This is a genomic window from Streptomyces sp. NPDC048659 (assembly GCF_040650575.1).
Classification (GTDB): domain Bacteria; phylum Actinomycetota; class Actinomycetes; order Streptomycetales; family Streptomycetaceae; genus Streptomyces.
The window spans coordinates 1-57671 of record NZ_JBEZHM010000051.1 but is presented as its reverse complement, the minus strand read 5'-3'; the positions used below and the strand labels follow the sequence as shown (position 1 = coordinate 57671).

At 74.0% G+C, this 57671-nt stretch carries 43 protein-coding genes (1 of these 43 running past the window's edge); 23 read left to right on the top strand and 20 right to left on the bottom strand.

All coding sequences use genetic code 11. The features are described 5' to 3' along the window. Positions 1-172, bottom strand: partial view of a sn-glycerol-3-phosphate ABC transporter ATP-binding protein UgpC gene (ugpC, locus tag AB0C99_RS30630; RefSeq protein WP_362481955.1) — the 5' end (the start) only. 920 nt of this gene lie to the left of the window's left edge; the window shows 172 of its 1092 coding nt (coding positions 1-172); the start codon lies at positions 170-172; its stop codon lies beyond the left edge, outside the window. A 311-nt stretch (positions 173-483) separates the two neighbouring features. On the opposite strand from ugpC, the gene AB0C99_RS30625 reads away from it, so the two are divergent. Together AB0C99_RS30625 and AB0C99_RS30620 are read left to right on the top strand one after the other, a co-directional pair. Continuing rightward, positions 484-1524 (top strand): vWA domain-containing protein, encoded by a 1041-nt coding sequence (locus AB0C99_RS30625; RefSeq protein ID WP_362481953.1) that lies wholly within the window; start codon positions 484-486, stop codon positions 1522-1524. Between the two features lie 157 nt (positions 1525-1681). Next, positions 1682-3955, top strand: a complete 2274-nt coding sequence (locus AB0C99_RS30620; protein ID WP_362481950.1) for a hypothetical protein — start codon at positions 1682-1684, stop codon at positions 3953-3955. Between the two features lie 72 nt (positions 3956-4027). Here AB0C99_RS30620 and AB0C99_RS30615 read toward each other — a convergent pair whose 3' ends face one another. Together AB0C99_RS30615 and AB0C99_RS30610 are read right to left on the bottom strand one after the other, a co-directional pair. Next, the gene (locus AB0C99_RS30615) at positions 4028-6379 is read right to left on the bottom strand and encodes an ADP-ribosyltransferase domain-containing protein (protein WP_362481948.1); all 2352 of its coding nucleotides are present in this window, start codon (positions 6377-6379) and stop codon (positions 4028-4030) included. Positions 6380-6511: 132 nt separating this feature from the next. Then, positions 6512-7867 (bottom strand): lamin tail domain-containing protein, encoded by a 1356-nt coding sequence (locus AB0C99_RS30610; protein ID WP_362481966.1) that lies wholly within the window; start codon positions 7865-7867, stop codon positions 6512-6514. Between the two features lie 399 nt (positions 7868-8266). Between AB0C99_RS30610 and AB0C99_RS30605 the strand changes: the two genes are divergently transcribed. After that, positions 8267-9532 carry a collagen-like protein gene (locus tag AB0C99_RS30605; protein ID WP_362481945.1) on the top strand — a complete coding sequence of 422 codons (1266 nt, stop codon included), beginning with the start codon at positions 8267-8269 and terminating at the stop codon, positions 9530-9532. Between the two features lie 41 nt (positions 9533-9573). Then, the gene (bla, locus tag AB0C99_RS30600) at positions 9574-10617 is read left to right on the top strand and encodes a class A beta-lactamase (protein ID WP_362481942.1); all 1044 of its coding nucleotides are present in this window, start codon (positions 9574-9576) and stop codon (positions 10615-10617) included. Positions 10618-10677: 60 nt separating this feature from the next. Here bla and AB0C99_RS30595 read toward each other — a convergent pair whose 3' ends face one another. The 3 genes from AB0C99_RS30595 to AB0C99_RS30585 all read right to left on the bottom strand — a co-directional run bounded on the left by AB0C99_RS30595 (position 10678) and on the right by AB0C99_RS30585 (position 12155). Next, positions 10678-11157 carry a hypothetical protein gene (locus AB0C99_RS30595; RefSeq protein WP_362481940.1) on the bottom strand — a complete coding sequence of 160 codons (480 nt, stop codon included), beginning with the start codon at positions 11155-11157 and terminating at the stop codon, positions 10678-10680. Between the two features lie 88 nt (positions 11158-11245). Then, a complete protein-coding gene (locus AB0C99_RS30590; RefSeq protein ID WP_362481938.1) occupies positions 11246-11659 on the bottom strand; it encodes a hypothetical protein in 414 nt (137 codons plus the stop codon). Positions 11660-11666: 7 nt separating this feature from the next. Further along, entirely contained in the window at positions 11667-12155 is a 489-nt protein-coding gene (locus AB0C99_RS30585) for a VTT domain-containing protein (RefSeq protein WP_362481936.1), read from the bottom strand. A 464-nt stretch (positions 12156-12619) separates the two neighbouring features. Between AB0C99_RS30585 and AB0C99_RS30580 the strand changes: the two genes are divergently transcribed. Beyond that, positions 12620-12928, top strand: coding sequence for a hypothetical protein (locus tag AB0C99_RS30580; RefSeq protein WP_362481933.1), 309 nt, complete (start codon positions 12620-12622; stop codon positions 12926-12928). 37 nt (positions 12929-12965) lie between these two features. On the opposite strand, the gene AB0C99_RS30575 is transcribed toward AB0C99_RS30580, so the two are convergent. After that, positions 12966-13583, bottom strand: a complete 618-nt coding sequence (locus tag AB0C99_RS30575) for a hypothetical protein (protein WP_362481931.1) — start codon at positions 13581-13583, stop codon at positions 12966-12968. A 669-nt stretch (positions 13584-14252) separates the two neighbouring features. Then, positions 14253-15188 (bottom strand): hypothetical protein, encoded by a 936-nt coding sequence (locus tag AB0C99_RS30570; protein WP_362481928.1) that lies wholly within the window; start codon positions 15186-15188, stop codon positions 14253-14255. Positions 15189-15637: 449 nt separating this feature from the next. On the opposite strand from AB0C99_RS30570, the gene AB0C99_RS30565 reads away from it, so the two are divergent. Beyond that, the gene (locus AB0C99_RS30565) at positions 15638-16930 is read left to right on the top strand and encodes a DNA gyrase subunit B (protein WP_362481925.1); all 1293 of its coding nucleotides are present in this window, start codon (positions 15638-15640) and stop codon (positions 16928-16930) included. Between the two features lie 78 nt (positions 16931-17008). Here the strand turns inward: AB0C99_RS30565 and AB0C99_RS30560 are convergent, their stop codons facing one another. Further along, a complete protein-coding gene (locus AB0C99_RS30560) occupies positions 17009-18418 on the bottom strand; it encodes a hypothetical protein (protein ID WP_362481923.1) in 1410 nt (469 codons plus the stop codon). A 475-nt stretch (positions 18419-18893) separates the two neighbouring features. Between AB0C99_RS30560 and AB0C99_RS30555 the strand changes: the two genes are divergently transcribed. From AB0C99_RS30555 to AB0C99_RS30525, 7 genes are all read left to right on the top strand, one after another. After that, complete coding sequence (locus tag AB0C99_RS30555) at positions 18894-19256, top strand: thioredoxin domain-containing protein (protein ID WP_362481921.1); 363 nt, start codon at positions 18894-18896, stop codon at positions 19254-19256. A gap of 342 nt (positions 19257-19598) precedes the next feature. Beyond that, positions 19599-20531: a D-alanyl-D-alanine carboxypeptidase gene (locus AB0C99_RS30550; protein WP_362481920.1), complete on the top strand. Its 933-nt coding sequence runs from the start codon at positions 19599-19601 to the stop codon at positions 20529-20531. Next, a complete protein-coding gene (locus tag AB0C99_RS30545; RefSeq protein ID WP_362481917.1) occupies positions 20528-21550 on the top strand; it encodes an endonuclease/exonuclease/phosphatase family protein in 1023 nt (340 codons plus the stop codon). Before AB0C99_RS30550 ends, AB0C99_RS30545 begins: the two co-directional genes overlap by 4 nt. 156 nt (positions 21551-21706) lie before the next feature. Then, positions 21707-22483 carry a two-component system response regulator CseB gene (gene cseB / locus AB0C99_RS30540; protein ID WP_362481914.1) on the top strand — a complete coding sequence of 259 codons (777 nt, stop codon included), beginning with the start codon at positions 21707-21709 and terminating at the stop codon, positions 22481-22483. A 1-nt stretch (position 22484) separates the two neighbouring features. Further along, positions 22485-23936: a HAMP domain-containing sensor histidine kinase gene (locus AB0C99_RS30535; protein ID WP_362481911.1), complete on the top strand. Its 1452-nt coding sequence runs from the start codon at positions 22485-22487 to the stop codon at positions 23934-23936. A 162-nt stretch (positions 23937-24098) separates the two neighbouring features. Further along, a complete protein-coding gene (locus tag AB0C99_RS30530) occupies positions 24099-25421 on the top strand; it encodes a cytochrome P450 (protein WP_362481908.1) in 1323 nt (440 codons plus the stop codon). Between the two features lie 119 nt (positions 25422-25540). After that, the gene (locus AB0C99_RS30525) at positions 25541-26290 is read left to right on the top strand and encodes a hypothetical protein (RefSeq protein ID WP_362481905.1); all 750 of its coding nucleotides are present in this window, start codon (positions 25541-25543) and stop codon (positions 26288-26290) included. A gap of 3 nt (positions 26291-26293) precedes the next feature. On the opposite strand, the gene AB0C99_RS30520 is transcribed toward AB0C99_RS30525, so the two are convergent. Next, positions 26294-27709 carry a choice-of-anchor A family protein gene (locus AB0C99_RS30520; protein WP_362481902.1) on the bottom strand — a complete coding sequence of 472 codons (1416 nt, stop codon included), beginning with the start codon at positions 27707-27709 and terminating at the stop codon, positions 26294-26296. A 92-nt stretch (positions 27710-27801) separates the two neighbouring features. Further along, complete coding sequence (locus tag AB0C99_RS30515) at positions 27802-28560, bottom strand: peptidoglycan-binding domain-containing protein (RefSeq protein ID WP_362481900.1); 759 nt, start codon at positions 28558-28560, stop codon at positions 27802-27804. Positions 28561-29435: 875 nt separating this feature from the next. Between AB0C99_RS30515 and AB0C99_RS30510 the strand changes: the two genes are divergently transcribed. Together AB0C99_RS30510 and ligA are read left to right on the top strand one after the other, a co-directional pair. Continuing rightward, positions 29436-31175, top strand: coding sequence for an ATP-binding cassette domain-containing protein (locus tag AB0C99_RS30510; RefSeq protein ID WP_362481898.1), 1740 nt, complete (start codon positions 29436-29438; stop codon positions 31173-31175). 52 nt (positions 31176-31227) lie between these two features. Next, positions 31228-33414 (top strand): NAD-dependent DNA ligase LigA, encoded by a 2187-nt coding sequence (ligA, locus tag AB0C99_RS30505; RefSeq protein ID WP_362481896.1) that lies wholly within the window; start codon positions 31228-31230, stop codon positions 33412-33414. Between the two features lie 98 nt (positions 33415-33512). Here the strand turns inward: ligA and AB0C99_RS30500 are convergent, their stop codons facing one another. Continuing rightward, positions 33513-35786, bottom strand: coding sequence for a choice-of-anchor A family protein (locus AB0C99_RS30500; RefSeq protein ID WP_362481893.1), 2274 nt, complete (start codon positions 35784-35786; stop codon positions 33513-33515). Between the two features lie 267 nt (positions 35787-36053). Next, the gene (locus tag AB0C99_RS30495; RefSeq protein ID WP_362481890.1) at positions 36054-37067 is read right to left on the bottom strand and encodes a LacI family DNA-binding transcriptional regulator; all 1014 of its coding nucleotides are present in this window, start codon (positions 37065-37067) and stop codon (positions 36054-36056) included. Between the two features lie 332 nt (positions 37068-37399). On the opposite strand from AB0C99_RS30495, the gene AB0C99_RS30490 reads away from it, so the two are divergent. Further along, complete coding sequence (locus AB0C99_RS30490; RefSeq protein ID WP_362481888.1) at positions 37400-39523, top strand: fructose-specific PTS transporter subunit EIIC; 2124 nt, start codon at positions 37400-37402, stop codon at positions 39521-39523. A 74-nt stretch (positions 39524-39597) separates the two neighbouring features. After that, positions 39598-41349, top strand: coding sequence for a hypothetical protein (locus AB0C99_RS30485; RefSeq protein WP_362481885.1), 1752 nt, complete (start codon positions 39598-39600; stop codon positions 41347-41349). 84 nt (positions 41350-41433) lie between these two features. Here the strand turns inward: AB0C99_RS30485 and AB0C99_RS30480 are convergent, their stop codons facing one another. Then, on the bottom strand, positions 41434-42432 hold the full coding sequence (locus AB0C99_RS30480) for a translation initiation factor 2 (protein ID WP_362481883.1): 999 nt from the start codon (positions 42430-42432) through the stop codon (positions 41434-41436). A 104-nt stretch (positions 42433-42536) separates the two neighbouring features. Between AB0C99_RS30480 and AB0C99_RS30475 the strand changes: the two genes are divergently transcribed. Both AB0C99_RS30475 and AB0C99_RS30470 read left to right on the top strand, forming a co-directional pair. After that, positions 42537-47360 (top strand): AAA family ATPase, encoded by a 4824-nt coding sequence (locus AB0C99_RS30475; RefSeq protein WP_362481880.1) that lies wholly within the window; start codon positions 42537-42539, stop codon positions 47358-47360. A gap of 67 nt (positions 47361-47427) precedes the next feature. Further along, positions 47428-48879, top strand: coding sequence for a hypothetical protein (locus AB0C99_RS30470; protein ID WP_362481877.1), 1452 nt, complete (start codon positions 47428-47430; stop codon positions 48877-48879). A 13-nt stretch (positions 48880-48892) separates the two neighbouring features. Here AB0C99_RS30470 and AB0C99_RS30465 read toward each other — a convergent pair whose 3' ends face one another. Together AB0C99_RS30465 and AB0C99_RS30460 are read right to left on the bottom strand one after the other, a co-directional pair. Further along, positions 48893-49081, bottom strand: coding sequence for a hypothetical protein (locus AB0C99_RS30465; RefSeq protein WP_362481875.1), 189 nt, complete (start codon positions 49079-49081; stop codon positions 48893-48895). Positions 49082-49204: 123 nt separating this feature from the next. Next, positions 49205-50062, bottom strand: a complete 858-nt coding sequence (locus tag AB0C99_RS30460) for an isocitrate lyase/phosphoenolpyruvate mutase family protein (protein WP_362481872.1) — start codon at positions 50060-50062, stop codon at positions 49205-49207. A 160-nt stretch (positions 50063-50222) separates the two neighbouring features. On the opposite strand from AB0C99_RS30460, the gene AB0C99_RS30455 reads away from it, so the two are divergent. After that, a complete protein-coding gene (locus tag AB0C99_RS30455) occupies positions 50223-50744 on the top strand; it encodes an EF-hand domain-containing protein (RefSeq protein ID WP_362481869.1) in 522 nt (173 codons plus the stop codon). Here AB0C99_RS30455 and AB0C99_RS30450 read toward each other — a convergent pair. Then, positions 50708-52603 carry a DUF11 domain-containing protein gene (locus AB0C99_RS30450; protein ID WP_362481866.1) on the bottom strand — a complete coding sequence of 632 codons (1896 nt, stop codon included), beginning with the start codon at positions 52601-52603 and terminating at the stop codon, positions 50708-50710. The genes AB0C99_RS30455 and AB0C99_RS30450 overlap by 37 nt on opposite strands. 201 nt (positions 52604-52804) lie before the next feature. After that, positions 52805-53104, bottom strand: coding sequence for a hypothetical protein (locus AB0C99_RS30445; protein ID WP_362481865.1), 300 nt, complete (start codon positions 53102-53104; stop codon positions 52805-52807). Between the two features lie 98 nt (positions 53105-53202). On the opposite strand from AB0C99_RS30445, the gene AB0C99_RS30440 reads away from it, so the two are divergent. After that, positions 53203-54186: a hypothetical protein gene (locus AB0C99_RS30440; RefSeq protein WP_362481862.1), complete on the top strand. Its 984-nt coding sequence runs from the start codon at positions 53203-53205 to the stop codon at positions 54184-54186. Positions 54187-54193: 7 nt separating this feature from the next. Here AB0C99_RS30440 and AB0C99_RS30435 read toward each other — a convergent pair whose 3' ends face one another. Then, positions 54194-54892, bottom strand: coding sequence for a HutD family protein (locus AB0C99_RS30435; RefSeq protein WP_362481859.1), 699 nt, complete (start codon positions 54890-54892; stop codon positions 54194-54196). A gap of 52 nt (positions 54893-54944) precedes the next feature. Then, a complete protein-coding gene (locus AB0C99_RS30430; protein WP_362481856.1) occupies positions 54945-56135 on the bottom strand; it encodes a cytochrome P450 in 1191 nt (396 codons plus the stop codon). A 197-nt stretch (positions 56136-56332) separates the two neighbouring features. On the opposite strand from AB0C99_RS30430, the gene AB0C99_RS30425 reads away from it, so the two are divergent. Further along, positions 56333-57055, top strand: a complete 723-nt coding sequence (locus tag AB0C99_RS30425; protein WP_362481854.1) for a helix-turn-helix domain-containing protein — start codon at positions 56333-56335, stop codon at positions 57053-57055. A 16-nt stretch (positions 57056-57071) separates the two neighbouring features. Next, on the top strand, positions 57072-57575 hold the full coding sequence (locus AB0C99_RS30420) for a DinB family protein (protein WP_362481851.1): 504 nt from the start codon (positions 57072-57074) through the stop codon (positions 57573-57575). Positions 57576-57671: the final 96 nt, after the last annotated feature.

The following is a 57671-nucleotide window of genomic DNA, read 5'->3' as shown; positions in this document are numbered from 1 at the left end:
TGACGTCCTCCAGGCCCGCCAGCATGCGCAGCGTGGTGGACTTGCCGCAGCCGGACGGGCCGACGAGGACGAGGAACTCGCCGTCGCGGATGTCGAGGTCGAGGTTCTTGACGGTGGGCGCGTCGGCCCCCGGGTAGGTCAGCGACACGTTGTCGAAGACGATGCCTGCCACGGTGGTTCCTTCCCATCACCGGCGGTACGTGCCGGACGATCCAAGTGGAATGAGAGCAACTGGTGTAGACCAATTGCCTTCACCCTCCTCAGCGGCGGCACGGCTGGTCAAGCCCTCCGCGCCCCGAGCCGCCCGCTCCGACGAGAAGGGGCCGAACGACCCTGCCTCCGGCGGACCGAAAGGCCCGCCGGGCCCCGGAATCCCCCTCCGAAGGACCCGGCCTTCCGGCCCTCCCCGGCCTCGGCGCGGAGGGCCGTTGTCAGTGGTGGATGAGAAGGTATGTATATCGAGTTCGAGGAGGGGGAGCCTTCATGGCCGGAAACCAGAACTACATCAATCATGTCGCCCTTGTGCTGGACGCGAGTTCGTCGATGTCGCGCCTGAGCCGAAAGGTCGTCGAGGTCGCCGATCAGCAGATCTCCTATCTGGCGCGCCGTTCGCAGGAACTCGACCAGGAAACGCGGGTCACGGTCTATGTGTTCGCCGACAAGGTGGAATGCGTGATCTACGACAAGGACGTGCTCCGGATGCCGTCCCTGAAGTCGCTCTACCGGGTCGGCGGCATGACCGCCCTGCTCGCCGCGACGCTCAAGTCGCAGCGGGAGCTGGCCCAGACGGCGCAGCTGTACGGCGACCACAGCTTCCTGACCTTCGTGCTGACGGACGGCCAGGAGAACGCGAGCCACCGCTGCGACGACGCCCCGAGCAAGGACCCGCGCGGCCTGATGCAGGCCGTGGCGGAGCTCGTCGAGAAGCAGGAGGACAACTGGACGCTGGCCGTCCTCGTGCCGGACCAGATGGGCAAGCGCGAGGCCATGCAGTGCGGTTTCCCGAAGGACAACATCGCGGTCTGGGACGCCACGAGCACGCAGGGCCTGGAAGAGGCCGGAGTCGTCATCCGCGAGGCCACCGAGAAATTCATGGTGGGCCGCACGAAGGGAATCCGCGGCTCCCGCGCGGTTTTCTCCACCGGGGCCGACGCGGTCAACACGCAAACCATCAAGGCGGCCGGTCTGACCCCGCTGGACGCGTCCGCCTATGAGCTGATTCCGGTGGCCCGTGACATAGCGATCCGGGAATGGGTCACCGAAAGCGGACACACCTACCGTACGGGCTGCGCTTTCTACCAGTTGAGCAAGTCGGAGAAGGTCCAGGCGCGTAAGCAGATCGCCGTCCTGGAGAAGAAGACGGACCGGATCTTCACGGGCCCCGAGGCCCGCGCCCTGCTCGGCCTGCCGGACGCGGAGGTCCGCCTGAAGCCCGACCACAACGACGACTTCACGATCTTCGTGCAGAGCACGAGCGTGAACCGCAAGCTCGTGGCCCAGACCCGCCTCCTCCTCATGACCTGACCGGACCTGACCGGACGGGACGGCAGCCCCGTCCCGTCCCCGCACACTTACGCGCCCCCTCCCCCAGCAGGCCGGTGAGGGGGCGCGTCGGCGTGGGGGGCGGGACCGGTCACACATCCGGGGGTGACGTCGCTCCGCCGGACTCGTTGGCCCGTGTATGCAGTCCCCTCAGACGAACACCGCGCTCACCCGTTCGGCCTCGATACCCGCCCCCCGGCCGCCCTCCCGCGACCAGGCGGAGGCGGCGCTGATCGAGCACTATCCCGCGCTCGTACGCCTCGCCTACCTGATCCTCCCGCCCCGCCTCGGCCGGCACCGCAAGGTCCTCGCCGCCCACGCCCTGGTCCAACGCACCCTCACCCGCACGAGCGGCCTGACGCACCGGGGGCCGTCCACGGGAGGACCAGATGGGAAGGGGGACGGGGACCGGCACGGAGATCGGCACGGAGTCCGAGGCGGGGACCGCGAGCAGCGGGAGCGCATGGGGGAGGAAGCGCGGGGCCCGGCGGCTACCGGCGCCGCCGCGCACGGAACGGGCGACGGCGGGCCCGGCGAGGGCATGCTGGCTGAGAGCGGGCCGATCCAGAGCGGATCGGTCGAGACCGGATCGGTCGACGGCAGGACCGGCGACGAAGGACCGGGCGACGGCGGGGCGGGCGGCGCGGTCACCGGCGAGCAGCAATCCCGGCCCGACGCCCCGGGCATCCCCCCGCTTCCGAGGCCCCGCACCGAGGAGACGCCCGCGCGGGCGGCGCGGGACTGGCTCCGCGCCCGGGTCGTACGGGACGCCCTGCGCCCGCCGCTCCGTGTGGCGACCGGCGCGGCCCTGCCCAAGGCGCTCGGCCTGCGGATGTTCCCCCGGGCGGGCGGCACGGACGAACTCGCGCTGGACCGGGCCCTCGCCGCCGCAGAGCCCGCGACCCGCGCGGCCCTGGCGCTGACGGCCCTGGAGGGCCTCGCCCCCGCCGCCACGCTCGCGCTGCTGCGCGGGGCAGGTGTCACCGAGCCTGAGCGGGCGGTACGGGAGGCGGAGCGGCTGCGCACGCTCGGCGGCCTTGACGTGGCGGAGCTGCTGCGCCGCCCTGAGTTCGACCCCTGCACGGTCCACCTGCGCCCGACCGATCTGCTGCGCCGGAGCCGGCGCGTCCGCTCGGCCGCCCTCGTCGCCGCCGTCGCCCTCGTCACCGGGGCCGCCGTCGGCGTCCTCGGCGACACCCCCTCGGCTCCCGCTCCCCCGCGTACGGCGGTGGTCTCGCTCCCGGAGACCTGGACGCCGTCGCGCGTACCGTCCGAGCAGTGGGCCGACACCGCGCGCGTCGACTTCACCGCCTGGCCGGCGCGTGGCGACCGGACCGGCGACCGGGCCCTGATCCGGCGGGCCATGACGGCGTGGACGGGCGGCGGCCCCGGCCCTGGGGCGGGCTCCGAGCGGCCGTCCCTGCTGTACGCGGGCACGGTGGACGGCTCGGCCGTCGTCCTCCTGCACACCGGCCGCACACTCATCCGCTACACCGACCCCGGCTCCGCCGCCCCCCGCTCCGGCCCCGGGGGCGACGGCCCCGCTCTGGTGCGTACGCGGGCCGACAACAGCGACGTGACGACCGCGGCGGCCGTCGTGCTCACCCGGACGGGAGAGCGCACCCGCTATCTGCTCGCGCCCTGGATCGCCGAGGCGGGGACGCGGGACCTGCGCGCGCCCGCCTCGGCCCCCCGCCCCCTCCGCGTATCGGCGGACGGGACCACGGAACCGGTGCCCTCCCCCGCGGCGGCCGGCCCCTGCGACGCGGTGCCGGTGCTCCAGCTCCGCTCGTCCAGAAGGATCGTGGAGGACCACGCCTTCCTCGTCGCCGATCTGGGCGACCTCGTCCCCGCCCATCTGACCTGGACCCCCCTCCCTGTCCCCGGCGAGGCGGCACGGCGGCCACGGGAGGCTGCGGGTCCTCTCGGGCTCGCCGCCTGGTCGCACTCGGCCTGCTCGCTCTCCCCGCTCCGGGGCGAGGGCATCCGCTCGGTCAACCGCTGGGAGTTCGCGGCGCAGTCCCTCCCCGAGAAGGCGGGACGCGCGCTCTGGATCTGTTCCCGCGCCGACACCTGGGAGGGGCCGGGGCAGGCTCAGGTCACGCTGGAGGTCCCCGGCCGCTCCCTCCCCGTGACGACCGTGCGCCCCACCGCCGCCTGCGGGCGCTTCGGGCAGGACGTCCTCGCGGGCGCCTACTGGTCGGCGAAGCCCGGAGGGCCGCGCTATCTCCTCGCGGCGGGCAGCCGCCGGGTCGTCGGCGTCGCCACGCGGGGCCCGGTCAGCGCCCGCGCCCCGGGACCGGTGCTGGCGGTACGCGCCGACGGTCCCGCCCCGGTCCGCCTCACCGGCCGCCTCCCCGACGGCTCGTCCCTGCCCGGGTGGACGACCCCCGCGATGGAAGCGGGCGGGTGAGAGTGAGGGGGCGGGGGCGGGAGCGGGGGCAGGATCACGGTCCCGCCCCCTCTCCCCCTCCTCCGTCGCGGGTCAGGACACCAGCAGGCCCTCCACCTCGGTCAGCTTGACGGTGGACAGCCCGCCCCGCTCGGTCGTCACGTCCGTCACCTCCAGCCGCGTACCCGGGGCGAGGATGTACTCCTCCTCGCCGGTGAAGGCCGAGAAGCTGCGGATGCCGACCGCGCGGGCGGGCGTCACCTCGAACAGCGTCCGCTTGCCCCGGCTGCCGAGGAAGGACCGGGCCACGCTCAGCTGCGAGGTGCAGGACGAGACGCCCCACCAGGTGACCGTGGAGCCGAGCGGGTACTGCCGCCGCAGGTCCAGGCCGACACCACGCCACAGCGGCTTCTTGTGGGCGGGCAGGTCCCCGACCGCGGCGAACAGCAGGCGCAGGTACGGCAGGTAGGGGACGACGCGGCTGCGGTCCGGGGAGCGCAGGACGGCGTTGATGTTCCGGTAGAAGCCGGACTCGCAGGTGTAGAGGAACAGCGCGGCGATGGCGTCGGCCGACAGCCCCGCCCCGGCCTGCTCGTCCGCCCGCCGCTTGCCGAACTCGCGCGAGCGGTCGATGTGCCGGGCGAGCCCGGCCAGCACCCCTGTGACCGGCGCGACGGCGTCCTCGAACGGCATCAGGCGCGTGTCGAAGACGCCGGTGACCGGGGGCAGGACGTGTCCCTCGTCCTGGACGCTGGTGAGCCGCTCCAGATAGAGCTGGTGGAGCTCCATGGTGGAGGCGATGAAGGCGCCCATCCGCGCGGCGACCCCGGCGTCCGCGCCTCCCCCTCCGGTGCCCGCGGTGGCCGCGCCGGCGGGCGGCGCGTCCCAGCCCTTGCTCGGCAGCCAGTCGACCGCCTCGGAGCCGAGCGAGAGCAGGGCGTCGTTCACCGTGGCGAAGTGGTCGCCCTCGCAGAACAGGTCGCCCTGGGCGGCCGGATTCGCGTGGTCGATGTGCCGCACCTCCACGCCCGGGTACTTCTTCTGGAGCCGCAGGACCGTCCGCTTCAGGCTGCGGGCGTGGGCGCCCCACCAGGTGAAGACGACTCCGCGGTCCTGCTCGTCCACGGCCTCCTGCTTGGCGCGGAGGATCTCCTCGACGATCGCCTCGGCCACCGGACGCCAGAAGCCGGTGTGCTGGTCGGTGGCCATCGCCCCGTCGGCGCTGGCGGTCAGCGAGGCGTTGAGCAGCAGCACGCCCTGCGTGAGCATCGCCTGGAACCACTCGGGCGGCTGGACGGTGTCGCGCTCCTTCAGCAGGGCGCGGACCTCTCCGACGGGCGTCTTCTTGGCGATGCCGTACTTCCACATCGCCGCAGCCTTGATCAGGCAGCGGATGCTGACGACCCTGCCGAACTGGCTGTCCTTCCAGTCGTTGAAGGTGTTGTCGAACATCGCGATGCCGGTGGCGCTCTCCGGCCGCGGATACGGGTTCTGCCCGAAGGCGACCACCCTCCACTTGTGCGGCGGGTGCGGCTTCAGCGCCTGGAAGGTGAGCTCCCGTACGGGCACGACCTGCGGGCTGCGGTCGGGTCCGATGAACGCGGCGGCGTCCGGGCGGGCCTCGATGACCGGCTTGAGGACCGGAAGCCAGGGCTCTCCCCCGCCCGCGAACAGACCGGCGAGCCCGAGCGGGTCGTCGGCGGCGGGCGCGTCCGCGGCCACGGCGGCCTGCACTGGTGCGGGAGCCGCCACGGGCGCGGGAGTCGGCAGCGGCGCGGGGAGCTGCTCCTTCGGAGGTGTGATCCGCACCCGTGTCGTCACCGGCACCTGTTCGATGCCCGCGAGCTGAGTGGTGATCGTGGCGCGCAGCTCGTCGTCGTTCTCGAACCAGTGGTCGTGGAAGAGGGTGTAGCCGGTCCACATGAGGTTCGCGCAGACGCGGGCCGGCACCTTGCCCGTCCTGGCGCCCATCCCGACCAGGGCCACCGAACGGATGCTGCCCGGGACCAGCCGGTTCTGGCGGTGCACGGCCTGGAAGGCCGCCGCGCAGGCCATCGCCACGTTCAGCGTCTCGCTCACGTTCTGCGAGGAGTCCACCATCGTCGGCGTCGAGATCACGAAGCGCGGCACGGCTGCCCCGGACGGGACGCAGACGGCGCTGCCCACCGGCATCCCCCCGGCGAACCGGTCCCGGATCGCCCGGCGCACCTTCAGCTGGATGCCCGCCCCGAGGTGCCGCTTGATCACGGCGTCGACGCCGCCGTCCATCCGGCCCGCCGAGTTCGTCGGCGTGACCCAGGCGTCCACGTCCTCGTCGAGGATCGAACCTCGGCGGATCTCCAGGCCCGGCGTGTCGGCGAACGCGGCCCGCCACGCCTTCACCACGCTCTCGTTGACGTCCGTCAGAACGACCCGGAGCGGCGTCTCGGCACAGCCTTCGGTCATCACAAATCCCCCCTGTCAGAAGCTCTTTCCTCCAGCGCTTCCGACGTTACGGGACACCACTGACAACGCCGGTGGGGGCGCCGGGCACCGGCTCTCGCCAGGCACGACGCCCCCTTCGGTCCTGTCCTCGGCTCAGCAGGTCACGGTGCCCCTGCGGATCGCGTGCCCGCCGGTGTTGCTGTCGTCGGACCAGTAGACGGGCTTGGTCCCGCCCACGCACTCGTCGGCCGCGGCGAGCGCCAAGCCCTCGTTGTTCAGGTTGGCCATGCCGGCCGGGCGGTTGTAGGTGCCGGCCAGGGCGAAGCCGCCGTCGGCGCCGACCTTGAAGGTCCGGTGCCGGCCGGAGCAGGTGTCGTCGCAGACGGCCCACAGGCGTGCCGCCTGCGGCTCCCACTGGAGCTCCATCACTCCGGCCATGCCGCTGGCGAGCGTGGCGACGCGCGTGGCGGCGCCGCCGTCCTCCAGCACGTACCCGTAGATCGATCCGGTGCCCTCCACGCCGACGAAGAAGACGCCGCCGGTGTGCGCGCCGAAGCGGGCGGGGTCGTAGGCGGCGCCGGTCGACTGGTCCTTGAATCCGGCGGCGGTGAGGGTGGTGTCGGGGATCCAGGTGATGGCCTCGAAACCGGCGTTGGAGCCCACGGCCGGCAGCCCGGCGGTCAGGTTCCACTCCTTGGTGGCGGTGAGGCTCGTGCCGGTCCCGGTGGCCACGTCGTAGCGAAGGACGGACAGGCGGCTGGTGCCGGAGGCGTCGCCGTTGCGCTCGCTCGCGACGTACGCGCCGCCCGCGGCGCCCGCCCCGGTCAGGGTGACAGCCTCGCTGTCGGGCGCGCCGGAGCCGCCGGGGAAGCGCAGGGTCTTGCCGGAGGTCCAGCCGTTCGCCGTGTCGGGGCGCCAGCCGCCGGAGCCGTCGCGGACCAGCCGCCACAGCTTGCCGGAGTTCTGGGCGCCCCACAGCACGGAGCCCTCCTCGTACAGGCCGCTGAGGTCGGAGCCGAAGACGTTGGAGCCGTCGGCGGTGGCGACGGTGCTGCCGCCGGGCCACGCCTGGGGGCTCGTACCGCCGCCGGAGCCGCAGTCGTTCGGCGCGCCGAGCGTGAGGGCCGCCTGCCCGAAGGCGCCGGTGCCGTCGGGGCAGCGCGACCAGGAGGGCGCGGAGTGGCTGGTCCAGGTGTAGCTGTCGACCAGGGTGCTGCCGCCGGGGAGGTAGAGGCGGGCCTTGTCGCTGGAGCCGAGGCCGAAGGCCGCGGAGACGTCGAACGCGCGGGCGGCGCCGGCGGCGAGGGTCGTGCCGCTCGGGACGGTGAACGCGGAGCTGTTGTTGTCGTCCTTGAGGATCCACCCGGAGATGTCCACGGCGGCGGTGCCCTTGTTGAACAGCTCCACGGAGTCGTTGACGCTGCCGGTCGTCACCACCTCGTTGATGCGGATGTCGTCCGCCGGGGCCGCCTGGGCGGCGGGGGTGGGCATCGCGAGGGCGGCGGCCATGAGGGAGCCGGCGACTGCGAGCCGGAGCCGGCCGCGCGGGGAGGGGGCGAGGCGACGAGGTCCACGGGGAGCACGCACTTCGGGCACGGTGTCCGTCCTGGTTGGGGGTGGGTGAGGCGGAGTGGAGTGGAAGGGAGTGGCGGGGCTGAGCAGGAAGAGGTTCGCGGCCACCGCCGAACGGCGCCCGGCATCGGACCGCTCGCCAGGTGAACGCGTGCCGAACGACAGGTCGTGGGCGCGGGCGGGCTCGGGCGGGCGCAATCAAGGCATACAGGACCGCGATACGGGCGGAGGCCGGTCGCGCCGGTCCGGTTCGCGACACCGGGGACGGGGTAGCGCTTCCCTCGCCCGGGTCGCGGACCATACTGGTCGGGCCCCGATCACCCACTGAACGGTTCCATGGTCAACAACAGCGACAGCACCTCATCGAGCACCCTCCCCGGCACCGCCTGGCTCGCGCGCGGCCGTCACCTCGGGCCCGAGCCCGAGCGGGACGTCCGCCGCAATCTGATCGCCCTCAAGGCCGCCGGCGTCATCGACGACTTCCTGGACCTCGATCCCGTCGAGGCGGCCCGTTCCACCGATCTGTACCCACGGGGCGAGTCCGCCGACCCCGGTCCGCTGGCGCGCCGCCTGTTCGAGGCGCGGTGGCGGGTGGCGGACGAGGTCACGGTGCGCGCGCAGCTGACCACGTACGACCCGGCGTCGCGCCGCGCGGAGGGCGAGGGCGTCCTCTGGGTGCTGGCGGCCGAGGCGGAGCGGTCGTGGGCGGCCGACTGGCCGTCGCCCGCGACCGTGTTCTGGCCGGACACCGATCAGGTCGCCTGGGACCACGACACGGTGGCGGAGCTGCGCCTGCGCACGCCGAACCATCTGCCCCAGGACGACGGCGAGCTGCGCCGGCTGCTGCGGGAGTGCGCCAGGCAGAGCTGGTTCGTCCACGTCGTGGTGCACGAGGCGATGACGCCGGACGCGCTGGGACGCCGGCCGCTGACGGCGTTCCTGCCGCCGAGCCTGCGGCATCGCGTGGTCGAGCACCGGGCGACCCCGGAGCAGGCGCTGATCGCCGACTTCGCGATCAAGCGCGAGCTGGGCGTGGGAATACCGCGCGGCGGAGCCGTCGTCCTGCCCGGCGATCCGAGGGCGGACGGCTACGAGGCCGAGCGGTTCACGGTCCGGAACGTCTTCCTGGACGGTACGGAACCCTCCGAGCTCATCGCCGCGATCGTCGCCTGCGCCGCGCTGCCGCGCCCGCTGTCCGCCGAGGCGGAGCGGGCCCTGGCCCGGCTGCGGGAGGGCTGGCACCTGTACACGCAGGAGGAGGAGCTGGTCCACGCGCGCGCCATGGTGACGCATTACGCCACCGCCCTCGCGTCGATGACGGCCTCCTGCGACCTGTACCGGGAGGCGGCGGAGTCCGCGCTGGCGGCGCTGGCGGACGTCAACGGAAGCGCTGCCGGCACCGGCGTACCGGTGAGGCCGGGCGCACTGTCCGAGCCCGGGGAGGCCGGAGTGCCCGGCACTCCCGGACGGCCGGGAGTGCCGGGAGCGTCCGGGCTGCCTGGGGCGCCGACGACGGCACCGACGACGGGGCCGAAGCAGGACTCGTCGCCTCTGAAGGCGCTGTCGAGAACATTCGCCCGCTTCCGGAGCCCGAACGAGTAACGCCGTAGAAGTCACAGAAGCTGTAGAAGCTGTAGAAGCCCATGAAGATGCCGAATTCCTCTCCCCTTTCCCCCACCCGCGCGGGGCGTCCGGTGCTCGCGGCCGCCATGGTGCTCGCCCTACTGCCCCTCGCGGCCTGCGGCGGCCGGGTCGAGCCGATGGACGAGGTGCGGGACGCGCCCGCGCGCGCGTCCGCGACGGCGCCGCCGTCCGAGCCGTCGGCGACGGACGCGACGGCCGCCACGGCGGGCTTCGCGAAGCTGGAGCGCGCGTACGGTGCGCGGCTCGGGGTGTACGCGATCGACACGGGCAGCGGGCGGGAGGTGGCGCACAACGCCACCGAACGCTTCGCCTACGCCTCGACGTTCAAGGCGCTGGCAGCAGCCGCTGTGCTCCGCACCCACACCGTGAGCGGCATGGACAGGGTGATCGACTACACGCGGAAGGACGTGGTCGACCACTCACCCGTGACGGAGAAGCGCTTGGAGTCCGGGACGGGTGGCGGGGTGGCGCGGATGACGCTGCGCGAACTGTGCGACGCCGCCGTCCGCTTCAGCGACAACACGGCGGCAAACCTCCTCTTCGACGCGCTCGGCGGTCCCGAGGGCCTCGCCGCCGCGCTGCGCCGGGCGGGCGACACCACGACCCTGGTGGAGCGCCGCGAACCCGAACTGAACCGCTGGTCCCCGGGCGAGACCCGGGACACCACGACACCCCGCGCGTTCGCCCACGCCCTCCGCGACTTCGCTCTGGGAGACCTCCTCGGCCCCGCCGAGCGCGCCCAGCTGACGACGTGGCTGCGCACGAACACCACGGGCGACGAGCTGATCCGGGCGGGAGTCCCGGCGGGCTGGGTGGTCGGCGACAAATCGGGCGGGGGCGGCGTCTACGGCGTCCGCAACGACATCGCCGTGGTCTGGCCGCCGGACGCCGCGCCCATCGTGATCGCGATCATGTCGAACCGGAGCACGAAGAACGCCCCCTACGACAACAAGCTGATCGCACAGGCGGCGTCCCTGGCCGTCGGGGCGCTGGAAAAGGGACAGGGAGCTCAGGGGCAGGGGGCGGCACGTTCGGCGCCTTGACGGCTCATGGACCGTGGAGGCACGGGTCCTCCCCGCCGCACGTGGGGGGGGGGCGGCCCCTCACTCGATGCCGAGCGGGCCCACGCCCAGGTCCTCGCGCATGAGGCGGCGCATCTGTGCCATGGCCTTACGGCGCCGCTCTATCAAGGGGTCGACCTCGGGTGAGCCGACCGCCGTTCCGCGCGCGTAGGCGTCGCGGAGGGCGCGCAGGCAGTGGAAAGCCTCGTTCCCCGCCTCCACGACCTGGGGCGGGCCGACGAGCCACAGGCGCTCGCCGGCGGTGTAGATGCCGGTGCCGCGCACGGCCTCCCGTACCGCCGCGTCGCGTGCCGAATCCGACCTGTGGTCGCCGAGGGCGACGGCCCGTATCTCCTCGCCCGCGGCCTTGAGCGCGGAGACGTACTCCGTGTACACCTCCCGCCGTACGTCCAGGGCGTGCCGGTTCTGCTCGCGGCGCCAGCGGCTGCGGTCGGCGATCATGGTGGCCGCGATACCGATGACGGCACCGGTCAACGTCGAGAGCAGGGGCGTCCAGTCCATGCTCCGCAGCTTGCCGAAGCCACCGCGCGCGCACCAGCGACTTTCACCCGTCGCCGGGTCCGCGTGCGTCCCGGGCGGGCCCGAGGCGTCATCCGCCCTGGCGGGCGGCGGTCGGCATCCCCCCGTGCGGGCTGTTGACGACCAGGGGGATCGAGCCGTCCGCGAGGTAGAAGTGCCCGGGGAAGTAGTCGAGGTGGAGGTGGCCGCCGTCATCGGCGGAGGCCATGGCGCGGAGGTTGTCCGCGAGCGCCTCCCGCCCGGCGGCGTCGCCGCTGACGACGAGGGTCCGCCGTCCGGGGCCGAGCCGGATGAGGACCCCGGGGCCGGGGCTCGTCCGAACCTCGATCTCGGCCAGGGTGTTCGGCGCGAACTCGCTGCCCGGCGATGTCGTGCAGCCGAGCCTCCCCTCGCCCGCCTCGACCGCGTCCGCCAGGCGGTGCAGTTCGTCGGCCGACGCCGCGAGGTCCGCTTCGTCGTACGCCGTGTCGCAGGCGACTCTCAACGGGGGCTCACGCCTCCTCGGGCGTCGCCGTGTCGTCGGCGGGGCGACCGGAGCGCCTGCGGCGGTGGTAGAGGACCGCGCCGCACACCGCGAGGAGGAGCGCGGCCACGGCGGACACGCCGAGGGCCGTCTGCTCGGCGAAGAGCCGCCCCAGTACGGCGAGCACGCCGAGCCCGGCGGTCGCGTAGATCAGCGCCCAGGCGGCGCCGCCCAGGAACAGGGCGGGAAGGTAGCGGGGCAGCGGCATCCGCATGCTGCCCGCGAGGAAGTTCGCGGCGGTCTGGAAGCCGACGGTGAGGAACGAGACGGCGACCACCGGGGCGCCCCAGCGCTGGATGGCGCGCTCGGCCCGGAGGAACTTCGTCGAGGAGATCCGCGCGCCGAACCTGCTGCGGCGGGCTCCGGCCCCGGCGAGCCACCCGACGGCGAAGGTGCCGCCCGCGCGGAGCAGGACGATGACGTACAGGGTGGCGGCGGTGAGCGCGATCTTATCCACGGCGCCTCGTCCCGGACGCCGTGCCGGACGCCATGTCGGACACCGTGCCGGAAGGCCCGTCGCTCGCCACCGGCATCACCGGCATCGCCGGAATCACCAGCGTCGCCGGCCCGTCGAAGCGACGACGCGCGTCAGCCTGGTCACCGTCTTTCACCTGCGCCCTGCCTCTGCACGTCCGTCCGCTGGGTCCACGCCCGCACGACCGGAACCCGAACCGCTTCGCCCGGGTCCGAGCGCCAGGCAAGGCCAGCCTAACCGAACATGCATACGGCGGGTGTAGGGCACCTGACGGCACGGTTCGACCGGCACGGCCGGCGAGTCCGGCCGCCCCACCGACAGCCTAAACCTCTTCCGGGACCGCGCCGAGCCGCGTCACCCCGCCGACCGGCGGGGTCCTGACGGACGCCTGACGAGGGCCTGACGAGGGCCTGACAGGAGCGGAAGCCCGCGTGTAGCGTCGCCCCATGACCGACGAGATCACCGCGCGGGCGGGCAGGGCCTTCTACACCTTCGACGGCCGCATCTTCGAGATCTTCAGCAGCCACCCGTACCGGTTCCACGTCCGGAACATGGAGTTGGAGGTCTCCGGACCCGACCGCAAGGGCAGGCGGACCGTCGTGGTCACCACCGGGTCTCCCGAGGCGCGGTCGACGGTGAGCACCTGGCACTACACGGCCGAGGAGTGGCAGCGGGCACAGGGCCTGGAGGCGCTTCTGGAGGCGGTGCGGGCGGCCATCGCGTCGGCCCGCGCGGGCGGCTCGGGCGACGCCTGAGCGCGGCGCGGGGGCGGTGGAGCCGGGCGCCCGTCGCTCAGTCGTCGAACCAGACGACGAGGCGTACGTTGTCGTCGCCGTGCCGCTCCGCGAGGTCTCCCATGGCCCGCCAGACGGGCTGCCACTCGCCGGTCGCGGTGACGGCGTCCTTGCGGCGGAGGACGACGGACCGGTAGAGGACGTCCCCGACGAGCCACTCGCTCCCCTCGGGCCACTCCCTCTCCTCGCCCTTCGTGAGCCCGACGGCCTTGGCGAACGCCGGGGACCAGCCGGACTTGCCCATCATCCTGCGCCCCTGCGGAGTCTCGTGGTACTGGTGAAGCCGCTTGTCCGGCTTCTCCGCGCGCTCCTCCCAGTCGACGGCCTTGACCTCTCCCCACGTGATCCACGTGTGCCCGTGGAACCCGTCCCCGCCGTACCACTCGGCGAGCTGCGCGAACCTCGCACCGAGGGCCGCGGACACGTCGCCGGGGAGACCCCGATGGGCGGCCAGCGGCCGGAAGTTGGCGTAGTTGCGGACGCCGAAGAGGCAGCCGAACGCGTCATAGTTGCGAGTATCGTTGAGAGAGTCGAGATCGTGAGCGACGTACCAGGCCGCCTCCTTGCCGCCCTCCGATGTTCGGTACTCGATGAATCCGCTGATGTCCGTACCCATGTCGATCATTGTCCGGACGGGGTCAACTGGGTTTGTCCGCGCGGGTTTTCCGCTCGGTCATCGTCCCCGGCGTGGTAATCCGGCCTGCCGCTACCACCGTGGGGGGCAAACGCCGTCGGGGAGTTATTCGGTTGCCTGCGCCGACAGTGCGGGATAGGAACGCCGGATGATGTTGTTCGAGTGCCTGGCATGTGGCGAAGAGCTTACGAATGCGTTGAGGCTGCTTCCCGAAGTCCCCGACGCACCGCTCCGGGACATAGACCGCGAGCTCGCGACGGGAGACCGGAGGGCGCCCGCGACGATGCCCCGGGGCTGCTACGCGATCGAGACGGAGCCGTGGGGGCCGCCGTACGTGCCCGCCCTGACGGACGGGCCGGCCTACCGGCGCGGGCCCTGGAAGGGCGGTGATCACGGGCCCCTCACGTCCGCAGGCCCTCGGGGCAACATCGTCCTGCACCCGGATGACGCCATCGGCCTCACCCTGCGTCCCCAGAGCGGGGGCTGTCACGGACCGTACCTGGATGGCGGGATGAACCAGGAATGCGGGTGCGGCGTCATGGTCGGGACGCTCACGGCCGAATGCTACGGACCGCACGAGCTTCACCTGGCAGCGGACAAGGTGCGAGAAGTCCACGTCCAGCAGGGGGAGGAAACGACGACGGGCGTCGCCTAGAGCGGCCGGTCGGACTGCCGCCGGTTTCGGAGCCTTGGGTCCCGTATCGCCGGCAGGCGGATCAGCGTTTCGGTGAAGGCATGACGGTTGGGGATGAGCTGGTACGAGGGGTGCGGGGGCAGGGGGTAGTCGTCGCGGAGGACTCCGGGCGGGAGGGTGCCCGTCGTGGGGAGCGGGGAGAGTTCGTCGGGGTGGACGAGGTACGCCCAGACCCCGCTGTCCAGCGGGACCACCACGGCCTCCGCGTCGCCGGGCGGACTCCACGGCTCTCCGGTGAGGGGGTGGCGTGGGACGAGGAGGATGTCGGGGCGCGGATCCGGGACGGGTATCCCCGGGCCCGCGAGGTCCAGCGACCGGGTCTCCGGGTCCGGGGCGAGGCACTTGGCGACGGCGAACCCCAGCAACTCCCGGACCGGACCGGGCGGGAGGGTCACCGGGCGATCACCGGTCACCGCGACGAGGTGGGCGAGGACGACCCCGAGCGCGGCCTCCCAGCGGCGGCTCCATCGCCCGTCGGGTTCGACGGGCGGCACCCGGTGCCCGGCCTCCGCCAGGTCGTCCCAGTCGGGCGGCGGCACGGGCGGGAGCCCCGAGTCCCGGCGTACGACCGCGCCCGGTTCGAGCCACACCACCTGCCACAGCCCGCAGTCGTCCATGCGGGTCGCCACCGCCCGCCCGCATTCCTCGCACGCCAGGTTCGGGCCCGCCCTGCCGTCCACGCCCATACAGTAGCCCTCGCACTTGTCGAGGATGAAGGTCATGCTCCGGGTGTCGCCCGGGGCGATCACGATCCTGTCGCGGGCCCCGAACGAGACGCTGTACCGCGGCGCGTACACACCCTGGCGAGCCGCCTCGCCGTCTCCCGTCTCCGCCCAGAGCCGATACGGCGGACCGGTCGGGCTGGGCTCGACGGCGTAGGTCGCCGGAGCCATCAGCGGAGGGTGGAGCTCCTCCCATGCCCCGTAGTGGGTGTGGACGGGGAGAGCGACCCTCGACATCGGGGCCGTCAGCTCTGTTCCGCAATCGGCGCACTCGAAGACATCCACGTACGAACAAGCGTCCCTTCGCTCGGTTTCCTCGCGATTCTGCGACGTCCCCGTCGGCGCGTCCAACCGATTTCCCACGCCTGCCGGCCTTTCCCGTCCGAGGCTCTCGAATCGCTCGGATCCGTGGCCTTCGCAGGGCTCTCAGAGGGCCTGAGAGGGGGTTCGGGCGGGGATTGGACCGTCGTCGGGGACTCGCACCGCCTCAGCCGTCCGGCCGGATCCGAGCAGCGCGGCAGCAGCCCGCACACGCCCCCGCCTCACCGCGTCTGACCTGGCGTTTTCCGCCCAACTCCCTAGGCTGAAGGCTCCGTTCGACCAGCATGGGAGGGTGCTCCATGAATGACCACGCGCATCAGTACACGGCCGCTCACATCCAGGTTCTGGAGGGGGTCGCGGCGGTCCGCAAACGCCCGGGGATGTACGTCGGCTCCACCGGCGTACGCGGGTTGCACAATCTGGTGTTCGAGTCCACCGACTGGGCGGTGAAACAAGTGCTCGCCGGGCACGCCGAAGGCGTCGCGGTCGTGTTGGAGGCCGACGGCGACATACGGGTCACCGCCGAGGGGCGAGGGGGCGCCGACCTGGCCACTTCGCATGCCGAGAACGCCGAGAATGCGGAGAAATCCGAGAATGCCGAGAATGCCGAGGGTCCTGAGAGACCTTCCCTCCATGAGCTGTTGACCCAGTTCGCCCGGGTTGGGCGGATCGGGCGGCGATCCGTGAGTGTCGGTCTCTTCGGTCTCGGGCCGGTCGTCACCAACGCCCTGTCGCGCCACCTGACAGGTGAGACGGATCAGGCGGGAGTGCGCTGGACTCAGCGATTCGAATGCGGTGCGCCCGTCGGCCCGCCATCGCTCGACGGGCCCGCGACGGGCGCCGGAACCGTCCTCGTCTTCCGGCCCGACACGGCGGTCTTCGGCACCGCCACGTGTTCGTTCGACGACCTGGCCGAACGGTTCAGGATGCTCACGTTCCTCAACCGTGGCCTGCGCATCTCGTTGATCGACCGCCGCGAGTCCGCTTCGGGCGGGACGCGGTCCGAGTCGTTCCACTTTCCGGGCGGGCTCAAGGACTTCGTCGCGTTCCTCATGACGCGTGCCGGGGTGCTGGGCGATGCGGGTGTCTTCGGTTTCGAGACCGAGGTCGAAGTCGAGGCCGCAGCCGAGGCCGAGGCCGCCACGAGGGTTGGGGGCGGAGGGCTCCCAAGCGCGGGGAGTCTGGAGGTCGCTCTCGGGTGGAGCGACGCGTGCTCGGGCGGGATACGGAGTTTCGCGAATTCACAGGCCACGCTCCACGGCGACCATATCCTCGGCCTCTGGGACGGCGTCGCCGCTGCCGTCGAGACGTTCGCGCGCGAGAACCGGATGCTCGATTCCGCCGCCCCGGGTCTCGAAGCCGATTCCGTAGCCGACGCGCTGCGCGATGGCCTCACGGTGGTCGTCTCGGTGCGGCTCGACCACCCCCGGCTCGGGGGGAGCACGAGGGAGCGCCTGGACAACCCGGAAGTCCGTGCTCCGATCGCCGCGGCCGTCGCGTACCGCCTGGGCCGCTGGTTCGCCGAGAATCCCGGCGTGGCCTCGGCCGTCGCCGACCGCGTCCTGAGCGGGCGGCGGCGAGCCGAGGGCTGAGCGACGGGTCCCTGTGCGCAGAACGGGGACCCGGATCCGGAAGTGGATCCGGAAGTGGATCCGGAAGTGGATCCGGAGTCAGCTGGACGCGCGCGGCACGCACGGGTCGCAGCAGGCCGGTGCCGGCTCGACGCATACCGACACCGAGTCGGCGTTGTCGGACGGGTCCGGGTCCTTCTCCGCGCCGGTGACCGAGGCGTTGTTCGTGATCAGGCCGGTCCTGGTCGCCTTCGCCCGGAGGACGAGTGTCGCGCGGGCGCCGACCGCCAGGTCCCCGACCGTCCAGCGGCCGGTCGCCGGATCGTACGTGCCTCGGGAGGCGTCGGCGGAGAGGAACGCGAGGCCGGCCGGGATCCGGTCGGTGACGGTGACGCCGGTCGCCGGGCTGGGTCCGGCGTTGTGGACGGTGACCCGGTACGCCACGGTCTGCCCGACGGTCACGGTGGTCTCGTCGGCCGACTTGGTCACGGCCAGGTCCGCCGCCGGCCGGACCACCGTGACGGCCTCGTCCGAGGTGGCCGTGAGCGGTTCCGGCGTGGCGCCCAGGCGGTTCTCGTACGTGGCGGTCGCCGTGTTGGCGACCCGGGTGCCCGCCGTCTCCAGGCCGAGGACGACCCGGTACTCGACGGTCGTCCCGCCGGGCAGGGAGGCGGTGTTGGCCAGGCTCCCGCCCTGGGTGGCGGAGGCGTCGGTGCCGAGCCGGAAGACGACCGCGTCGGCGGCGGCGTCGTAGAACGCCTGGTCGTCCCCGCCCCGGTCGGTCTTCGCCCCGCTGTTCGGGCCGTCGATCACGCGCAACGAGCCGGGCACGTACGTCGTGCCCGGGGGCAGGATGTCGGTGAGGGTGAGGCGCTCCGCCGCGCCGCCGCCCTCGTTCCTCGCGTTGATCCGGTACGTGACGACGTCGCCGACGTCCAGCGGGCCCACCGGGATCGCCGTCTTGGTGAGCACCACGTGCGGGGCGGTGCCGAAGAAGATCCCGTCGAGGAAGTTGCCGATGCCCCGGTTGCCGCCCGCGGCCGATACGGAACGGAAGGCGAAGCGGGTGGTGGTCTGGCCGTCGGGGACGATGTAGGTCCCGGTGTAGTAGCCCCACGCCGTGTTGCCGTCGGTGAAGGTGCGCTGCTCGACCACTCCGCCCGGGGCCCCGATGTCCAGGGCCATCGTGTCCTGTCCCTGGCGGCCCCGGTGGTAGAGGCGCCAGTACAGCTTGGTGCCGGGACTGGTCGGCAGGTCCTGGTACAGCGTGGAGACCTGGTTGGCGTTGAGCTCGGCGAACTGCTCGCCGTCGGCCGAGGGCACGCCGTTGAAGCCGGAGTGCCACAACTCGATCATGTGGTCGGTGGCGGTGGTCAACCAGCCGGGGACGTTCCGCGGCGCCTGTGTCTGGGAGGCGTCCGGCAGGAAGGCCATGTCGGTGACGGACGGCTGCTCGAAACTGCCGTTGACGAGCGCGACCCGCAGCGGGGCCGGCGAAGGTGTGGTCATCTCGCGTCTCCAGTCCAGTCTCTCGGCGATGGAAGCGGTGGAAGTGGTGGAAGCGCCGGAAGGCCGCGGCATGTCACCTGACGTGACGTGACGTCGAAGCACACGCTCGGAGCCCCTGACGCTCTGTAGCTCACCGGCCCGGCACAGGTCACGTACAGTCGCCGCGAAAGAGTCCCAGCCACCCCGGAACTTGAGGTTTGCGCGCAACGGCATCCAGAGTCACGGCCCTGCCGCTCCTCCCCTCACCCCCCGGCTCGCCCCACCCCTCCCCCGCCGCACGGCTCTCCCTCGCGCCCCACTCGTGCTGACCGAATGCCACCGTCGCCTGACGAGCGTGCGCCAACCGAAACGGTGAATCCCCGGGCATGGCGTTGACGAACATGTGTGCGCGCACGGACACGGGCGGGCACGGTCGGGCACGGAAGAGGCGCGAATCGGGCCCGGACCGCTGGAGGGGATGATGGGGAGCGGAACGATGGATCACCAGGTCAGGAGCCTGCACGTGAAGCGGATGCACCAGCCCCGCGAGGACGCCGAGTTCGATTTCATCCTCAAGATGAGCGGGGTTCCGGTCCTCGCGTACTTCATCGGCACCTGGCCCAAGGCGGTCGAGCCCTGCAAGACCATGGACCTCGTCGTGGGCGCCGTCGCCGACGAGTACGCGGGCCGTCTGATGGCCATCCGCGCCGACATCGCCCGCTGCCCGGCCGCGACCAAGCGCTACGGCGTCACGGGAGCCCCTTCGTACGTCCTCCTGAGGGACGGGGAGGCGGTCGCGCGGGGCACCGGGATCCTGAGCAGCGGCGAGTTGCGGGAGCTGCTGGAGGGGCACCTGTGACCTGCGCCGCCGCGCGGGCCGGCGCCGATACACAGCCGACACAATTCCGCGCGCCCGTGGACGCACGGTCCTGATTCCGCGGACGCGGTCGCCTTCCAGGCTTCGGTACGTACGCGGTGATCGCGTATTCGGGGAGCATGGGAGGCAGCGGTCATGGACACGTGCGGGACACGATCCGAAGGGCTCACGGGCGACGGACTCACGGGCGACGGACCCGCGGGCGAGGGGCTTGCGAGTGGGCGGCTTGAGAGTGGGGGGCTTGCGAGTGGGGGGCTTGCGAGTGGGCGGTCGCTCCGGCGGCGGCTCGTCCTGGCCTCCGCCGCCGCGGCGATCGCCGTCGGCGTGGGTGTGGGCGGCTGGGCCGGGGTCTCGGCCCTCACCGTCGCGGATCCGGGCCGCGGCTCCGGCGCCTCGGCCACCGCGCTGGGCGCCACCGAGGCCGCGCTGCGGGCGCGGCTGGACCTGCCGTGGCCCGAGGAGGGCCAGGCCGGCGTCTCCGTCGAGGGCATCGGCAGCCTCGGCGGCAGCGGCGACCGTGAACCGGTGCCGATAGCGAGCGTGGCCAAGGTCATGACCGCGTACCAGATCCTGCGCGACCATCCGCTCCGCGCCGGTGAGGAGGGCCCGGAGATCACGGTCGACGCGACGGCGGCGCAGGAGGCTTTCTCGCTCAGCGAGTCCGCCGCGCCGGTACGGGAGGGCCAGCGGCTCAGCCAGCGCAAGCTCCTGGAGCTCCTGCTGCTCCCCTCCGGCAACAACATCGCCCGGCTGCTGGCCCGTTGGGACGCGGGCAGCGAGCAGGCGTTCGTGGCGAAGATGAACAGGACCGCCGGGTCCCTCGGCATGACCAGGACCCGGTACACGGGGGCCAGCGGCCTTGAGGACACGACCCGCAGCACCGCCGACGACCAGCTCGCGCTCGCCCGCAAGGCCATGGCGGAGCCGGTGCTCCGGGAGGTGGTCGCCATGCGCGAGACGACGGTGCCCGGACATCCCGGCCCCATCGCCAACACCAACCGGCTCCTCGACGAGCCCGGCGTGATCGGCCTGAAGACCGGTTCGAGCACGCCCGCCGGAGGCAACCTCATGTGGGCCGCCGAGGTGAAGTCCGGCGCCACCCGGCACCTGGTCCTCGGGGTGGTCCTGGGCCAGCGCGCCCACACGACGCCCGCCGAGGGGCTGGGGGCGGCCCTGGAGCGCAGCAGCCGTCTCGTCGGCGCCGTCCGGCAGGGCCTCCCGTCCGCCCTGGCCGGGATCGCGGGGGCCCGCCCGTGAGCGACGTGATCGACGTACCCTCCACAGCGGCTCCGCGCCCGGAGGCTCCCCGTACCCCTGCCCGTACCCCTGACCGCGAACCGGGCTGCGGGAGGAGCGGCCGGTGGCGGCGGGGGCGGCTCGCCGCCGCCGGGGCGGTGGTCGTGGCGCTGCTCATGGTCGGGCACGCCGCCGTCCCGAACGTTTTCGGCAATCCCGGGAGCCTCCTGGAGACCTTCCTCCCCTGGCTCGGGCTCGGCGTCCTCTTCTGCGCCGCTCTGGCCGCGCTCCGGCGCAGCGCGAGCGCTGGTGTGGCCGTGCTGCTGGCGGCCGGGGTGTGGTGCGCCTCGTTCGGCGGCGCCCTCCTGGACAAGCGGGCGCCGGGCGGCGGCGACCTCACGGTGGTGTCCCAGAACGTCGGGGCCGAGAACCCCGACCCCGCCGGGACGGCCCGCGTCCTGGCCGCCTCGGGGGCCGGACTGCTCGCCCTGGAGGAGCTGTCGCCCGCGACCACGCCCGCGTACGAGCGCGCGCTGGGCGGCGCGTATCCGCACCACGCGGCGATCGGGACGGTCGGGCTGTGGAGCGCGTATCCGCTGCGGGAGATCGAGGCGCTGCCGATCATGCCGTGGACCCGCGCCCTGCGGGTCGTCGCGGACACCCCCAAGGGACCGGTCGCCGTGTACGTGGCCCATCTGGCCTCGGTGCGGGTGCACCCGACGGCCGGATTCACCACCTTCCACCGCAACGAGGCGGCCGGCAAGCTGGCCGAGATCGTACGGGCGGAAGCCCTCCCGCGCGTGATATTGGCCGGCGATTTCAACGGCACGGTCGAGGACCGTGCGCTGCGGCCGGTGACCGAGGGGTTCCGCTCGGCGCAGGCGGAGGCGGGCGACGGCTTCGGCTTCAGCTGGCCCGCCGCCTTCCCCGTCGCCCGGATCGACCACGTACTGGTACGGGGAGGCACGCCGGTCGCCGCCTGGACCCTGCCCCGGACCGGGAGCGACCACCTGCCCGTCGCGGCGTCGCTCCGCTGGTGAGCGGGCCGGGGGGCGGGGCGGCCCCGGGTCGACCCGGCGTCCCCGTGGTTCGGACAGCCGTTCCCCCGCGCGTACGCTCGCTACACAGAACACAGAAGACAGAACCGTACGTACCACTCCTATCCGACTACTCCTATCCGACTCTCAGGTGACGTGATGCGACAGCGGGACAACGCCGCGACCAGCCCGGCCGGGCAGCAAGGCGGCGGTGACGCCGCCGGTACCCCCCAGGTGCGCGTGCTGCTCGTCGAAGACGACGAGACGATCCGGAAGTCGATCGGCATGGCGCTCGAGCGGTACGGATACCGGTTGTCGGGGGCGCCGGACGGCCTGACGGGCCTGGAGATGTTCCGGGAGGGCGGCCATGACCTGCTGCTGCTCGACGTGATGCTGCCGCACCTGGACGGCATCGGCCTGTGCCGCCGGATCCGGGAGACCAGCCAGGCGCCGGTGCTGATGATGTCGGCCCTGGGCGACGCCCTGAACGTGGTGGCCGGCCTGGAGGCCGGTGCCGACGACTACGTCGTCAAGCCCGTGGACACCGGCGTGCTGGTGGCCCGGATCCGTACCCTGCTGCGCCGGGCCGCCTTCACCGCCCCGGCCTCGACGGACGACGGCTCCGACGCTGGGGGTGGCGGGGGCGGCGGCGAGACGCTCTCCTTCCGGGACCTGACCGTCGACACCCTGGGCCTGGAGGTCCGCGTCGACGGGGACCTGATTGCCCTGACGCCCACCGAACTGCGGCTGCTCCTGGAGTTCGTGGCGTCCCCCGGCATCGCGCAGCAGCGGCAGACCCTGCTGCGCAAGGTGTGGGACTACGGCTGGGACGGGGACATCCGGGTCGTCGACCTGGCGGTGCAGCGGCTCCGGAAGAAGATCGGGGCCGACCACATCGAGACCGTGCGCGGCTTCGGCTACCGGTTCAGGCGCTGACATGGCCGGAACGGACGGCCGGGTGAATCCGGGCGTGGAGGGCATGGAGCGGTTGGAGGGCATGGAGCGGTTGGAGGGCATGGAGGGGATGGAGGGGGTGAAGGGGGTGAAGGGCTCGGACGGTGTGGAGGACGCGGACGGCGCGCGCGGGGCGCTGCGTCGCCTCGCCGATCCGCGTTCCCTGCGGTGGCGGATCGTGGCGGTGGTCGCGGTCGCCGCGTGCGCCATGGCGGTGGGCATCGGCGTCCTCGTGCACCGCACCACCGTGGACCGTTCCCGGCACATCAGCGCCGGTTACGTGCTGCGCGAGCTGGACACGGCCGTGGCGGAGTACCGGGGGACCCGGCCCGTCCCGCCGCGCCCGACCGTCGACCCCGGCTATCTCAGCGGCGACGAGGTGCCGGACCGGCTGCGCTCCCTGTTGGCTGGGCAGCCCGACGCCACGGCCGTGACCTGGTACGACACGGAGTCCCGGCAGGGGCCCTGGATGTGGGCGGCGCAGCGCGTCGACGGCGAGGTGATCGCCGCCAACATGCACATGGGGGCCGAGGAGCGCAGCATCCAGGCGCTCGACCGGCACATCCGGTACGCGACGATGGCCACGCTCGGCGTCGTCGTCCCCTCCACGCTGCTCGCCGCCGAGCTCGTCCTGCGCCGGCTGCGGCGGGTCGCGGGGACCGCGCGGCGGATCAAGCGCGGCGATCTGGACGCCAGGACGCTGAGCCGCCGGCACGACGAGATCGGCGAGATCTCGTCGGCGGTGGACCTGATGGCGGACGCGTTGCAGGAGCGGCTGCGCGCGGAGCAGCGGTTCACCGCGGACGTCGCGCACGAGCTGCGGACGCCGCTCGCGGGCCTCGTCACCTCGGCGTCGCTGCTGCCGGAGGGCGAGGCCACCGATCTGGTACGGGACCGGGTCCAGGTCCTCCACGGGCTGGTCGACGACCTGCTGGAGGTCTCCCGCCTGGACGCGGGCACCGAGGAGGCCGACCTGCGGCCGGTGCCGCTGGACGAGCTGGTGACGGAGTCGGTGCGGCGGGCGGGGCTGGAGCCGGACACGCGGGTCTCGGTCGTCGGCCGTCCGGTCGCCGTGACCGACCCCCGGCGGCTGGACCGGATCGTCACCAACCTGCTCGTCAACGCGCACCGGCACGGCGGAGCGCCGGTGGAGGTCCTGGTCGAGGGGACGTCGATCGTCGTCCGCGACCACGGTCCTGGCTACCCGCCCGAACTCCTGGCCCACGGGCCGCAGCGCTTCCGCACCGGCACGGCGGCTCGCGGCCAGGGCCACGGCCTCGGCCTCACGATCGCCGAGGGCCAGGCGCGTGTCCTTGGTGCCGACCTCACGCTTTCGAACGTGGGCGGGCGGGCGGGGGATGCGGGCGGCGCGGTCGCCACGCTCGTCCTCCCGGCCTCGGCCGAAGCGGCCCGCGCCACCACGGAATGGGGCTGAGGGCGGGGGCTGGGTTGGGTCGGGCTGGGCTGGGCTGGGCTGGGCTGGGCTGGGCTGGGCTGTACAACCGGCCGTCTACGGCGCACTGTTCCCTGTGCGGTGTAGACGACCGCTCGCCCGCTCATTCGCCCGTCCGTCCGTCCGTCCGGTCAGGAGTCCCACGTGTCCTCCCGCACCTCTTCGTCCAAGCCCGCGTCGGAACCCGAGCCGCCGCACGTCGTCGACCCCGCAGGCGGCTGTCCGCACGCGTTGAACGCAGTGTTGCGGGCTCGTGGTCCGGTGGCCGATGTCGTGTTGCCCGGTGGGGTGCCCGCGGCCGTGGTGCTCGGGCACGACGCGCTCAAGGAGTTCCTGTCGCACCCGGACGTGGCCAAGGACGCCCGTAACTGCCCGGCTCTGAGCGATGGTTCGATCCCGGCCGACTGGCCGCTGCGGGTGTTCGCGAACGCCCAGGGGATGCACACGGCCGACGGGGCCGACCACCGCCGCCTGCGGTCGCTGGTCGGCAACGCGTTCACGGCACGCCAGGTGGAGCGACTCAGGCCGCGTGTCGAGGAGCTGGCTTCCGGGCTGCTGGACGACCTGGCGCGAGCCGCCGCCTCGGAGGCGGACGGGGTCGCGGACCTGCGGGCCCGTTTCGCCCTGCCGCTGCCGATGAGCGTCATCTGCGAACTGCTCGGCGTGGGGCCCGAGCACCGGGGGCGGCTGCACGAGCTCTCGTACACGGTCATCGTCGCCACCGACAAGACACCCGCCGAGGTGATGGCCGCCGTGCGCGAGCTGGTCGAACTGCTCGGCACGATCGCCGCCGCCCGCCGCGCCGATCCGGGCGACGACCTGACGAGCGCCCTGATAGCAGCGCGTGAGGACGGCGGCGACCGGCTCAGCGAGGCCGAGCTCATCGGCACCATGCGCCTGATGCTCGTGGCCGGCCACGAGACCACCCTGAACCTCATCAGCAACGCCGTGCGGGCGCTGTGCACCCACCGGGACCAGCTCGCCCTCGTCCTGGAGGGCAAGGCCGACTGGTCGGACGTGGTGGACGAGACGCTGCGCTGGGACGGGCCGGTGAGCTGGTTCCCGTTCCGCTACCCGACCCGCGACCTGGAACTCGCCGGTACCGTCATCCCGCGCGGGACGCCGGTTCTGGCCGGTTACACCGCCGCCGGGCGCGACGCGGCCTTCCACGGCCCGGACGCCGACCGCTTCGACGTGACCCGCACCGGCGCGTCCCGGCACCTGTCGTTCGGCCAGGGCGCCCATTACTGCATGGGCGCCCCGCTGGCGCGCCTTGAGGCGACCATCGCGCTGGAACGGCTCTTCACCCGCTTCCCGGACCTCGACCTCGCCGTCCCCGACACCGAGCTCCCCCGCCAGCGCAGCTTCATCGGCAACAGCGTCGAGTCCCTCCCGGTCCGGCCGGGGCGCCCGGCCCGGCCCGAACGGGGCGCGGCGGAGGAGGGCTGCGGTACCGCGGCCGGCTAGCGCGAGCCCATGTGGGCGTCGAGCGGCCTTCGATTGGCTTGCCTCGAACGATCTGTCGAACGAACTCGCGATACAGTGCCCGCCTCTCTGCCATTCCTCTCTTTGAAACGAAGTACGGGATGCACATCCTGGACGATCCGTACGACTTGTCGGAGCGTGCGCGGGAATTCCTCCACCGCGCGGGACGGCGGGAAGACCCCGGCCGGTTCGAGATTCCGATCGAGATGTGGCGGGTGCGTGACCGGGCGGGGCGGATGGTCCTCGCTCCCCCGGAGCTCATCATCCGGCTCGAAGGCTTCGTGCAGCGCTACGGCGGTCTCCGCTACCACGTACGCAACAGCTGGAATCCGGGCGGGGAACCCTTGGTCTGGGAACGCGGCTGGGAGTACGACCACTACGGGGCCCGCACCGCCGCCTGGCAGGACGCCTCGCGGGACGGGTGGTGCTTCGAGTGGCTGGGCCAGCGGGTGTCGAAGCCCTGTCGGGAACTGATCCACACGAACGGCAGCGTCGGCAGCGACGTGGACGGCAGCGGTCCGTTCGTCGCCACCGCCCCGTCGCTCACCCGGCTCATCGAGTCCCACGCCGTGACCGACTCCGTCGCCGACTGGCGGCCCTGGCCGATGCTCGTCCGGTCCGCCGCGGATCCGATCCTGGGGCCGCTCGACCGGCTCCCCCTGGTGCCAGAAGCCTCGTGGGACACCCAGCGGTGGCTGCTGTCGGATTCCGTCGCCGTTTCCGACTCCGCGTGCCTTGGGCTCGGGGACGACGACGCCCCGCGCCGACGCTTCTGCGTCTGGTCGCGGGGCGAGGACGGGCACCGGCAGGTCCGGGAGGCTCTGGCGGCCGTACGGGAAGCGGAGCGGTAGTCGTCAGCCCTGGGCGCGGCGGCGGCGCGTGACGAGCAGGACCGCTCCGCCCGCCGCCCCCAGCGCGGCGGCCGCGACCAGGTAGGACCCGACCTCGCCGCCGGTCGTGGCGAGGGAGCCGTCACCCGTGCCGCCGCCCGTGGGAGGCGCCTCGGACGTGCCGGGCGTCGCGGGCGGCGTGGTCTCCTCGCCCGGCCGCGTCGTCGTGGGCGCCGGAGCGGGCGGGGCGGTGGACGTCGAGGTCGCGGTGGGGGTGGGGGTCGCGGACGGCTTCGCGCCGCCCGGCGGCGTGGACGGGACCTCGCCCGGAGTTTCGGGCGCCTTCGGCGTCGGCCGGCACGTAAACGTCGACGAACCGGTCCACGGGTAGTTGTGGCTCTCGTTGCCCGTACCGTGCGTGCGGATGTCGCCGCCGACGTACACGCGCCCGTTGGTGCTGGCGGTGAGGTCCGCCGTCGCCTTGGGGGCGAGGATCGAGCCCATGAAGTTGCCCCCGCCGCCGAGGCTGAGCGAGGTGGAACCCTCGAAGTTGTAGAGGATCCGCGACGCCGCCTCGCCGAAGCGCGGCGAGTCGTACGTGTCGGCGCGGTCGCCGTTGAACCCCACGGAGAGCGGGGAGACGGCCACTGCCTGACCACCCGTCACGTTGACCACGACCGCGGCCCCTTCGGGAATCCCCGTGAACAGGAACGTCGACGCCCCGTCGAGCTCCTTCGCCGCGATCTCGAAGACCTGCGGGCCCGCCGCCTTGCCGCCGGCGCCCTTGAAGGTGACCGTTTCGCCCGAACGGGTCGTCGTGCCGGTGCTCTTGAGCGCGCCGAGCGACGCGGACTCGCGGCGGATCGTGTCCCCGAACGAGTCGTACGGGCTCAGGGCCGCACGCGCCCCCATTCCGGCGGTACGGGAACCCCCGTTCGTTTCCAGGGAGCCCTTCTCGTCGATCGCCCCACCGACCGCGACGGAACCCCCGTACCGCGGGCCCGCCGTGAGGCCGTGACCCACGTCCACCGTCGTCCCCTTGGCGATCTTCACGTCACCGCCCACCGCGAGCATCACGGCACCCGACGGGGGCAGGATGCCCGAACCGGCCCCCACTCGGCCGATGTTGAAGACGCCTCCCGAAGTCTTGGCGAAGGTGGCGTTTCCCGCGACGACCAGCAGGCCCTCGGCCTCGGCCGTGCCTCCGTCGGCGGTGTAGTCGCCGCCCGCGTAGAGGGCGACGTTGGAGTCGGTGAAGCGGGGCTCGTGCCCGATGCCCGGCTCCTGCCCGGGAGCCGGGCAGCCGGGAGCCTGACCGCCGGCCGACGGCGCCAGCGGCTGGGCGAGCGCGGCGCACGGGGCGGAGAGACCGAGGACGAAGGCGAGCGCCACGGCGCCGCGCATTCCTGAGCGCATGGCGGCGGTGACTGTGTGCGACATGGTTGTGCCGTTCTCTGTGAGGGGTGAGGGGGCAGGGGTGAGGAGTGAGGGTGGTGGGTGCCGTGGGGGACGTGGGGAGGGCTCAGGGGAGGTCAGCCGCCCCAGCCGTCCCAGTCACCCCAGCCGTTACGGTCGGATCCCGTCTCCCGGTCCGACTCGGCTTGCAGGGCGGCGCGGGTCATCGGGCCGTACACGCCCAGCTCGTCGAAGAGCGCGCGGGAGATCTGGAAGCGGGTCAGTGCGGCCCGGACGGACTCGCCGAACGTTCCGTCCGCCGACCCCAGGTACAGGTGGAGCTGCTGGAGGCGGCGCTGGAGGTCCTTCACCCGGGGGCCCGCGCTGCCGAGCCGCAGGACGTCCGAGTCGGTGCGCTCGGGAGGCCCCGAGGTGCGGGCGGGCGGGCGCGTGGGCGGAGGGTTCGTGCGCGCGGGCGCGGTCGTGCGCGTCGCCGCGTGCGTGGTGCGGGGTGCGGCAGCACCGGTAGCCGTGGCGGTGGCCGTGCCGGCAGGGGGCGTCGTCGTCGCTCGGGCGGCCGGGGAGGTGCCGTGCGGGTGCTGCGGGGTGGCGGCGGACGTTGCCGTCGGCGTCGTGGTGTCCCGCGAGGAACTCGGCAGCGGCAGGTCGGGCACGGTCAGGGACAGGTCGCTGGGCGCCTCCTGGTCCATCCCGGAGGTCAGGCCGACCGTCAGCCCGATCCCTGCGGCGATGGCGCCCGCAATGAGGAGCGGGAGCGAGAGGCCGGCACCGTACTCGCGCCGCCCCGGCTTCCCGGTCGGCTTCGCGTCCGGATGCCATCCCGACCCCGACTCAAGCCCTGGGCCCGGCCCCGGGCCCGCCCCGGGCTCCGACATCGACTCCCACTCCGGCTCCGACGCCGACTCCGGGCTGCGCGCCGCACTCCGGCCCCGGGGCGTCTCGCCCCTCCCGCTCCGCTCCCGGCCGCTCCCCCGGTTCCGGTCCCGCCGACGGCCCTGGCCCGCCCCCGCCTCGGGCTCCGGCGCCCGCTCCAACCCCCGGTCCCGATCCAGCCCCCGACCTCGATCCCGCTCCGGCTCCCCGTCCCCCGCCGCCTCCGCCCTCCAGGGCCTGGACGCCCTTCTCGCGTGGCGGGACCTGCCCGCGCCGTGTCGTGCGCGGGGGCGGCCCTCGCCGGGGGCGCGCGGGGGCGGCGGGGCGGTGTCGAACAGCTCGACGTCCTGCTCTCGGGCGCCGGGACCGGTGGTGTCGGGGCCCGCGACCACCCCGAAGACGGGGTGGTCGCGCCAGGGGCGCGAGGGCGGCTCGGGGGCGCTGGAGGCGACTGCTTCGGTCAGGGCAGTCCTGTTGCGCATACGTGTGCTCCAGAGGTGGCGAAGCTGTGGGCGTTGTGGCGGGAACGCGGAGAATCGCGGGGCGCCGAGGAGACTCTGACCGGCGTTCAAAGTAAGCGTCAACTGCACCCATAGGGGTGCAGAAAGGGGCGCTCGCGACCTTGATTCTTAAACAACCCTTAATAAGTGACACACGTCACTCGCGGGGCATGAGGGGTCCGGCCGAAGGGGCTAAATACCGCCCTCCCGCGCGCAGTTGAACGCCCGGATTCGACCTTCCCTAAAATCGCGCGCCGCGAGACGACTCGTCTTGTTATGGTGGGGGCATGACTTTCTACTTCTTCGTCTGAGTCCGGGCACGGCCCCGCCGCCGTTCACGCCACCCGTTGATTCCTCGTACGCAAGGAAAGTCACCCATGCGCGACAGCGCCCGCCCCACCCTGCCCTCCGGCCCCTCGACGCCTCCCGCGCCCGCCTCCGCCTCCGCCGCCACGCAGCTGGCCGTCAGGGAGGTCACCAAGTCGTACGGCACCCGGACCGTCTTCGATCAGGTCTCCTTCACCGTCCGCCCCGGCGAGCGTGCCGCCGTCATCGGCGAGAACGGTTCCGGCAAGTCCACGCTGCTGCGCCTGCTCGCCGCCGCCGAGGCGCCGGACGCCGGGACGGTCACCGTCCGTTTCCCCGGCGGTGTCGGGCACCTCGCCCAGACGCTCGCGCTCCCGCCGTCCCGCACCGTGCGGGACGCGATCGACCTCGCCCTCGCCGAGCTGCGCGCCATGGAGCGCCGGCTGCGGGCGGCGGAGGAGCGGCTCGGCGAGGCGAGCGAGGCCGAACTCGCCTCGTACGGCGAGCTGTTGATCGCCTACGAGGAGCGCGGCGGCTACGAGGCCGACGTGCGCGTCGACGCCGCCCTGCACGGCCTCGGGCTCGCGGGTGTCACCCGCGACCGGGTGCTCGGCACCCTCTCCGGCGGCGAGCGGTCCCGCCTCGCGCTCGCCTGCGTGCTGGCCGCCGCCCCCGAACTGCTGCTGCTCGACGAGCCGACCAACCACCTCGACGCGGCGGCCGTGCGCTGGCTCGTGGAGCGCCTGCGCGCGCACCGCGGCACCGTCGTCGCCGTCACGCACGACCGCGGGTTCCTGGAGCGCGTCGCGACCACGATCCTGGAGGTCGACCGGGACGCGCGCACCGTGCACCGCCACGGCGACGGCTGGGCCGGGTACCGCGCGGCGAAGGCCGCCGCCCGGCGCGCCGCCGAGCAGCGGTACGAGGAGTGGGCCGAGGAACTCGCCCGCGCGGAGGAGCTGGTCGAGGCCGCCGGGCGGCGGCTGAACGGCACCGGCGGCGACCCGAAGCAGGGCTTCGGGAAGTTCCGCCGCTCCAGCGAGGGCAAGCTCGGCGGGCAGGTGCGGGCGGCGCGGGAGCGGCTCGCCCGGCTGCGCCGCCACCCCGTGCCCGCGCCCGCGCCGCCCCTGCGCTTCACCGCCGCGCTCACGGCGCCCGCGACCGTGACACCCCCGGGAACGCCCACACCCCCGGGAACCCCTACGCCGGTGGGCGAGCCCGCACCGGGGCCGCTGGCCGTACTCGACGGCGTACGGGTCGGACAGCGGCTGCGCCTGGACGGGACCCTCACGATCGGGGCCGGGGCGCGGCTGCTGGTCACCGGCGAGAACGGCGCGGGCAAGACGACGCTGCTGCGCGTGCTCGCCGGAGACCTGGCACCGGACGCGGGCACGGCGCACCGCCCCGCGCGGGTGGGCTATCTGCCGCAGGAACTGCCCGCGCGGGCCACGCACCGCTCGCTGCTCGCCGCGTTCGCCTCGGGACGGCCGGGGCTGCCGGAGGAGTACGCGGAACAGCTCCTGGGTCTCGGCCTCTTCCGCGAGGAAGACCTAAACATCCCCGTCGCCGAGCTGTCCGCGGGCCAGCGGCGGCGCCTCCAGATCGCCCGCCTCGTGACGCACCCCGCCGACCTCCTCGTCCTCGACGAACCGACCAACCACATCGCCCTCGACCTGGTCGAGGACCTCCAGTCCGCGCTCGCCGCGTACCCGGGAGCGGTCGTCGCCGTCTCCCACGACCCCGCCTTCCGGGACCGCTTCGAGGGCGAGCGTCTGGAGGTGCGGGCGGGGTTGGTCGGCGGGCGGGAGTGAGCCGGAGTCGGTGACGGGCGGCATTGTCAGACCCCCGCGCGATGATGCCTGCATGACCGCGATTCCCGCCGTTGAGGCGTGCTCCGCCCTGTCCGTTCGTGCCGACTACGAGGCCGCCCTCACGCGGCTGCGTGAGGCTTCGCGCGCCTATTACGGCGGCGAGAACAGCCCCATGGACGACGCCTCGTTCGACCTGCTGCGCCGCGCCGTGCTGGAGTGGGAGGCGGCGCACCCGGACGACGCCGCCGGTTCGCCGACCGGGATGGTCGCGGACGGCGCGGCGCCCGAGGGCGACGTCCCGCACACCTCGCGGCTGCTCAGCCTCGACAACGTCTTCAGCCCCGAGGGGCTCGTCGGCTGGGAGGCGTCGCTGCGGCGGCGCCTCGGGCGCAAGCCCAAGGGCGGGTTCACGGTCGAGCCCAAGCTGGACGGCGCGGCCGTCGCCGCCCGCTACCGCGCCGGACGGCTCGTACAGATCGTCACCCGCGGCGACGGCACCCACGGCGAGGACGTCAGCCACGTCATCGGCTCCGTCGTCGGACTGCCCGAGCGGCTGGCCGAGCCGCTCACGTTCGAGGTCCGCGGCGAAGTGCTCTTCACCCAGGAGCAGTTCGAGACGGCGAACGAGGTGCGCACCGCGCACGGCGGAGCCCCGTTCGCCAACCCGCGCAACGGGGCGGCCGGCACGCTGCGCGCCAAGGACCGGCCGTACCGGCTGGAGCTGACGTTCTGGGCGTACGGCGTCGTCGACCTGGACGGCGTCTCGTTCCTGCCCCCGGGCGCGGGCCACGCCCGGGCGCTCGCCGCCGTCGCGGACGCCGGGGTGCGGACCACCGCCGACACGCCCGCAGGGTTGCACGTCGTCGACACGCTCGCCCAGGCGCAGCGGCAGGTGGACGCGATCGCCGCGATGCGCGCGGGGCTGCCGTTCGGCATCGACGGCGTCGTCATCAAGACCGACCGCGCCGCCGAGCAGGAGGCGGCGGGCCTCGGCAGCCGCTTCCCGTACTGGGCCATCGCGTACAAGCTGCCCGCCGTGGAGCGGCAGACGGTGCTGGAGGACGTCGTGTGGGAGGTCGGCCGGACGGGGGTGCTGGCGCCGACGGCGATCCTGACGCCGGTCGAGATCGACGGCTCGACGGTCTCCCGGGCCACCCTCCACAACCCCGCCGACATAGCCCGCCGCGGCCTCCACCTCGGCGACACCGTCACCGTGTACAAGGCGGGCGACATCATCCCCCGCGTCCAGGCCCCGGTCGTCGGGCTGCGACCCGCGGGCGCGCTGCCCGTCCCGCTCCCCAAGGCGTGTCCGAACTGCGGCGGCTCGATCGACACGAGCCAGGAGCGGTGGCGGTGCGCCAAGGGCACCGCGTGCGCGCTCGCCCCGTCCATCGAGTACGCCGCCGGGCGCGACATCCTCGACATCGACGGCCTGGGCAGGACGTACGTCAAGGCGCTCATCGACTCCGGGCTCGTCACCGACGTCGCCGACCTGTTCACCCTGACCGAGGAGCAGCTCGCGGTCGCCTCCGGCAGCGAGAAGCGCGGCGCGAAGCTCGCCGAGCAGCTCGGTCTGGCCCGGACGCGCCCGCTCAGCCGCGTGTTCTGCGCGCTCGGCATACCGGGCACGGGGCGCAGCATGTCGCGCCGGATAGCCGGCCACTTCGGGACGATGGACGCCATCCGCGCGGCGACCGTGGAGGAGCTTCAGGCCGTCGAGGGCATCGGCCCGGAGAAGGCGCCGGTCGTCGTCGCGGAGCTCGCCGCGCTCGCCCCCGTCGTCGACAAGCTCGTCGCCGCCGGTGTCAACATGGCCGAGCCGCGGCGGGCCGGGGCCGACGACCCGACCGGCGCCGGCTCCGCCGGGCAGGGCGCGCTCGCCGGGAAGACGGTCGTGGTCACCGGCAGGATGACCGGGCCGCTGGACGGCTTCGGGCGCTCCCAGATGAAGGAGCTGATCGAGCGGGCGGGCGGCCGGGCCGGCAGCGGCGTCAACGCCCGGACCACGTATCTGGTCGCCGCCCCCTCGGCCTCGGGCAAGCCGAGCTCCAAGGCGACGGCCGCGCGGGAGCTCGGCGTCGAGGTGCTCACCCCGGAGGAGTTCGCCGAACTCGTCGCCGAGCACCTCGGGGCCGAAGACCTCGATGCCGAAGACCTCGGGGCCGATGGCCTCGATGCCGATGGCTCGGAGGCCGATGGCTCGGGGGCCGCTGACCTCGGAGCCGAGACCCGCGGCTGATCTCGACCCTCAACCACCACCCCCGGTGGCGGTCACACACAACACTCGTGCCCGCCACCAGGGGAGGTGGCGGGCACGGGTGTCAGCGGCGGCTCAGGTCACGTCTTCTTGGCGTGGCCGGAGCGGGTGGTGTGCGTGGCGCAGCCGCCGTAGCCGGGGTCGCCGTACCCCCCGTCCCCGTAACCGCCGTCGCCGTGGCCCTCGTCCCCGTAGCCGGTCGGCTCGCAGGGGTTCTGCTCGCGGCTGTTGTCCAGTCGCGCGACGACGACCGTGTGCTGGGCGTCGACGACGTACGGGCCCGTGACGGGGTCGGCGGGCAGCACGTAGCCGTCGGGCACGGCGGTCTCACGGAGGTAGTACGTGCCGTTCTCCAGGTTGTCGAAGGAGCACAGGCCGGCCGCGCTGGTCGTGCACGCCGTTCCGACGCGGGTGTCCGGGTCGGCTCCGGTCGCCTGCAGGCCCGCGCGCCCGTTCGTCTCCTCCCACAGCTCGAAGCTCGCGCCGCGCAACGGGTCCTTCGTGTCGGCGTCGGTCTTGAGGAGCGTCACCTTGCCCTTGTCCTGCGGGACCGGGGACTTCCGGTTGGGCGCGGTGACGGAGACTCCGGCGCTGGCGTTCTCGTCCGTCAGGACCAGCGGGCCGAAGACGGCCGGGGAGGGGAGTTCGTAGCCGTCGGGGGCGGCTGTCTCCTGCCAGTAGTACGTGCCGGTCTCCACGGTCCGCGAGCAGACGCCGTCAGCGCCGGTCACGCACGGCGTGCCCACCTGCGTGTCCGGCTGCGCGCCACCCGTCTGGAGGCCCGCCACACCGTTCGTCTCCTCCCACAGACGGAACGTCGCACCCGGCAGCACCGCACCCGACTCCGCGTCCGTCTTCACCACCTTCACCGCGCCCGTCTTCGGCGGGACGGGCGTGGCGGTGTTCTCGGCGGCGACGGAGACTCCGGCGCTCGCGTTCTCCGCCGTCAGGACCAGCGGGCCGAAGACGGCCGGAGAGGGCAGGTCGTAACCGGTCGGCGCGGCCGTCTCCTCCCAGTAGTACGTACCGGTCTCCACGGTCCGCGAGCAGACGCCGTCAGCGCCGGTCACGCACGGCGTGCCCACCTGCGTGTCCGGCTGCGCGCCACCCGTCTGGAGGCCCGCCACACCGTTCGTCTCCTCCCACAGACGGAACGTCGCACCCGGCAGCACCGCACCCGACTCCGCGTCCGTCTTCACCACCTTCACCGCGCCCGTGACCGGCGGGGGCGTCGTGCCGCAGTCGGGCAGGTCGCCGTTGAAGGGGTACGCGTGGAACTCCTGGCCGCCGCCTCCGGTGGCGGAGCTGGTGTGAGTGACGGAGCCCGTGGTGAAGAAGCGCCCGTTGACGCCGGGCAGGGTCACGGTCGTCATGGAGGACTGCTCGCCCATGAGGAAGCTGCCCTGGAACTGGCCGGTGCCGTTGAGGCCGACGGTGGTGGCGTCGGGGAAGTTCCAGAGCAGGCGGTCGCGATAGGCGTTCAGCGGGTCCAGGGAGTCGGTGAGGGCGCCGCTGTACGTGTTGATGACACGGTTGGCGCCGAGGAGGTTGACCAGGATCGTCGCTCCGGCGGGGATCCCGGCGAAGACGACGCCCTGCTGGCCGCCGCTGGTGGAGGCGATGTCGAAGTCGACGTTGAAGACCTGGAGGGCGGAGGTGCCGTCGCCCGTGAAGAGGGTCTGGAAGTTCTGGTTGACCGCGGTGCCGGTCGGCGTCCGGGGCTTCCCGTCGACGCGCGCGTAGCAGCGGCTCGCGGTGGTGAGCTGGTCGCGGAGGCCCACGTACGGGGTGGCGGCGTTCGCGTCCTGGACGAGGGTGCCGGTGACGTTCCCGGTGACCGTGCCCGCGTGGCGCACGGTGCCCGTCTCGGCGGGGAGGCCGCCGGTCGTCTCCAGGCGCTGGCCGGAGGCGATCGTGACGTCGCCGCCGGTGGTGAGGAAGTCCGCGTCCCTCGGCGGCACGACCCGGGAGCCGACGCCGACGATACCGAGGTTGTAGAGGCCGCCTGCGGTGGACTCCTTGTTCTGGTCGAAGTCGTTCAGGACCACGACCCGGCCCTCGGCCTCGGCCGCCCGGCCGCGGACGAGGAAGTCGTTCCCGACGAAGATGTTGATGCCCGCGTCGCGGCCCGCGAGCGGCCCGTTGCCGACCTGCGGGTACGGGTCGGGGCAGCTCCCCGGGACGCAGGGCCCGAGCCCGCCCGGCAGGGGCGCCGCGAACGCGGCCGAGCCGCCCGGGCCCAGGACCAGGGCCGGGACGGCCGCGAGGGTGACGGCGCAGGAGAGCCCGGCCGAGAGCGCCCGCTTCCGGGGGCCCGGTGGGCGCCGGCGGCGCCGCGAGGTGTGAAGTCTCATGGGCCGGAGTCTTCGGCCCCCGGTACCGCTCCACCATTCGCACGGCCCGGGGTTGGGCCGCTCAGGGCGACGGCTCACCGAGAGGCGTGAAGCGGGACCGCCGAAAGGAGTATCGGGGCGGGGGCGGCGGCTGTCGAGGGCCGACACCTGCCGGAGGCCACCGTGCGGCGGAGCCGGTCACCCGGCGGCGGCCGTCGTCCGGCGGCGGTGCCTCCGGGAGCGCACCCGCCGTGCCCCCGAGCGCTCCCCCAGCGTGCCCCCGGGTGCTCACCCGCGCGCCGCGCCCTCGTACGTACGGATCTCCACCGGGACCACCGACGTGCGCGGCGCGGGCGGGGACGCCTGGGTGTCGAGGCGTTCCAGGAGCATCCGCGCCGCGCGGCGGCCCACCTCCTGGGCGTCGTAGGCGGCCACGGTGAGCGGGGCGTCCAGCAGGTCCGCCGTGTCGACGTCGTCGAAGCCCGCCACCGCGACCCGCGCGCCGGACGCCTTGGCGGCGCGCAGGACGGCCAGTGTGTTGCGGTTGTTTGCGGTGACGACGGCCGTCGGCCCGGTCGCGAGCAGTTCGGCGGCGGCCCCGAGCGCCTCGGCGGGGTCCGTCCCGCCGTGCCGTACGAGGGCCGGGTCGTGGCGCAGGCCCGCTTCGTCGTGGGCGGCGAGGAAGCCCCGTAGGCGCTCGGCGGTGGTGTAGACGGCCTCGGCGTTGCCGAGGAAGGCGATCCGGCGGTGCCCTTCGTCGAGGAGGCGGCCGGCGAGGGCCCGGCCGCCGCCGAAGTCGTCGACGAGGACGCAGTCGGCCCCGTGACCGACCGGCGGCCGGGCGACGAGGACGGCGGGGGTGCCCGCGGTGTGCTCGGCGCGCAGGTGCGTGTGGTCCTCGCCGGCGGGGACGACGATCAGCCCCTCGACGCGCCGGCCCACGAAGTCGGTGGTGAGCGCCCGCTCCTTGGTCTCGCTGTCGGCGGTGTTGGCGACGACGGTGAACAGGCCCTGCCGCTCCAGCTCCGACTCGACGCCGAGGGCGAGCCGGGAGTAGAAGGGGTTGGCGAGGTTGGTGACCATGAGCGCCACCAGCCGCGTGCCCTGGCCGAGGCGCAGCGCGCGGGCGTTCTCGTTGATGCGGTAGCCGAGCGCGGCGACGGCGCCCAGCACGTCCCGCCGCGTGCTCTCGCTGATCCGCGGGTCGTCCCGGAGCACCCGGGAGACGGTCATGCTCGACACCCCCGCCCGTGCCGCGACATCGCGCATCGTGGGCTTGCCGTTCTTGCTCCGCGGTGTCATCGCGCCGTCCTGCTCCCGTCCCGTGTCCTGAGCCGTGCCCGACGCGGGTCATGACCCGCGTCATGACCCGCGTCCTGGCCCGCGTCATGACCCGTGTCCTTGCCCGCGTCCGACGACACGTGTCCCGCTCGTCCTGCCGTGACCAGTATCGGCGCATTCGCGAGGGCCCGGAGCGTTCCGGCCGCGCCCCGGGCCTCCGGGGTTCCTTCCGCCCCCGCAAAGGGGCCGAGCGGCCGTGCGGGTAAGGACTTTCGCCTCGCCTCCGGCTCGTCCCCGCCGCCCTATGTTATCGATAACTCGCAATGAGGCGAGGATGAGGAATCGAGATCCGAATGCCTTCTCCCCAGGTCTCCCCGACCGACAGCACGGCCCCCGCCCCCGGGCTCCGGCTCGTCGCGATCACCGCCTGTCCCACCGGCATCGCGCACACCTACATGGCGGCCGAGAAACTGCAGCAGGCCGCCGAAGCGGCCGGCCACACCATCAAGGTCGAGACGCAGGGCTCGATCGGCGCCGAGAACGTCCTGACCGCCGCCGACATCGCCGCCGCCGACGGTGTGATCATCGCCGCCGACAAGGACATCGACCTCGCCCGCTTCGGCGGCAAGCGCATCGTCAGCGCCTCCGTCGCCGACGGCATCCACCGCCCCCTGGAGCTCATGGAGCGGACCCGGAAGGCCCCCGTCCACAACCCGGCGGAGTCCACCGCCGGGCCGCCCGGCGGCGGCGGGCGCGAGCGGAGCGTCGTCTACAAGGCCCTGATGAACGGCGTCAGTTACATGATCCCGTTCGTCGTCGTGGGCGGTCTGCTGATCGCCGTCTCGCTCGCCGCGGGCGGCAACCCGCAGGCCGACGGCGGCCTCGTCATCCCCGACGGCTCGCCGTGGAAGCACGTCTTCGACATCGGTTTCATCGGCTTCCAGCTGATGGTGCCCATCCTGTCCGGCTACATCGCGTACGCCATCGCCGACCGGCCCGCGCTCGTCCCGGGCATGATCGGCGGCTGGATCGCCAACACCGGCGCGCTGTACGACTCCGAGTCCGGTGCCGGCTTCATCGGCGCCATCGTCACCGGCTTCCTCGCGGGTTACCTCGTCCTCGCCATCAAGAAGGTCAAGGTCCCGAAGTTCGCCCAGCCGATCATGCCCATCATCGTGATCCCCATCGTGGCGACCACGACGCTCGGCCTGTTCTTCATCTACGTGCTCGGCAAGCCCATCGCCGGGGTCTTCGGCGCCCTCACCTCCTTCCTCTCCGGCCTCACGGGCGGCAGCGCCGCGCTGCTCGGCGTGGTGATCGGGCTGATGCTCGCCTTCGACATGGGCGGCCCCGTCAACAAGACGGCGTTCCTCTTCGCCACCGGCATGATCGCCGAGAACAACCTGTACGTGATGGGCATGTTCGCGGCCGGCGCCTGCGTCCCCGCCTGCGGCATGGGCCTCGCCACGCTGATGCGCCGCCGGCTCTTCGACGAGCAACAGCGCGAGGCCGGGCTCGCCGCGATGTTCATGGGCTTCTTCGGCATCGCGGAGGGCGCCATCCCGTTCGCCGCGGCCCGGCCCGCGCAGGTCATCCCGGCCAACATGCTCGGCAGCGCGGTCGCCTGCGGTCTCGGCGGCGCCTTCGCCGTCACCGGCTCGGTGCCGCACGGCGGCCCGATCGTCGCCCTCATGGGCGCCATCGGCGGCGTCCCGCTCTTCTTCCTCGCCGCCGCGACCGGCACCGTCGTCACCGCGGTCACCGCCGTCACGCTGCTGGAGCTCAGCGACCGGCGCGCCGCGGGCCGCGCGGAGGCGGAGGCGTTCCTCGCGGGCACGACCGGGTCGGCCGCGACCGCGCCTGCGCCTGCGCCTGCGCCTGCAGGGATGGCACTGGCCGGGGTTCCCGCCGGGGCCGGGGCCGGAGCCGGGGCCGGGGCCATGTCCCTGCACAAGCCCACGCCCACCACGCCCGCCGCGCCCCCGTCCTCCCCCGCCTCTCCCTCCGCGCCGGAGCCCCGTTCCGTGCTCGGCGGTGCGATGACCTGCGACACCGTCACGACCGCGCTCGCCGCCCGGGACAAGTCCGCCGCGCTCCGCGAACTCGCCGACCTCCTCGGCCGCTCCGGCCGCGTCACCGACCCGGCCGCCCTGGTCCGGGCCGCCGAGCGGCGCGAGGAGCTGAGCACCACGGCGCTCGGCGACGGCATCGCGATCCCGCACGCCAAGACCGACGCCGTCGTCCGGCCGGTCGTGGGCTACGCCCGCAGCGAGACCGGCATCGACTGGGGCGCGCCCGACGACGTCCCCGTACGCGACCTCTTCATGATCGCCGTCCCGGAGCGGATGGCCGGGGACGAGCACCTGCGGCTGCTGGCCGCCCTCGCCCGCAAGCTGGCCGATCCGGACTTCCGCACCCTGCTCGCCGCCGCGAAGACGCGGGACCGGACCCTGACCGTACTGGAGGACGTGGCATGACCCCCTCCCCCCGGCCCACAGGCCCGAACTCCCCTGCCCCCTCCCTCACCCCCACCCCTCCCCGGAGCGCATCCATGACCGGCCGCCACACCCCCGAGCTCACCTACGACCGCGAGCCCCGCTACCGCCCCTCCGGCGGCGCCGTCGGCACCGGCTGGGACGGCCTCGTCGCCCCGCTGCCGACGCGCGGCGTGACCGTCGCCGTCGACGGGCCCGCCGTCCTGGACTGGGACCTGCTCGCCAAGGAGGTCCGGCGGGCGCTGGCCGCGCGCGGGGCGGCCGTCCGCGTCGTCGACGTACGGCGCCTGTACGCGCCCTGGGAGAAGATCGTGGAGCGCACGGCGTCCGGGCCGGGCGCCGACGACCCGTTCTACCTGCCGCTCGCGGACAACCCGCTGTCCGACCTGTTCGACAGCGCGCTGGCCGTCGAGGGCGGCAGCGACTGCGTGACCCTGGTGGTCGGGCCGGGCGCCGCCGAGGCGCGGCACGACGTCCTCTGGTACGCCGACCTGCCCAAGCGCTACGCCGAGCGGGCCCACACCGAGCGCCGGGGCGCGCTGCTGGGCCGCGCGGACACGGTGGGCCGCGACTTCCGGCGCCTGTTCCACGTCGACTGGCCCATGATCGACCGCCACCGCGACGCCCTCGCCCCGCGCGTGGAGCGGTGGATCGACACCCAGTCGCCCGAGGGCCCCGCGTGGCTGGACGGGAGCACGCTGCGCGCCACGCTGGCCGAGCTGGCCGGAGCGCCGGTGCGCACGCGCCCGTACTTCAACTCGACTCCCTGGGGCGGCACCTGGGGCCGGGACGAGCTCGGTTTCACGCCGCAGGCCGGCAACACCGCGCTCGGGTACGAGCTGATGGCGCCCGAGAGCGGCGTGCTGCTCGGCGAGGACGCGGGCGCGCAGGTCGAGGTCCCGTTCCAGCTGCTGCCCGTGCTGCACCCGGAGCGGTTCCTCGGGGCCGACGTGCACGGCTGGTTCGGTACGTCGTTCCCCATCCGCTTCGACTACCTGGACACCGCGGACGGCGGGAACCTCTCCCTCCACCTGCACCCGAAGGACGCCTACATGCGGGCGCGCTTCGGCTACCCGTACACCCAGCACGAGACGTACTACATGACGGCGGTCCGCGAGGGCTCGCAGGTGTACCTGGGGCTGCGCGAGGAGTTCGACCCGGCCGCCTTCCGCGCGGACGTGGAGGCGTCCACGCGGGGGGCCGAGATGGACGTGGCCGCGCACGTCAACGCCTTCGACGCCGAGCAGGGCCGGCTCTTCATGATCCCGGCCGGGACCCCGCACGCCAGCGGCGCCGGGAACGTGGTCCTGGAGGTCAGCGCGACCCCGTACCTCTACTCCCTGCGCTTCTACGACTGGCAGCGCATGGACGCGGAGGGCAACCCGCGGCCCCTGGCGTACGAGCACGCCTTCGCCAACCTCGACACCGGCCGCAGGGGCGACGCGGTCGCCCGCGACCTGGTCCAGCGGCCGGCCGTGCTGCGCGGCGGGGAGGGCTGGCGCGAGGTGGTCGTGGGCGCGCTGCCGGAGATGTTCTACGAGGTTCGGCGCGTCGAGCTCGACGCCGCCGCGACCGCCGTCGACGACACCGCGGGGGCGTTCCACATCCTCAACGTGGTGGAGGGCGACGGCGTCCTGATCGAGTCCGCGCACGGCACGCACCCGCTGGCCCGCTTCGAGACCCTGACCGTCCCCGCGGCGACGGGCGCGTACCGCCTGCGCGCGGTGGGCGACGCTCCGGTCAAGGTCGTGAAGTCGCTGGTGGTCCGGGCGCCCGAGAGCCACCGGGAGGCCACGACGAACAGCTGAGTCAATGGGGTGACGGCCCGGGGAGGGGCCACCGGAGTACCACCGGTCCCTCCCCGGGCCGAGCGACGTGCCGAGCCGCCATACCTAGAAAACGGCGTCCCCGTCCCCGTCGAGCTCCGCCAGGACGCGGCGCTCGACCGCCTCCACCTCGTACCGCGCGTCGGGGTCGCCGGCGGCGCGGACGGCCCCGCGGACCAGGGCGAGGTAGAAGAGGGCGGGGGCGCAGGGGGTCCAGGACTCCTCGGGCTCGTCGCGGATGAAGCGCAGGACGCCCTCGGGGCTCGCGTCGACGAAGGCGTGCGCCTCGTGCTCCCACTTGTCGGCGACGCCCCGGCTCCAGCGCAGCCGCAGGTCCTCCTCGGACAGGTCGGTGAGGACGGCGCGGAAGAAGCCCGCCCACTGGTTGTTGCGCACGTCGAAGCCGAAGCCGAGGAGTTCGAGGTCCACCTCGTCGGAGGCGAGGACGGCCAGCTCCTCGCGCAGGGCCCGGCGCGCGGCGGCGTGCAGGCTGACGCGCCCGTCGGAGGAGAGGTCGTGGTTGCGGGCGAGCCCTTCGTTGGCGGAGGAGTTCCACTTCGAGGTGTTCGGCCCCGCCACCCGCGAACTGCGGCGCGAGAACAGCATCTTGCGGTCCTTGCCGGTCTCGACCGCGATGTTGACCCCGAAGCTGCAGAACATGAACGCCTGGACCTCCAGCAGGTCCTTCCCCTCCAGGTACTGCTGACGGAGGGTCAGGCCGTTGCGCTGCTCGCGGCCGAGGTTGAGCGAGGTGGCGAGGAAGTCGTAGTAGTCGGCGTCGCACAGGGTGAGCGTGGCGACGGGGATCTCCGCCGTGTGGGTGCGGGAGACGACCAGGCGGCGCACGGCGAACCGCGGGTTGTTCCAGCGGTACGGTTCGCCCGCGGCCTCCTTGCGGGCCTCCTCCGCCTCGATCTCGCGCCGCCACCCGGCGACCTCGTCGGGCAGCTCCACCCGCGTCGGCACGTACTTCACGCGCATGTTCTCCTCGGCGATCGGGCTGGTCCCGTCCCCTTCGAAGACATGGCAGTCGGTCTGCCGGCCGACCACGGTGAATCTGTCCATGCCCATGGAGGTCCTCAACCCGCCTTTCGCGAAACGCCGTTCGGGAAATCCGTGACACGCGTCACGCCGGTCGATCAGTATAGGCGGGGGGAGGGAATACGGGCTTGGCTGTCGATGTCGATGTCGAGATCAGACGGGACGCGCTCCGGTCGACCGGACTGGTCGGCACGGTCGCCATCGCGGAGTACGGCGAGCGCGGCGGGCTGCGCGACCGCAGGCACGTCCTGCGCGCCCGCTCGCGTTTCCTGGCCCTGTGCGACGGGCTCGGCTTCGCGCGCGCCGAGGCGCTGGAGGGCGACGGCACGCTGGAGCGGGTGGACGAGGGGCTGCGGCGGTTCGTCGCCGCCGACGCGGAGCGGAAGATCCTCTACTGGACCGGCCACGGGCACGCCACGGAGGAGGACGGGTACGTCCTGGCCTGCCGCGGCAGTTACGAGCCCGGACGGCCGCATCCCGTCGCCACCCGGGCCATGCCGTTCACCCGGCTCCTGGACCGCCTGTCCCAGGTGCGCGGCTCGGAGCTGCTGGTCGTCATCGACGCCTGCGAGTCGCAGCAGACCCTCGACGAGGCCGACTGGCTGTCCGCGGCGCTGCGGCGGTACCGGCGGGCGGGCCGGGAGGCGGGCGGGGGCCCGTCCCGACGGGTCGGCCGGGACGGGGGCGGGGCCGCGCGCGGGGACGGCGCCGGGGCCACCGGCCGGGACGGCGCCCGGCCCGGCGCCTTCGCCCGCGACGGGCTCGTGTTCCTCGCCACCGCGGGCGCCGACCGGCCGGTGGCGGAGAGCCTGTGGGTGGACTGGCTCCAGGACACCCTCGCCGACCGGAGCCTCGAACTCGACGGCACTGTCCGCCCGTTCGAGCCGACCGCGCCCTTCCTCCTGGTGCCGGACCTGCTGGAGGCGATCGACCGGCGGGCCGTCGCCGCCGGGTACGAGGACGCGGCGCTGCGGCCCGCGTACGTGGAGGTCCACTCCCTCAGCCGCCGGTTCCTGCACAACCCGCACTACGACTCCACCGACGCCGTCTACCGCACCGCCGCCCTGCCGCCCGACCACGAACCCTGGCTGACACCGGCTCAGTTCGGGCCGGTGAACGACGGGCTGCTGCCGGGCCAGTTCTCCGGCCGGGTGCGCCCGCTCAGCCGGCTGGTGACGTGGACCGCCTCGCAGAGCCGGGGCATGGTGGTGGTCACCGGCCCGGCGGGCACCGGCAAGACGGCGCTCCTCGCGCGGCTGGCCCTGCTGTCGGTGCCCCGCCACGTCCGGGCCCTGGACCCGGCGCCGCCCCCGCAGACCGTGCCCCGGCCCGGCTCGGTCCACGCGGCGGTCTCCTGCCACGGCCAGTCCCTGAACTCGCTCTCCTTGACGCTGCTGCGCGCGCTGGCGCCGTTGGGTGCTTCCGCCCTGCCGGACCCTCTCGCCCCACCAGGCGCTCCCGCCCCGCCGGGCGCCGAGCCGCCGAACGAATCGGGCGTCACCGCGCGGGACGCCGTCGAGCGGATCGGCGCGCTCGTCCCGCGCGCCGGCGGGGTCACCCTGCTCGTGGACGGCCTCGACGAGGCGATGCCGGGGCAGGCCCACGAGATAGCCCGCCGCCTGCTGAACCCGCTCTCCCGCCGCCCCGGCGTCAAGGTCGTCGTCGGCACCCGCGCCCACCCCCGCAGGACCGTCGACGGCGGGGCGTCCGAGTCTCTGGTCGACGCCCTGGACAGCTCCTCGCCCGTCCTCGACCTGGACCGCGACCGGGACACCGAGCGGGACATCGCCGCCCTGGTGGCCGCCCTCCTCGCCGACACCCCAGGCTCCCCGTACGCCGGACCGGACCAGGAGACGGCGCGCCTGGAGGCCGCCGGGCTGGTGGCGCGGCGCTGCGGGCGCCGCTTCCTCGTCGCCCGCCTCGCGGCGCGCGCGCTGGCCCGGCAGCCCGCCCCGCTGCCGGCCGCCGCGCTCGACCTGTTCGTCCAGCGCGGGGGCGGCGAGCTGCGGGCGCGGATGGCCGAGGAGCTGGACGTGCTCGACCCGGGGGACCGCGACCGGTGCGCCGAGCTGCTGCTGCCGCTCGCCGTGGTCCAGGGTCCCGGCCTGGACGACCCGGAGCTCTGGCTCGTCCTGGCCAACACGCTGCGCCGCAGGCGTACCCCGGAGATCCCGCGCGTCCTGCTCGACACGATGCTGCACCGGCTCAAGGGCGTACTGATCACCGTGGAACACCGGCTCGGCCTGCCCCCGCTGCACCGCCTCGACCACGCCGGTTACGGCCCGGCGCTCCTGGAGCGGGCCCGCCTGACGGAGGGGGCGGCGCACCGTCGCGTCTTCGAAGCCCTGCACCGCCCGGCGGGCGACTGGGAGCGGGCGCACCCCTACGCGCTGGCCTATCTCGGGGCGCACGCCGCCCAGGTCCCGGCGGGCGCGGACGGGCAGGCGGACGGGCCGCCCGACGAGCCGCACCCGCTGTCGCAGCTGTTCCTGGACCCCGAGTTCCTGATACGGACGGACCCGGACGTGCTGCTGCCGCTGACCCGGCACCCGGCCGCCGACGGCGAGGGCGCCGCGCTCTACCAGCGGCTGGGGCCCGCGTTCCGGGCCCATCAGGAGCACGGGCCGCGCCGGGCGGTGCTCGCCGCCGAGGCGTTCGCCGGCCACCGGGACCTCCACGAGGCGCTCGACCGGCTGCCGGGGTTCGCGGAACGGGCGTGGCGGGAGGTGTGGACGGACGCGGTCCCCCGGCCCGCCGAGCTGACGCTGCCCGCCCCGCTCGGCGGCGCGCTGGCCCTGGACTGGAGCCGGTCGGGGCTGCTCTCCCTCGCCGGGCGCGGGGAGATAGTCGGCCGCCGCGCCGACACCGGCGCGTACGTCCACACCCGGCGGGCGCCCGGGGACCCGGAGCGGGACGCGCTGTTCGCCGCCGTCCGCGAGACCTCGCTGCGGGGGCGGCGGATCACCGCCTCGCACGACGGCCGCTCGCTGCACCTGTGGTGGGGCGACGAGCGGCTGCCGCGCCGCACGTACGGCTGGGACGGCACGGTCGGCGCGCTGGACGCCGCCGTCTGCGGCGACGGGGTGCAGATCGTGGCGGCGGACGGGCACCGGGTGTGGGCGTGGCGGTGGGCGGTCGCCTCGGGCGGTGCGGGCGGCGCCGGGGACGTACGCCATGACGTGCTGCCCGTGCGCGCCGACCGGGTGGCGCTGCTGGCCCTGCGGGACCGCTGCTTCCTGCTGACCGCGTCCGGCACGCTGACCCTGCACGAACTGCACGTGAAGCGCTACGGCGACCGGCCCCTGGTGCGCGCCCGGCACGAGATACCCGGCGGGCCGGGGGTGCGCCACCTCGCCGCCGCGGCGCTCGCCGAGGACGCCGGGCACGGTCTGCTGGCGGTGGCCGAGGCGGGCGAGGACCGGGACGCGGTCACCGTCTGGCGGGTGTCGGCACCGGGGCACGGGGACCCGGCGATCGACCGCGTGGCCCGCGTCGAGTCGTCCGCGCGGCAGATCGCCCTCGGCAGACGGGGCGCCTTGCCGCTGCTCGCCCTGAACGAGGGCGGTCGGGTCCGGGTGCTCCGGCTCCCCGAGCGGGCGGCGGGCCCGGCGTCCGGCGCGGGCGTCCCCGTCCCCGCCCCCGTACACGCGGCGGAGCGCACGGACCAGCCAGACCCGGCGGATCCTGCGGACCGGACGCACCCGCCAGTCCTGGCGGACCCTGCGGCCCGGCCGGACCGGCCAGACCCGGCGGCCCCGGCGTGCCGGCCAGACCCGGCGGACCGCACGGGCCGAGCGGACCGGCCAGACCCCGCGTACCGAACGGAAGCCGTCCTGCGCCTCTCCGCGCCGGGCAGCGGGCTCGCGTTCGATCCGGCGGGCAGCGGGCGGCTTGCGGTCGGGGACGGCGACGAGGTCCGGGTGGTCGACACCGGGGCGGCGGCCGGCCCGGATCCGGACCCGGGGTCGGCGGACGGTGAGTCCTGGCCGCAGTCGGGCGTGGCGGCCTCGCCCGGCGGGTCGGTGCTGCTGGCGCGGGCCACCGGCGCACGGGTGCTGATCGGCGTGCACTCCGCGTTGCGCGGCCGGACGGGTCCGGGGCTCTCCTTCTCGCGGGGGTCGCGGGTCACGGCGGTGGCCGCGCTGTGGCGGGACGGGGCGTGGCTGGTGGCCGCCGCCGCGGGGCGCCGCGTCCGGGTGTGGCGGCTGTCCGAGGACCTCGCGGAGTGGGCCGAGGAGGAGTCGTTCGAGCTGGCGGGGGACGTCAACGACGTGGTCCCCGGGCTCGCTCTCGTACCGGCTGCCGGGGGCGGCTGCCTGCTGTTCGTCCCGGACGGCGGGCGGGTGCTCCCGTACGCGCGGGAGGACGGGACGTGGACGGCGCGGCCCGCGATCGTGGCCGCCGACGTGAAGGTGTGCCACCTGGCCGCGCACACGGCGGACGGGCTGACCTGGGTCATGGCGGACCGCGGCGACTCGCTGGCCCTGTGGGAGGGCACCGCGAGCGGCTTCGACCGGGTCGCGGTCCTGGCCGCCGCGCCCGACCAGCGCGTCGGGGTCGCGCTGACCAGTCGCGACGACGGCGGGGTACGGGTGCCGCTGCTGACCTGGGCCGAGGCGGGGGCGCTGCGGCTGGCCGAGTACGACGACGGGTGGACGGTCCGCCGCTGCGCCGCCCCGCACGGCCCGCCCACCGCGCTCGCGTTCGCCGGGGCGGCCCGGCGGCCCCTGCTGCTGGCGTTCGGCGGGACCGGGACCGTCACCGTGCGGGACGTGGCGGGGAACGCCACGCTCGGCGAACTGGCGGTCCCCCACCGGGGCGTGGAGGTGCGGGCGGCGGGCGCCGCGTACGGGTCGCGGCACGGGCTGACGCTGTTCGTGCAGGGCCGGGACCGCTGCGACCAGTTGCGGATTCCCCAGGACCGGCTGGCCGCCGCGCTGGGGCGCGGGTGACTCCGGGCCGGGGCGACGGCAGGCGGGCGGGGCCCGCCGGGGACGGAAGAGAGCGGAGAACCCTCACATGGACCATGACCTGGTCGTCTTCGTACCGGGCATCCTCGGCACGCGGCTGACGCGCGACGGCAAGGACGTCTGGAACCAGTCGCTCCAGGCGCTGCTCGGGCTGCGCAGGCCGGGGCGGGCGCTGGAGGGCCTGACGCTGCCGCCGGGCATCGGCGACGAGGCGCCCGAGGAGCCCTGGGCCCTGGGCTCCGACCGGCTGCTGAAGAGCCCGGAGGCGCTGCCCGGCTTCGTCGCCAGCATGGGCTATCCCGATGTCCGGGCGGCCCTCGGCCTGACCGGGCCCGGCGGCGGCGGTGCGCGGCGCGAGCCGCATCCCCGGCAGTACATGGCGTTCCCGTACGACTGGCGCCTGTCGAACCGGCTCACGGCGCGGCGGCTGCGCGACCGGGTCGAGACGGCGCTGGCCGAGTGGCGGGAACTCGCCCCCGGCGTCTACCCGGAGGCCCATGACGACCCTCCGAAGCTGATCCTCATGTGCCACTCCATGGGCGGGCTCGTCGCCCGGTACTACCTGGAGTGCCTGGGCGGGCGCGACCACACCCGCGCGCTGGTGACCCTGGGCACCCCGTTCCGGGGCGCGGCCAAGGCGGTCCGGGTCCTGACCGGTCACGCCCTGGAGCCGGGCCACACCGTCACCCGGGCGTTCGAACGGGCCCTGTCGGTCAACGAGCGGCTGGCCGGGCTCGCCCGCTCGTTCCCGTCGGTCGCCCAGCTCCTGCCCCGGTACGAGGCGGTGCTCCGCGAGGACGGCGACAGGCGGCGGCTGCTGACCCGGGTGCCCGTGCCGGACCTGCCGACGGAGCTGGTGGCGGAGGCGTTCGCGTTCCACCGGGACATCGACGAGGCGTGGGAGCGGAACCAGGCGGGCCGCGCCGCGCCGCCGTACCGGGTGCACTGCTTCGCCGGCCGGGCGCACCCCACCGAGCACGGGGTCGTGGTCCGCGCCGACGGGACGCTGGAGTTCACGACCCGGCTGGACAACGACGGGGACTGGAGCGGCGACGGCACCGTGCCCGCCGGGTCGGCCCTGGCCGCGTGGACGCTGGAGCGGGAGGACGACGCGCTGTGGAACGGCGAGCGGCACTCCGGCATGGCCGGCGCCGAGTCCCTGCGGCACCAGCTCGGCGCCGTCCGGCGCGGCCGGCCCGCCCGGCTGATGCTGGACGGGGACACCGCGTTCGGCCTCCAGGTGCCGGAACTCGCGGCCGCGGGCGTCCCGTTCACGATCCGGGCGACGGGCTCGACGGTCACCGAGCGAACCCTGCGCGCCTGCCTCGCCCCGCCCGCCGGCGACCCTGCCGCCGCACCGGAAGCGGTGCCGCTGCTGCCGGACGGCACGGGCGGCCTGACCGCCGAGCTGACGGCGCCCGCCGGGACCTGGGTGCTACGGGTGGAGGCGGACCGCCCGTACGGCGTCTGCCACGAGGTGGTGACGGTCGCGGAGCTGTGAGCGGGCAGAGGAGCTAGGACTGGGGCCGCTCGGACTGCTGGAGGCGGCGGAGCTCGATGACCTTGCGCACGCCGTCGACGATCAGGCCGGAGCCGACGAGGACGGCGAAGATCGAGTAGGGGGACGGCAGGCTGTCGGCCAGGGACAGAGCGAGCAGGGTCGCCCCCACGACGAGGGAGACGCACGCCTGTCCCAGCTTCACGATCACTTCTCCTGTTTTCCCGGTGCACCGCGGCCACGAATGACTACGAGTACGGCTGCGGCTACGAATACGGCCATGAACATATGAATGGCTATGAAGGGGATGGTACGGGACGCAAATGAGCTACGCGGAGGCCGGCGGGGCCGCCAGGAAGCCGAAGGTCCCGGCCGTCGCCACCTCCTCGGCCGCCGTACGGCCCGCGCCGGGTGTCCGGGCCTCGGCCCTGGCCAGGGAGGAGCCGAGGCTCACGCGGCGGGCGCCGAGCGCGGCCAGTTCCGCGACGCTGCCGACCGCGCGGCCCGCGAGCACGTTCACCGGCCGGCCGACCGCCGCGCACACGGAGCGGATCTCCGCGGCGCCCGGGAGGCCCGGCGCGTAGAGCACGTCGGCGCCCGCCGCCTCGAACGCCTGGAGCCGGGCGATGGTGTCCGCGAGGTCGTCCCGGCCGTACAGGTGGTTCTCCGCGCGGGCGGTGATCACGAACGGGAACGGCAGCGCCCGCGCCGCGGCCACCGCCGCCTCGACCCGCTCGACCGCCTCGCCGAGCGGGCGGACCGGCGCCGCCGGATCCCCGGTCGCGTCCTCGATCGAGCCGCCCGCCAGGCCGACCGCCGCCGCGAGCCGGATCGTCTCGGCCACGTCGTCGGGCGTCGCGCCGTAGCCGCTCTCCAGGTCCGCCGTGACGGGCAGCGTGGTCGCCTCGGCGATGGCCGCCGCGTTGGCGAGGGCCTCGGCGCGGCTGATCAGGTTGCCCGCGTCCGGCCGCCCCAACGCCAGGGCCAGCCCGCCGCTGGTCGTCGCCAGCGCCGGGAACCCGAGGCCCGTCAGCATCGCCGCCGACTCGGCGTCCCAGGCGTTGGCTACGACGAACACGCCCCGCTCGTGCAGCCGCCGCAGCACGGCGCCCTTCTCCGCCTGGCCCGCCCGGCCCACCCCGTCCACCCCGTCCGCCGTGCCCGTCCCGTCCGTCCCGCCCGCCATGCGCCTCTCCGTTCCGCTCGCCGACGATCGTCGCGCGCCCTCGACGCTACCCGCCGGGTCCGACACCCGGCTCCCGACACCCCAGCCCCAGCCGCGCGTTAGGAGGTCCGAAAGGCTTGATCGACACCGGCACAGCACCGGTACGAGGAAAGGTGACGACATGTCGGACGAGGCGAAGCGCCGTATCTTCGCGATGCTCGACGCGGACGGCGACGGGGTGATCACCCACGACGAGTACCTCGCCCGGGTCGACCGCGCTGCCACGGCCTGCGGGCGCGACGCGCGGGACCCGCTGGTCGCGGTGGCGCGCGCGGCGCACGAGGAGGTGTTCCGGCAGATGGACGGCGACGGGGACGGCGGGGTGACCTTCGCCGAGTACCGCGACTGGGCCGGGCACGACGCCTTCGAGGACTCCTGCCGCCCCGCGCTCGGCTCCCTCTTCGACCTCGCCGACCTGGACGGCGACGGGCGGCTGGACGCCGGGGAGTTCACCCGGCTCCGCGCGGCGACCGGGAACAGCGCGGACGGTGCCGCCGCCGCCTTCGCCGTCCTGGACTCGGACGGCGACGGAGCCGTGGACCGGGCCGACTACCTGGCCGCGATCCACGACTTCCTCACCACCGGCTCCTCCCCGATGGCCGACGCCTACCGGCCCGGCGAGCGGGAGCTGTCCCCCGGCTGACGCCTGCGGGTGAGGGCCAGGGCTCCGGCCCCCGCCAGAAGCACGGCGGCGACGGTCAGCGGCGCGGCCCAGGGCGCGCCGCTGTCGGCGAGGTGGCCGGGGCCGGGGCCGCCCGGGTGGTGCGGCGGGGGCACCGGCGGGGAGGCCGCCCCGGTGTGCGACGGCGTCGGGGTGGGCGTGTGGGTGGGGGTGTGCGTCGGGGGCGGGCTCGTCGGGGGCTTCGGCGTCCCGGTGCCGGGGGGCTTGGTGGGGTCCCGGACGACGACGGGGGTCCTGACCGTGTTCGAGGTGTCGGTCAGGGCGTGGCTCGGCAGGTTCCGCGACGCGTAGCCGACCGTGGCGGCGTTGTCCACGGTCCGGCCCGCCGCCGAGTTCGCGACGGTCACCTTGAACGTCACCCGTGCGCTCTGCCCGGGGGCGAGGGCGCCACCCGCGGTGGCGGTGGCGCCGGTGCCGAGGCGGGCGGTGATCCGGCCGCCGGTCACGGTCGCCGTACCGGCGGCGGGCGGCTTCCCGTCGACCCGCAGGCTGCCGGGCACGTACGCGCTGTGCGGCGGGACCACGTCCTCCAGGATCACCGAGGCGGCGCCGACCGGGCCGGTGTCGGTGACGCGGACGGTGTACTCCAGGATGTCTCCCGGGCGGGCGGGCGACGGGCCCTTCACCGTCTTGTCCACGTCGAGATGGGCCGCGTACAGGTCGATCTGGGTGAAGACGACGCCGGGCAGGTAGGCGTCCCCGTGGGTGTTGAGCTCGATGCCCATGGAGGTGTCGCCGTTGTGGACGGCGCTGCTGATGTCGAAGACGTCGGAGTCGTATCCGAGGGTGTTGATGTACGCGGGCCGCCGGGCGAGGTCCTGCGCGCCCAGCGTGGTGATGCTGGAGTTGAAGAGGTCGTCCGGCGGATTGGTCGCGTTGCCGATACGGACGGCGGGGCCCGCGCCGGAGGTGACGGAGGCGCCGTCGCCGTCGGCGGTGACGTCGCCCTCGTACGCGACGATGCCGACCTGCGCGTGCACCCGGCCCCTGGGCGGGGTCTGGTAGCCAGAGAGCCGGATGGTCACGGGCGGGTCGGAGGCGCCCTCGTTGACGAGCCCGTCGAACACGGCGACGTTGCGGAGCGGGGAGGCGTCGTCCTCGTACGCGACGACGAGCGTCCAGCCGTTGCAGTTGGTGCCGCCGTCGCCCCGGGCGCCCTGGACGTCGGCGACCCAGTAGGGGCCGGCGCCGCCCGCCGCGACCAGGGCGGTGACGTCGGCGGACGCCTGGTAGACGGGGAGGCTGCTCGTGGTCGTCTCGTCGACGTCGCGCGGCGCGGCGGTCACGGTGCGGTAGGCGGCGCGGCCCGGGACCTTCAGCTTGACCTTGTTCTTGGCGGCGGCGTCGGGGGCGAGGCGGTTGCCCGGCGGCAGGTCGGGGTTGTCCTGGCTCGCCCGCAGCAGACCGCCCCAGTACAGGCGCGCGTACGTCACGGTGGCCCCGGCGGGGATCTTCAGGTCGGCCCGGCTGGAGTCGAAGGTCGACGGGTCGCCGTCGGCGTCGATGAAGGTCATCCAGAAGCGGTAGTTCTCCGACGGCGTGCCCGCCTGCACGTCCGGGCAACTGTCGCTGTACCGGCCCTTGGAGCACGTGGTCGTGGTGTTGGAGGCCCGGCTCACGCCGCCGTGCAGGTTCTGCGACCAGCGCAGGTCGAACGGCACGTCCGCCGCCCGGGCGAGCGGCGCCGAGAAGCCGGACACGGACAGTGCGGTGAGGACGAGGGCCGCCAGCACGGTGCGGACCGTCAGGCGGGGCGGGCGGCGGCGCGGTGGGCGGGCCGCCGGACGCCCGCGGCGTTCGGAGTCATGGGAGCAGCGCATCGAGCCATCGGGTACCCGCGCGCCCGCCGTACCCGCCGCACCCGCCGGTGATGTCACCTCAACGAGGGACTGGGGCTCGCCCGGGTGCGGACGCGGTGGGGTGTGTGGGTTTCTGTTGATCCGTCAGGTCCGTGTGTCGGCTCGGCACGTCAGGTCGGCGCGTCAGGTCGATGCATCCGGCCGGTGTATCCGGTTGGTGCGTCAGGCCGGCGCGTCCAGATCGACGAGGAGTCGGGCGATGTCGAGTCCCGTGGTCACGTAGTCCACGAACACCTCGTTGTTCAGAGCCGCCTGCGACCGCCCCGCCCGGACCGCTTCGACGGCCGCCGTCGGCGTCCAGCCGAGCTCGACGAGCGTCTGGGCGACGACGAGTCCGGAGCGGTTGTGGCCGGAGTGGCAGCGGACGAGGACCGCGCGCTCGGCCCGTACCGCCTCGGCGGCGGTCGCGGCGAGCCGCTGGACCGTCTGGATCTGACCAGACGTCAGCGAATCTTCTGACATGTCCTCATCCTGGCGCCTCCCTCATGTCCCGGCTCCGCCCTACAAGCGGATCTCCCCACGTTCGCTGGGGTGTCAGTGCGCATGGTTACAGTCGGTGGATGACCAAGACCACTCCCGGCCGGCCCTTCCCCGTGGAGAGCCTGTTCCCCGAGCTCGCGCCCTACCGGGCCCGGACGACCCGGCTCCATCCCCGGCCGGGGCGGCCGGGGATGCGGGACAGTCACGTCGGCGGGCCGATGCTCTGGCCGGACGAGGAGCCGTGGCCCGTCTGCGAGGGGCCGCACGCGCCCGTGACGGAGGGGTACGCGCCCGAGGAGATCCGCCGTGCCCGCGCCTCCGGCGAGCGGCCCAAGGAGCGGACGCGCGCAGCCGGGGACGGCGCGCTTGAGGCCGTGCCGTTCATCGGGCTGGCCCAGTTCTTCCGCCGGGACGTGCCCGGTCTTGCGGCCGGGCCCGGCGGCACGGATCTGGTGCAGCTCTTCCACTGCCCCTTGAGCCATGACCCGCAAGGGGCGCAGCCCTGGCTGCTGCGGTGGCGGCGCGTGGACGAGACCGAGCGGGCGGGCGGCTTCCGGGCGGCCACGGCGCCGCCGGAGGTCCCCCTGCTGCCATGGCCGGACGAGCTGCCCGTGCCGTGCGTCCTGCACCCGGAGGAGGTCGACTCCTATCCGTGGGCCGAGCGCGACACGCTGCCCGCCCCGCTCATGGCCCGCATCGACGCGTGGGACGACGCTCAGACAGCCGCCCACGGCCCGGACACCGTCGGCTACCAGTACGACCTCTCCATCCCGCCCGGCTGGCGGGTCGGCGGCCACCCGACCTGGGCGTCCACGGGGCCACTGCACGTCGTGTGCGAAGCGTGCGCGACTCCGATGCGGCTCCTGCTGACCGCCGACGGCCACGAGACCAACTCCCCCGCGCACACCTGGCTCCCGGCCGAGGACCGCGAGCACGCGGCGCGGCTGGAGACCCGCCGCGCCGTCCTCCAGCCCACCGGGCTGCGCTTCGGCCGCGACCATGACCTGCACGTCTTCGTCTGCCCGGCCGACCCCGGGCATCCCCCCGAGTGGGTGCTCTCCTGACGGTGACTCAGTCGGCCGGCGCGATGTCCGCCCACAGGGCCGCCGCGTCGGGCGAGAGCGGGACGAACGTGGTACCGCCGCCCGTCCCCGCACCCGTATCCGTATCCGTATCCATGTCCGTACCCGCGTCCGGCTCCGCCCCGTCCCACCACACGCCCTGACCTGACGTCAGAACCCCCGCACCGGCCCCCGGGTCCGTCCGCCAGGTGCCGCTCAGCACGTACAACAGGCCCCCATGTCCCGGGGACGGCTCGGCCATGGCCGTGATCCGTGCCACCCGCGCCGCCCAACGGCCCCGCCGGGCCATGACGTTCAGCACACGGCAGGGCCCGCCGGGCAGGCGGGCGTCGAGCGCGAGGTCGCCGGAGAACGCGAACGGTTCGCCCGCGACCGCGATCAGCCGGTCGAACTCCCCCGGGGCGCACAGCCGTACGCCGTCGCCCGCCAGCAGCGTGAGCGTGCGGTCGACTCCGGGAAAGGCCGAGAACGGCCCGTCCGCGTCGATGTCCGCGACGCTCGCCCGCCACCCGAACTCCTCGCCGCCCGCCGGGCGCGCCACGATCTCGCGCGTCGCCCCGCCGCCGTTCCGCCACCGCCCGGCCGCCAGGGCCTCGACGTCGAAGCGGGTCGGGGCACCGTGGTGGCGGGGTGCACGGTCGGTGCGATCGGTGCGGTCGGTACGGTCTGTGCGGTCGGTGTCGTTCATGCGGGCTCCCGGCGATGGCGGATCAGCGACGAATGATCGCAGACGGCCGCCGTCACACGTCCCAGGTGACCGGCAGGCTCTTCACCCCGTGGATGTCCGCCGCCTCCGGGCGCAGCACGACCTCCTCCGCCGGTACGGCCAGCCGCAGGGTCGGGAAGCGGTGGAGCAGCGCGGTGAACGCGACGCGCATCTCGATGCGGGCCAGCTGAGCGCCCAGGCACAGGTGCGCGCCGTGGCCGAAGGCCACGTGGCCGCCCGCCTCGCGCGCCAGGTCGAGCCGGTGCGGGTCCGGGTAGCGCTCGGGGTCGCGGTTGGCCGCCTGGTAGGAGAGGACGACCGTCGTGCCCGCCTCGATGGTCTGGCCCGCGAGCTCGACGTCCACCAGGGCGGTCCGCATGAAGGTCTTGGCGACGGTCAGGTAGCGGAGCAGCTCTTCGACGGCCCGGTCGGCGAGCGCGGGGTCGGCGCGCAGCGCGGCCAGCTGGTCCGGGTTCTGGAAGAGGGCGAAGGTGCCGAGGGACAGCATGTTGGCGGTGGTGTCGAACCCGGCGGCCAGCAGGACCAGGCTCATGCCCTTCAGCTCCTCGTCGCTGAAGTCGCCCTCGGTGAGCTCGCTGAGCACGTCGTCGGTGGGGTGCGCGCGCTTGGCGGCGACGAGCCGGGCCAGGTACTCCTGGGTGGCGGTGTAGGCGGCGATCAGCTCCTCGTCGCTCGTGGCGCCGCCCATGAACAGGTCGACCTGCTCCTGGAAGGAGCCGCGCTCCTCGTACGGCACACCCAGCAGCTCGCAGATGATCTGCGTCGGGATCGGCTTGGCGAAGGCGGTGACGAGGTCCGCGGGCGGGCCCATGCGCTCCATCACGTCCAGGCATTCCTCGGTGATCTGCTCGATGCGCTCGGTCAGCAGCCGCATCCGGCGGGCCGTGAACCGCCCGACCAGCGGCTTGCGGTAGCGGCTGTGCTGGGGTTCGTCGGTGAGGAGGAACTCGCCGGGCGGGGCCGGGGGTATCTCGAAGTCGACGACGTTGAGGAGCTCCTTGCGGGAGCTGAACCTCGGGTCGGCGAGGACCGCCCGGGTCAGCTCGTGGCCGGTGATCATCCAGCCGGGCTTGCCGCCGGGGTGGACGTACCGGCTGATCGGTCCGTGCGCGCGGGCGTCGGTGAGCTCGGCGGGCGGGTCGAAGGGACAGCCGGCCGGGCGCTCCGCCGGAAGCGGCGGGACGGTGTGGACGGACTCGCTCATGGCCATTCCTCATCTCGCGACATGACGTGTTCGGTGCTCTCCAAAAGCTACGTTGCATTCACATACCGAGCAATCAATGAAGTACGTAAGTGCAGCTCAGTGCAGCTAAATTGATGCAATGACGCTGCGGTCGAACGCAATGGGGCGTTGCAATGACATCGAGCGAAGGCAATACTGGCACGATGCCAGGAGGACGGTTGACCCAGCAGGAGCGCCACCGGATCGCGGCCGGTCTGGCGGGCAGGCTCTCGTACGCCGAGATCGCGCGGCGGCTCGGCCGCCCGACGTCCACGATCAGCCGCGAGGTGACGCGGAACGGCGGCCCCGGCGCGTACCGGCCGCAGCAGGCGCAGCAGGTGACGGCGCAGCGGGCCCGGCGGAGCGTCCCCGCGCCCCCGCGCCCGTACGGCGGCGCCGGCATGACGGGGGCCACGACCGGGGCGGGGACCGGTACGGAGACGGAGGCCGAGGCGGATGTCGAGTCGGAGATCGAGGCCGAGATCATCGAACTGGCCGTCCGGTCCGGGATGCCTCGGATGATCGCGCGCGTGCACGTGGACCTGCTGATGTCGGACGACGGCAGGCGCACCGCGGCCGAGCTCACGCGCCGCCTGCGGGTGAGTCCGGCGTCCGTCTCCGTCGCCGTCAGGTTCCTCGCCGAGAACGGCTACGTCCGGCGCGAGCGCGATCCGCAGCGGCGGCGTGACGTGTACGTCGTCGACGAGGACGCCTGGTACCAGTCGGTCGTCATCAGCGCCCGCCAGACGCTGGAGGTCGCCGAGGCGTCGATCGCCGCGGCGGAACGGCTCGGGCCCGGCCGCCCCGCGGCCCTGCGCCTGGCGCGGGCGGGCACGTACCTCCAGCAGGTCGTGCGGGAGATGCTGGTTTCGGCCGACCGCTGGCGCACGCTCCTCTCGTGAACGGAGGATGGGGATCATGACGGATACGCGGGGAGAGATCCCGGCGCTGCTCGGCGCCCTCCGGGCCCAGCGGCGCCATGTGCTCGGCATCCTCGACGGACTGGGCGACGAGGAGCTGCGGCGGCCCGTGCTGCCCTCGGGCTGGCACTGCCTCGGCCTGGTCCGGCATCTCGCGCTGGACGTGGAGCGGTTCTGGTTCCGCGCGGTCGTCGCAGGGGACGCGGAGGTGATCCGGGGGCTGCCGGACGGGGACGAGGCGTGGCGGGTGGCGCCGGAGGTGCCGGCCGCCGAGGTGTTGGAGCTGTACCGGCGGGAGGCGGAGCTGGCCGACGCCATCGTCGCCGGTACGCCGGGGGACGCCGCTCCGGCCTGGTGGCCCGTCGAGCTGTTCGGCGAGCCCCATCTGCACAGCCTGCGGGACGTCCTGCTGCACGTCGTCACGGAGACCGCGTGCCACGCCGGTCACCTCGACGCGGCCCGCGAACTCATCGACGGGCGCCGCTGGCTGACCCTCACCTGAGGCGGGCGGGGGCGGAGCCGGCCGGGGCGGGGCGGGGTCGCCAACGGCGCGTCCAGCGGCGGAGCCACCACGACACCGCCGCCGACCCCGACGGAC

What these genes read in the sequence shown, in the direction of transcription:
- AB0C99_RS30565 (WP_362481925.1), top strand. Translation starts at nt 15,638, where the DNA reads ATGAATGACCACGCGCATCAGTACACGGCCGCTCACATCCAGGTTCTG.
- AB0C99_RS30520 (WP_362481902.1), bottom strand. Translation starts at nt 27,709, where the DNA reads ATGTCGCACACAGTCACCGCCGCCATGCGCTCAGGAATGCGCGGCGCC.
- AB0C99_RS30480 (WP_362481883.1), bottom strand. Translation starts at nt 42,432, where the DNA reads ATGGACAGATTCACCGTGGTCGGCCGGCAGACCGACTGCCATGTCTTC.
- cseB (WP_362481914.1), top strand. Translation starts at nt 21,707, where the DNA reads ATGCGACAGCGGGACAACGCCGCGACCAGCCCGGCCGGGCAGCAAGGC.
- AB0C99_RS30570 (WP_362481928.1), bottom strand. Translation starts at nt 15,188, where the DNA reads ATGGCTCCGGCGACCTACGCCGTCGAGCCCAGCCCGACCGGTCCGCCG.
- AB0C99_RS30555 (WP_362481921.1), top strand. Translation starts at nt 18,894, where the DNA reads ATGGATCACCAGGTCAGGAGCCTGCACGTGAAGCGGATGCACCAGCCC.
- AB0C99_RS30510 (WP_362481898.1), top strand. Translation starts at nt 29,436, where the DNA reads ATGCGCGACAGCGCCCGCCCCACCCTGCCCTCCGGCCCCTCGACGCCT.
- AB0C99_RS30525 (WP_362481905.1), top strand. Translation starts at nt 25,541, where the DNA reads ATGCACATCCTGGACGATCCGTACGACTTGTCGGAGCGTGCGCGGGAA.
- ligA (WP_362481896.1), top strand. Translation starts at nt 31,228, where the DNA reads ATGACCGCGATTCCCGCCGTTGAGGCGTGCTCCGCCCTGTCCGTTCGT.
- AB0C99_RS30455 (WP_362481869.1), top strand. Translation starts at nt 50,223, where the DNA reads ATGTCGGACGAGGCGAAGCGCCGTATCTTCGCGATGCTCGACGCGGAC.
- bla (WP_362481942.1), top strand. Translation starts at nt 9,574, where the DNA reads ATGAAGATGCCGAATTCCTCTCCCCTTTCCCCCACCCGCGCGGGGCGT.
- AB0C99_RS30490 (WP_362481888.1), top strand. Translation starts at nt 37,400, where the DNA reads ATGCCTTCTCCCCAGGTCTCCCCGACCGACAGCACGGCCCCCGCCCCC.
- AB0C99_RS30605 (WP_362481945.1), top strand. Translation starts at nt 8,267, where the DNA reads ATGGTCAACAACAGCGACAGCACCTCATCGAGCACCCTCCCCGGCACC.
- AB0C99_RS30470 (WP_362481877.1), top strand. Translation starts at nt 47,428, where the DNA reads ATGGACCATGACCTGGTCGTCTTCGTACCGGGCATCCTCGGCACGCGG.
- AB0C99_RS30420 (WP_362481851.1), top strand. Translation starts at nt 57,072, where the DNA reads ATGACGGATACGCGGGGAGAGATCCCGGCGCTGCTCGGCGCCCTCCGG.
- AB0C99_RS30495 (WP_362481890.1), bottom strand. Translation starts at nt 37,067, where the DNA reads ATGACACCGCGGAGCAAGAACGGCAAGCCCACGATGCGCGATGTCGCG.
- AB0C99_RS30440 (WP_362481862.1), top strand. Translation starts at nt 53,203, where the DNA reads ATGACCAAGACCACTCCCGGCCGGCCCTTCCCCGTGGAGAGCCTGTTC.
- AB0C99_RS30515 (WP_362481900.1), bottom strand. Translation starts at nt 28,560, where the DNA reads ATGTCGGAGCCCGGGGCGGGCCCGGGGCCGGGCCCAGGGCTTGAGTCG.
- AB0C99_RS30620 (WP_362481950.1), top strand. Translation starts at nt 1,682, where the DNA reads ATGCAGTCCCCTCAGACGAACACCGCGCTCACCCGTTCGGCCTCGATA.
- AB0C99_RS30560 (WP_362481923.1), bottom strand. Translation starts at nt 18,418, where the DNA reads ATGACCACACCTTCGCCGGCCCCGCTGCGGGTCGCGCTCGTCAACGGC.
- AB0C99_RS30450 (WP_362481866.1), bottom strand. Translation starts at nt 52,603, where the DNA reads ATGCGCTGCTCCCATGACTCCGAACGCCGCGGGCGTCCGGCGGCCCGC.
- AB0C99_RS30430 (WP_362481856.1), bottom strand. Translation starts at nt 56,135, where the DNA reads ATGAGCGAGTCCGTCCACACCGTCCCGCCGCTTCCGGCGGAGCGCCCG.
- AB0C99_RS30535 (WP_362481911.1), top strand. Translation starts at nt 22,485, where the DNA reads ATGGCCGGAACGGACGGCCGGGTGAATCCGGGCGTGGAGGGCATGGAG.
- AB0C99_RS30595 (WP_362481940.1), bottom strand. Translation starts at nt 11,157, where the DNA reads ATGGACTGGACGCCCCTGCTCTCGACGTTGACCGGTGCCGTCATCGGT.
- AB0C99_RS30580 (WP_362481933.1), top strand. Translation starts at nt 12,620, where the DNA reads ATGACCGACGAGATCACCGCGCGGGCGGGCAGGGCCTTCTACACCTTC.
- AB0C99_RS30460 (WP_362481872.1), bottom strand. Translation starts at nt 50,062, where the DNA reads ATGGCGGGCGGGACGGACGGGACGGGCACGGCGGACGGGGTGGACGGG.
- AB0C99_RS30485 (WP_362481885.1), top strand. Translation starts at nt 39,598, where the DNA reads ATGACCGGCCGCCACACCCCCGAGCTCACCTACGACCGCGAGCCCCGC.
- AB0C99_RS30625 (WP_362481953.1), top strand. Translation starts at nt 484, where the DNA reads ATGGCCGGAAACCAGAACTACATCAATCATGTCGCCCTTGTGCTGGAC.
- AB0C99_RS30575 (WP_362481931.1), bottom strand. Translation starts at nt 13,583, where the DNA reads ATGGGTACGGACATCAGCGGATTCATCGAGTACCGAACATCGGAGGGC.
- AB0C99_RS30610 (WP_362481966.1), bottom strand. Translation starts at nt 7,867, where the DNA reads ATGGCCGCCGCCCTCGCGATGCCCACCCCCGCCGCCCAGGCGGCCCCG.
- AB0C99_RS30445 (WP_362481865.1), bottom strand. Translation starts at nt 53,104, where the DNA reads ATGTCAGAAGATTCGCTGACGTCTGGTCAGATCCAGACGGTCCAGCGG.
- AB0C99_RS30500 (WP_362481893.1), bottom strand. Translation starts at nt 35,786, where the DNA reads ATGAGACTTCACACCTCGCGGCGCCGCCGGCGCCCACCGGGCCCCCGG.
- AB0C99_RS30615 (WP_362481948.1), bottom strand. Translation starts at nt 6,379, where the DNA reads ATGACCGAAGGCTGTGCCGAGACGCCGCTCCGGGTCGTTCTGACGGAC.
- AB0C99_RS30435 (WP_362481859.1), bottom strand. Translation starts at nt 54,892, where the DNA reads ATGAACGACACCGACCGCACAGACCGTACCGACCGCACCGATCGCACC.